At 64.2% G+C, this 57,671-nt stretch carries 46 protein-coding genes (1 of these 46 running past the window's edge); 21 read left to right on the top strand and 25 right to left on the bottom strand.

Features of this window, described 5'->3' with window-relative positions:
- Window positions 1–1,259 carry the 3' portion of an alpha/beta hydrolase family protein gene (locus ACNFCH_RS19340; RefSeq protein ID WP_416743324.1) on the top strand. It extends 574 nt beyond the left edge of the window, so the window shows 1,259 of its 1,833 coding nt (coding positions 575–1,833); its start codon lies off the left edge, out of view; its stop codon occupies window positions 1,257–1,259.
- Window positions 1,260–1,339: 80 nt separating this feature from the next.
- Here the strand turns inward: ACNFCH_RS19340 and ACNFCH_RS19335 are convergent, their stop codons facing one another.
- Both ACNFCH_RS19335 and ACNFCH_RS19330 read right to left on the bottom strand, forming a co-directional pair.
- Window positions 1,340–1,498, bottom strand: coding sequence for a YqaE/Pmp3 family membrane protein (locus tag ACNFCH_RS19335; protein ID WP_009681539.1), 159 nt, complete (start codon window positions 1,496–1,498; stop codon window positions 1,340–1,342).
- Between the two features lie 164 nt (window positions 1,499–1,662).
- Window positions 1,663–2,940, bottom strand: a complete 1,278-nt coding sequence (locus ACNFCH_RS19330; RefSeq protein WP_337159218.1) for an aspartate aminotransferase family protein — start codon at window positions 2,938–2,940, stop codon at window positions 1,663–1,665.
- 188 nt (window positions 2,941–3,128) lie between these two features.
- Between ACNFCH_RS19330 and ACNFCH_RS19325 the strand changes: the two genes are divergently transcribed.
- Window positions 3,129–4,052 carry a LysR family transcriptional regulator gene (locus tag ACNFCH_RS19325; RefSeq protein ID WP_196165366.1) on the top strand — a complete coding sequence of 308 codons (924 nt, stop codon included), beginning with the start codon at window positions 3,129–3,131 and terminating at the stop codon, window positions 4,050–4,052.
- A gap of 323 nt (window positions 4,053–4,375) precedes the next feature.
- Here ACNFCH_RS19325 and ACNFCH_RS19320 read toward each other — a convergent pair whose 3' ends face one another.
- The 9 genes from ACNFCH_RS19320 to bioB form a co-directional block, all read right to left on the bottom strand.
- Window positions 4,376–6,154: an acyl-CoA dehydrogenase C-terminal domain-containing protein gene (locus tag ACNFCH_RS19320; RefSeq protein ID WP_416743321.1), complete on the bottom strand. Its 1,779-nt coding sequence runs from the start codon at window positions 6,152–6,154 to the stop codon at window positions 4,376–4,378.
- Window positions 6,155–6,286: 132 nt separating this feature from the next.
- Window positions 6,287–7,573, bottom strand: coding sequence for a diguanylate cyclase (locus ACNFCH_RS19315; protein ID WP_416743319.1), 1,287 nt, complete (start codon window positions 7,571–7,573; stop codon window positions 6,287–6,289).
- A gap of 263 nt (window positions 7,574–7,836) precedes the next feature.
- Window positions 7,837–9,642: a phenylacyl-CoA dehydrogenase gene (locus tag ACNFCH_RS19310; RefSeq protein WP_070090691.1), complete on the bottom strand. Its 1,806-nt coding sequence runs from the start codon at window positions 9,640–9,642 to the stop codon at window positions 7,837–7,839.
- Window positions 9,643–9,940: 298 nt separating this feature from the next.
- A complete protein-coding gene (locus ACNFCH_RS19305; RefSeq protein WP_416743317.1) occupies window positions 9,941–10,237 on the bottom strand; it encodes a pyrroloquinoline quinone biosynthesis protein PqqE in 297 nt (98 codons plus the stop codon).
- A gap of 118 nt (window positions 10,238–10,355) precedes the next feature.
- Window positions 10,356–11,036, bottom strand: a complete 681-nt coding sequence (gene bioD, locus ACNFCH_RS19300; RefSeq protein WP_337159215.1) for a dethiobiotin synthase — start codon at window positions 11,034–11,036, stop codon at window positions 10,356–10,358.
- A gap of 1 nt (window position 11,037) precedes the next feature.
- Window positions 11,038–11,862: a malonyl-ACP O-methyltransferase BioC gene (gene bioC, locus ACNFCH_RS19295; RefSeq protein WP_416743315.1), complete on the bottom strand. Its 825-nt coding sequence runs from the start codon at window positions 11,860–11,862 to the stop codon at window positions 11,038–11,040.
- Window positions 11,855–12,586, bottom strand: coding sequence for an alpha/beta fold hydrolase (locus ACNFCH_RS19290; protein ID WP_323114709.1), 732 nt, complete (start codon window positions 12,584–12,586; stop codon window positions 11,855–11,857). Before ACNFCH_RS19290 ends, bioC begins: the two co-directional genes overlap by 8 nt.
- Window positions 12,579–13,751 (bottom strand): 8-amino-7-oxononanoate synthase, encoded by a 1,173-nt coding sequence (bioF, locus tag ACNFCH_RS19285; RefSeq protein ID WP_416743314.1) that lies wholly within the window; start codon window positions 13,749–13,751, stop codon window positions 12,579–12,581. Before bioF ends, ACNFCH_RS19290 begins: the two co-directional genes overlap by 8 nt.
- Before the next feature lies 1 nt (window position 13,752).
- A complete protein-coding gene (bioB, locus tag ACNFCH_RS19280; RefSeq protein WP_070090697.1) occupies window positions 13,753–14,811 on the bottom strand; it encodes a biotin synthase BioB in 1,059 nt (352 codons plus the stop codon).
- Between the two features lie 90 nt (window positions 14,812–14,901).
- Between bioB and ACNFCH_RS19275 the strand changes: the two genes are divergently transcribed.
- The 4 genes from ACNFCH_RS19275 to rarD all read left to right on the top strand — a co-directional run bounded on the left by ACNFCH_RS19275 (window position 14,902) and on the right by rarD (window position 18,543).
- Entirely contained in the window at window positions 14,902–15,639 is a 738-nt protein-coding gene (locus tag ACNFCH_RS19275; RefSeq protein WP_337159211.1) for a ComF family protein, read from the top strand.
- Between the two features lie 124 nt (window positions 15,640–15,763).
- Window positions 15,764–16,528 (top strand): TOBE domain-containing protein, encoded by a 765-nt coding sequence (locus ACNFCH_RS19270; RefSeq protein WP_416743313.1) that lies wholly within the window; start codon window positions 15,764–15,766, stop codon window positions 16,526–16,528.
- Between the two features lie 89 nt (window positions 16,529–16,617).
- The gene (locus ACNFCH_RS19265) at window positions 16,618–17,592 is read left to right on the top strand and encodes a serine/threonine protein kinase (protein WP_337159209.1); all 975 of its coding nucleotides are present in this window, start codon (window positions 16,618–16,620) and stop codon (window positions 17,590–17,592) included.
- A 63-nt stretch (window positions 17,593–17,655) separates the two neighbouring features.
- Window positions 17,656–18,543 (top strand): EamA family transporter RarD, encoded by an 888-nt coding sequence (gene rarD / locus ACNFCH_RS19260; RefSeq protein WP_196165355.1) that lies wholly within the window; start codon window positions 17,656–17,658, stop codon window positions 18,541–18,543.
- A gap of 228 nt (window positions 18,544–18,771) precedes the next feature.
- Here rarD and ACNFCH_RS19255 read toward each other — a convergent pair whose 3' ends face one another.
- Entirely contained in the window at window positions 18,772–19,290 is a 519-nt protein-coding gene (locus ACNFCH_RS19255) for a glycine cleavage system protein R (RefSeq protein ID WP_337159208.1), read from the bottom strand.
- Window positions 19,291–19,752: 462 nt separating this feature from the next.
- Here ACNFCH_RS19255 and ACNFCH_RS19250 point away from each other — a divergent pair, with 462 nt between their 5' ends.
- Window positions 19,753–21,930, top strand: a complete 2,178-nt coding sequence (locus ACNFCH_RS19250; protein WP_337159207.1) for a malate synthase G — start codon at window positions 19,753–19,755, stop codon at window positions 21,928–21,930.
- Between the two features lie 33 nt (window positions 21,931–21,963).
- On the opposite strand, the gene ACNFCH_RS19245 is transcribed toward ACNFCH_RS19250, so the two are convergent.
- Window positions 21,964–22,413 (bottom strand): response regulator, encoded by a 450-nt coding sequence (locus tag ACNFCH_RS19245; protein WP_230393037.1) that lies wholly within the window; start codon window positions 22,411–22,413, stop codon window positions 21,964–21,966.
- 214 nt (window positions 22,414–22,627) lie between these two features.
- On the opposite strand from ACNFCH_RS19245, the gene ACNFCH_RS19240 reads away from it, so the two are divergent.
- The 7 genes from ACNFCH_RS19240 to ACNFCH_RS19210 all read left to right on the top strand — a co-directional run bounded on the left by ACNFCH_RS19240 (window position 22,628) and on the right by ACNFCH_RS19210 (window position 30,953).
- On the top strand, window positions 22,628–24,565 hold the full coding sequence (locus ACNFCH_RS19240; protein ID WP_416743312.1) for a DUF294 nucleotidyltransferase-like domain-containing protein: 1,938 nt from the start codon (window positions 22,628–22,630) through the stop codon (window positions 24,563–24,565).
- Window positions 24,562–25,275 carry a 3'-5' exonuclease gene (locus tag ACNFCH_RS19235; protein WP_337159205.1) on the top strand — a complete coding sequence of 238 codons (714 nt, stop codon included), beginning with the start codon at window positions 24,562–24,564 and terminating at the stop codon, window positions 25,273–25,275. Before ACNFCH_RS19240 ends, ACNFCH_RS19235 begins: the two co-directional genes overlap by 4 nt.
- A gap of 206 nt (window positions 25,276–25,481) precedes the next feature.
- Window positions 25,482–26,000: an RNA polymerase sigma factor gene (locus ACNFCH_RS19230; RefSeq protein ID WP_416743311.1), complete on the top strand. Its 519-nt coding sequence runs from the start codon at window positions 25,482–25,484 to the stop codon at window positions 25,998–26,000.
- Window positions 25,997–26,953 (top strand): FecR domain-containing protein, encoded by a 957-nt coding sequence (locus tag ACNFCH_RS19225; RefSeq protein ID WP_416743310.1) that lies wholly within the window; start codon window positions 25,997–25,999, stop codon window positions 26,951–26,953. The genes ACNFCH_RS19230 and ACNFCH_RS19225 overlap by 4 nt, the downstream gene beginning before the upstream one ends.
- A 162-nt stretch (window positions 26,954–27,115) precedes the next feature.
- Entirely contained in the window at window positions 27,116–29,551 is a 2,436-nt protein-coding gene (locus tag ACNFCH_RS19220) for a TonB-dependent siderophore receptor (RefSeq protein ID WP_337159202.1), read from the top strand.
- A 113-nt stretch (window positions 29,552–29,664) separates the two neighbouring features.
- Window positions 29,665–30,777 (top strand): PepSY-associated TM helix domain-containing protein, encoded by a 1,113-nt coding sequence (locus tag ACNFCH_RS19215; RefSeq protein WP_337159201.1) that lies wholly within the window; start codon window positions 29,665–29,667, stop codon window positions 30,775–30,777.
- The gene (locus tag ACNFCH_RS19210; protein WP_337159200.1) at window positions 30,774–30,953 is read left to right on the top strand and encodes a hypothetical protein; all 180 of its coding nucleotides are present in this window, start codon (window positions 30,774–30,776) and stop codon (window positions 30,951–30,953) included. The genes ACNFCH_RS19215 and ACNFCH_RS19210 overlap by 4 nt, the downstream gene beginning before the upstream one ends.
- A gap of 162 nt (window positions 30,954–31,115) precedes the next feature.
- Here the strand turns inward: ACNFCH_RS19210 and ACNFCH_RS19205 are convergent, their stop codons facing one another.
- The 8 genes from ACNFCH_RS19205 to glnE all read right to left on the bottom strand — a co-directional run bounded on the left by ACNFCH_RS19205 (window position 31,116) and on the right by glnE (window position 41,178).
- Window positions 31,116–32,558 (bottom strand): lipopolysaccharide kinase InaA family protein, encoded by a 1,443-nt coding sequence (locus ACNFCH_RS19205; protein ID WP_416743309.1) that lies wholly within the window; start codon window positions 32,556–32,558, stop codon window positions 31,116–31,118.
- The gene (locus ACNFCH_RS19200) at window positions 32,558–33,310 is read right to left on the bottom strand and encodes a lipopolysaccharide kinase InaA family protein (protein ID WP_196165343.1); all 753 of its coding nucleotides are present in this window, start codon (window positions 33,308–33,310) and stop codon (window positions 32,558–32,560) included. Before ACNFCH_RS19200 ends, ACNFCH_RS19205 begins: the two co-directional genes overlap by 1 nt.
- On the bottom strand, window positions 33,307–34,050 hold the full coding sequence (locus ACNFCH_RS19195) for a lipopolysaccharide kinase InaA family protein (RefSeq protein ID WP_337159198.1): 744 nt from the start codon (window positions 34,048–34,050) through the stop codon (window positions 33,307–33,309). The genes ACNFCH_RS19200 and ACNFCH_RS19195 overlap by 4 nt, the downstream gene beginning before the upstream one ends.
- Entirely contained in the window at window positions 34,050–34,856 is an 807-nt protein-coding gene (rfaP, locus tag ACNFCH_RS19190; RefSeq protein WP_043212621.1) for a lipopolysaccharide core heptose(I) kinase RfaP, read from the bottom strand. The genes ACNFCH_RS19195 and rfaP overlap by 1 nt, the downstream gene beginning before the upstream one ends.
- Entirely contained in the window at window positions 34,853–35,977 is a 1,125-nt protein-coding gene (locus ACNFCH_RS19185; protein ID WP_337159197.1) for a glycosyltransferase family 4 protein, read from the bottom strand. The genes rfaP and ACNFCH_RS19185 overlap by 4 nt, the downstream gene beginning before the upstream one ends.
- Complete coding sequence (waaC, locus tag ACNFCH_RS19180; RefSeq protein ID WP_070090716.1) at window positions 35,977–37,035, bottom strand: lipopolysaccharide heptosyltransferase I; 1,059 nt, start codon at window positions 37,033–37,035, stop codon at window positions 35,977–35,979. Before waaC ends, ACNFCH_RS19185 begins: the two co-directional genes overlap by 1 nt.
- Window positions 37,036–38,085 (bottom strand): lipopolysaccharide heptosyltransferase II, encoded by a 1,050-nt coding sequence (gene waaF, locus ACNFCH_RS19175; protein ID WP_196165339.1) that lies wholly within the window; start codon window positions 38,083–38,085, stop codon window positions 37,036–37,038.
- A gap of 159 nt (window positions 38,086–38,244) precedes the next feature.
- The gene (gene glnE, locus ACNFCH_RS19170) at window positions 38,245–41,178 is read right to left on the bottom strand and encodes a bifunctional [glutamate--ammonia ligase]-adenylyl-L-tyrosine phosphorylase/[glutamate--ammonia-ligase] adenylyltransferase (RefSeq protein WP_416743308.1); all 2,934 of its coding nucleotides are present in this window, start codon (window positions 41,176–41,178) and stop codon (window positions 38,245–38,247) included.
- A gap of 384 nt (window positions 41,179–41,562) precedes the next feature.
- Between glnE and aceE the strand changes: the two genes are divergently transcribed.
- The 5 genes from aceE to ACNFCH_RS19145 all read left to right on the top strand — a co-directional run bounded on the left by aceE (window position 41,563) and on the right by ACNFCH_RS19145 (window position 50,422).
- Window positions 41,563–44,208 carry a pyruvate dehydrogenase (acetyl-transferring), homodimeric type gene (gene aceE, locus ACNFCH_RS19165; RefSeq protein WP_196165337.1) on the top strand — a complete coding sequence of 882 codons (2,646 nt, stop codon included), beginning with the start codon at window positions 41,563–41,565 and terminating at the stop codon, window positions 44,206–44,208.
- A 13-nt stretch (window positions 44,209–44,221) separates the two neighbouring features.
- A complete protein-coding gene (gene aceF, locus ACNFCH_RS19160) occupies window positions 44,222–45,862 on the top strand; it encodes a dihydrolipoyllysine-residue acetyltransferase (RefSeq protein WP_337159194.1) in 1,641 nt (546 codons plus the stop codon).
- 422 nt (window positions 45,863–46,284) lie between these two features.
- On the top strand, window positions 46,285–48,978 hold the full coding sequence (locus tag ACNFCH_RS19155) for a putative bifunctional diguanylate cyclase/phosphodiesterase (RefSeq protein ID WP_416743307.1): 2,694 nt from the start codon (window positions 46,285–46,287) through the stop codon (window positions 48,976–48,978).
- Between the two features lie 142 nt (window positions 48,979–49,120).
- Window positions 49,121–49,789 carry a peptide-methionine (S)-S-oxide reductase MsrA gene (gene msrA, locus ACNFCH_RS19150; RefSeq protein WP_337159192.1) on the top strand — a complete coding sequence of 223 codons (669 nt, stop codon included), beginning with the start codon at window positions 49,121–49,123 and terminating at the stop codon, window positions 49,787–49,789.
- A 9-nt stretch (window positions 49,790–49,798) separates the two neighbouring features.
- Window positions 49,799–50,422, top strand: a complete 624-nt coding sequence (locus ACNFCH_RS19145) for a glutathione S-transferase (protein ID WP_196165333.1) — start codon at window positions 49,799–49,801, stop codon at window positions 50,420–50,422.
- A 147-nt stretch (window positions 50,423–50,569) separates the two neighbouring features.
- On the opposite strand, the gene creD is transcribed toward ACNFCH_RS19145, so the two are convergent.
- The 4 genes from creD to ACNFCH_RS19125 all read right to left on the bottom strand — a co-directional run bounded on the left by creD (window position 50,570) and on the right by ACNFCH_RS19125 (window position 54,842).
- The gene (gene creD / locus ACNFCH_RS19140; protein ID WP_416743306.1) at window positions 50,570–51,898 is read right to left on the bottom strand and encodes a cell envelope integrity protein CreD; all 1,329 of its coding nucleotides are present in this window, start codon (window positions 51,896–51,898) and stop codon (window positions 50,570–50,572) included.
- Window positions 51,899–52,024: 126 nt separating this feature from the next.
- The gene (gene creC, locus ACNFCH_RS19135; protein WP_337159190.1) at window positions 52,025–53,458 is read right to left on the bottom strand and encodes a two-component system sensor histidine kinase CreC; all 1,434 of its coding nucleotides are present in this window, start codon (window positions 53,456–53,458) and stop codon (window positions 52,025–52,027) included.
- Window positions 53,458–54,138: a two-component system response regulator CreB gene (gene creB, locus ACNFCH_RS19130; RefSeq protein ID WP_416743305.1), complete on the bottom strand. Its 681-nt coding sequence runs from the start codon at window positions 54,136–54,138 to the stop codon at window positions 53,458–53,460. The genes creC and creB overlap by 1 nt, the downstream gene beginning before the upstream one ends.
- Window positions 54,139–54,341: 203 nt before the next feature.
- Complete coding sequence (locus ACNFCH_RS19125) at window positions 54,342–54,842, bottom strand: ATP-dependent zinc protease (RefSeq protein WP_416743304.1); 501 nt, start codon at window positions 54,840–54,842, stop codon at window positions 54,342–54,344.
- A 182-nt stretch (window positions 54,843–55,024) separates the two neighbouring features.
- On the opposite strand from ACNFCH_RS19125, the gene ACNFCH_RS19120 reads away from it, so the two are divergent.
- Window positions 55,025–55,912 (top strand): acyltransferase, encoded by an 888-nt coding sequence (locus tag ACNFCH_RS19120; protein ID WP_337159187.1) that lies wholly within the window; start codon window positions 55,025–55,027, stop codon window positions 55,910–55,912.
- Between the two features lie 185 nt (window positions 55,913–56,097).
- Entirely contained in the window at window positions 56,098–57,459 is a 1,362-nt protein-coding gene (locus ACNFCH_RS19115) for an APC family permease (RefSeq protein ID WP_337159186.1), read from the top strand.
- The last annotated feature ends 212 nt before the right edge of the window (window positions 57,460–57,671 follow it).

The following is a 57,671-nucleotide window of genomic DNA, read 5'->3' as shown; positions in this document are numbered from 1 at the left end:
GGACGCGTGGCAGTGATGGCCACTGGGGGGCGGCGTACTGCCTGGCAGGCGATGGCGAGCAAAGCGTGTCGCTGCAGCAACCACGCTTCGACGCCCGGGGCCTGCTTCATTGCCTCTCTGACCACAACGGCTTTTGGCAGCCTTGGGGTGAACTCGATGGGCGTTGGCAAGCCTTGCCCGCCGCTGCCGCCGATCATGCCGCCGCACCTTGGCAACTGGGTGCCAGCACTTGGCTGCCGACGGGCCCACAGGCGTACCTGGCCAGCTGGTTCGAAGATGGGTTCGGCCTCTTGGGGCTGTACCACGAAGACCGTCAGATCCAGCGCTTGGGCCGCGAATACACGCGTTTTCGCAGCCTCGCCCTGGATGCCGGGCATATCTATGCCATCGCCGCCTCCCCCCTGAACCCACCGGCTGTCGTTGCCTTCGACCGGCACACCGGCCAGAGCAGGGTGCTGGCAGGCGGTGGGCTTGCGCTGCCTGCCGAGCGGGTCAGTCGTCCACGTCCGCTCCACTACCCCAGTGGCGATGGCCAGGCCCATGGTTTCTTCTACCCGGCGATCGGGGCCCAAGGCCCTTCACCGCTGGTGGTGTTCATCCATGGCGGACCGACCTCGGCCTGCTACCCGGTGTTCGATGCACGCATCCAGTACTGGGCCCAGCGCGGCTTCGCCGTGGCCGACCTCAACTACCGCGGTAGCACCGGCTACGGCCGTGCCTATCGCCAGGCGCTGCACCACAACTGGGGCGAACTCGATGTGCAGGACGCCTGCGCCGCCGTCGAGCATCTGGCCACGCTCGGCCTGATCGACCCGCGCCAGGCCTTCATCCGCGGCGGCAGTGCCGGGGGCTACACCACGCTCTGCGCCCTGGCCTTTCATGATGTGTTCCGAGCAGGTGCGAGCCTCTACGGGGTCAGCGACCCGGTCGCCCTCGACCAGGCCACCCACAAGTTCGAAGGCGACTACCTGGGATGGCTGATCGGTGATCCGCAACGCGATCAGGAACGCTATCGCCAGCGCACGCCATTGCTGCATGCCGAGCGGATCAAGGTGCCGGTGATCTTCTTCCAGGGCGAGCTGGATGCCGTGGTGGTACCCGAGCAGACCCGCGCCATGCTGGCCGCCCTCAAGGCCAATGGCATCGCAGCCGAGGGGCACTTCTATGCCGGTGAGCGGCATGGGCTGCGCAAGGCGCAGAACCTGGCGCACGCGCTGGAAGAAGAATGGAAATTCTACTGCCGGGTGCTGGGACGATAGACATCGGAGGTCTTTACGGGTGAACCCCCGCCCACAGGACTGGCGATAATCCCTGTCGGAGCGGGCTCCCCCGTGAAGTGTCAGCGCTTGGCGATGATGTACACCGCATGCACGATGCCCGGGATGTAGCCCAGCAACGTCAACAGGATGTTCAGCCAGAACGCGCCGCCGAACCCGACCTGAAGGAACACGCCCAGCGGCGGCAGGATGATGGCGATAATGATGCGGATGAAATCCATGGTTGTCTCTCCTGGAGGGGTTTCAAAAGAGACTAGCCGCGCCGCGTCAGGGTTCCACGGGCAAGCGCCAGGCAAAAAAAACGCCCCGGGCCAAAAACTGCTGGCCAAGGGCGATGCGCAGGAACGCGAGACGGTTCGTTGAAATTCGTGTTGCCCGGGGTCGGTCAGGCCGACACCTCGCGGCGACTGTGTTGCTGGGCATGCAGGCGGGCAAAGGCGCGGGCCAAGCGCAAGAGCATCTCGTCGATGTTGCCCTTGCTCACGGTCAGCGCTGGCGAGAAGCGCACCACATCGGCCTGCGGCGCATTGAGCAGCAGCCCCTCGTGCAGCGCTGCCGCGACCAGCTCGCGAGCCAGGTCCTCGTGCAACTGCAGCGCCCAGAGCAGCCCTTGACCACGCACTTCACCCTGACCATAACGACCGGCCAGCCGGCTGAGGCCTTCACGCAGATGCCGACCGCTGTCCTGCACGTGTTCGAAAAAGCCTGGCTCCAGCACGGTCTCAAGGACCGCAAGGCCGGCCGCGCTCATCAGCGCGTTGCCGTGATGACTCCCCTCAAGCTCCCCTGGTTCGGCGCAGCATGCGCTGCCCCGGGCCAGCAAGGCCGCCAGCGGCACGCCGCCACCCAGGCCTTTGCCCAAGGTGATGATGTCGGCGCGTACGCCATAGGTCTGCTCGGCGAGCAAGGCGCCACAACGGCCGATGCCCGTCTGCACTTCGTCGAGGATCAGCAAGATGCCCAGCTCGCGGCACAGGCGCTCGACCCCTTGCAGATACTCGCGAGTCGCCGGGATCACCCCCGCTTCGCCCTGGATCGGCTCGAGCATGATCGCCACGGTGCGCGAATCCACTGCGGCGTGCAGAGCGGCCAAATCGTTGAACGGCACCTTGCTGAAACCTGGCAGGCCCGGCTCGCAGCGATTGCAGGGCAGCGGGTCGGAGGCCGACAGCGCCCCCAGGCTGCGCCCGTGGCAGGCCTGATTGGCAGTGATGATGTGATAGGCGCCGTTGCGGTGCAGTTGGCCCCATTTGCGCGCCAGCTTGATGGCGCCCTCGCAGGCTTCGGCACCGCTGTTGAGCAGATAAGCCTGGTCGCTGCCGGTGCTCTGACAGAGCCGATCGACCAGGCTCAGCAGACCACGGCTGTGGAACCCCGCGCCTGGGTTGATCAACGCCTGGGCCTGGTTACCCAGCGCCTTGACCAGCACGCTGGGGCTGTGCCCCAGGCTGTTGACGGCGCAGCCCTGGGTGAAGTCCAGGTAGGCGTGGCCCTGGTTGTCCCATAGCCAGGAGCCCTGACCCCGCACGAAGACCTGAGGCGCCCGCTCGGCGCTTGGCATCAACCGCTCGCGGGACGGCTCCGAGGCCACCGGCGCACTCACCGGAGCAGGCTTGGGCTCGGCAGCGGCAGGGGCCGAACGGCGCAGGTTGAACAGGTTCATCGGGGCTCCAGCCAATCTCGGGCAGGTTCGGCAGCGGTTTATTTTGCCGTGCCTATCAAAAGTGTTTTTCTCTGCGGGTAACAATCGACTTTATGAGCGCTGTAACCCGTTGGAATACGGCGATAGACTAGGCTTACAGCCGACATTCGGCCATTCCGTTTTTTAAGCTTTTTCGATAAGTAAACCTTATGGATTTTCGCCAACTGCGCTATTTCGTCGCGGTGTACGAAGAAGGCCATGTGGGCAGAGCCGCCGAGCGCCTGTCACTGTCCCAGCCCGCGTTGTCACAGCAGATTCGCCAACTCGAACACAGCCTCGACCTGAGCCTGTTCGAGCGCAGCAACAAGCGCCTGCTGCCGACCCTTGCCGCACACACGTTGTACAACCATGCCCTACCCCTGCTCGACGGCCTGCAACGTGCCCATGACGCGATGCGCAACTTCAAGGGTCAGTCCCTGCGCACACTGGCCATCGGCGTGCTGCAGACCGTACGCCCGAGCCTGGTGCCGCAGTTGCTGGAGCGCGTGCGCAGGGCCCAACCGCACCTGGTGGTGCAGATCTACGAGTTGTCGGGACTGGAGATCGAGCGACGCCTGCTCAATGGCGGCCTGGATATCGGCATCAGTTACCTGCCGCCGCGCCAGCCGGGATTGCATGGGCTTTTGCTGTACGAAGATGAGCTTCAATTAGTCATCCCCAATACCCACCCGCTGAAGGACTTCAAGAAAGTCTCGTTGCGCCAAGCGGCTGAACTGCCCATGTTGATGCTCGGCGAAGAGTTCCAGATCCGTCAGATCTGGCAGGCGCAATTGGCGAGCCTGGGGCGTAGGCCGCAGGTGCAGGCGGAGATGAACAACATGGCGGGGATTCTCGACAGCCTGGCGCACACCGCCTTGGCAACCATCCTGCCCGGCCGGGCAAAGGATGCAGCCGAAGACGACCAGGGCTTGTTGTGGAAACCTTTGAGCGAGCCACGTGTGCCGCTGAAGGTCGGCCTGGTGTTCCGCGATGCCCAGCGCCAGCAGGCCTCGGTGGAGCTTTTGCGTACGCTGCTTGAGGAAGAGACCGACGCCCGTCTGCCGGGCGTTTCGCCCTTGGACGTGCTTGGCTGAAAAACGAGCGGACAAAGAAAACCCCGCCGAAGCGGGGTTTTCCAGACTGTTTCCCTTGACGTCCCTATCGCCCCGCCACCCTGGCAGGAAATCCTACGTTGTCCCTGTTCTGTCCATTGCGCATCCTACGCTACGTCCATGGGGTAAAGATTAGCCGTGGATCCAATTTCAGAAAAGAGGAAAAAAGCCACCACGTCGTGTAAGAAATCACTTACACAAAAGTCTCAAAAGACGACACGCCGTGGAATCGCACCCGAAAAAAAGCCCACCCCTACGCGGCCAACGATGACCGTGTAGGAGCGGGCTTACAACCTAGCGCCGAATCAGAACTGCGCGGCGTCGAGCAGATACAACGTCTCGCTTCCTGCCTTCACCGACGCCACCAGCGAATCCACGCGCGGCAGCAAACGGGCGAAGTAGAAACGTGCGGTGCCAAGCTTGGCGTCATAGAACGCCTCGTCTCCGTCGCCAGCCCGCGCAGCGCGCGCCATCAGGGCCCACATGTAGCCATAGGCCACGTAACCGAACGCCTGCAGGTACTCAACCGACGCCGCGCCGATCTCGTTGGGATTACCCTTGGCCTGTTCCATGACCCATTCGGTCAGCCCGTCGAGTTGTTCGAGCGCGGCGGCCAGTGGCTGGGTGAACTCACCCATCTCGGCGCCAGCGCTGGCAATGAACTGGCGGATCTCATCGGAGAACAGCCGGTAGAACGCGCCGCCGCTGCCCACCACCTTGCGCCCCATCAGGTCCAGGGCCTGGATGCCGTTGGTGCCTTCATAGATCTGGGTGATGCGCACATCGCGCACCAGTTGCTCCTGCCCCCACTCGCGAATGTAACCGTGGCCGCCAAACACCTGCTGACCGTGCACGGTGCATTCAAGGCCCAGGTCGGTGAGGAAGGCCTTGGCCACCGGTGTCAGCAATGCCACCAGCTCTTCACTGCGCTTGCGCGTGGCGGCGTCTTCGCTGTACTTGGCGCTGTCCAGCTGCATCGCGACATAGGTGGAGAAGGCACGGCCCCCTTCGATCAGCGCCTTCATGGTCAGCAGCATGCGACGGACGTCCGGGTGCACGATGATCGGGTCAGCGGCCTTGTCCTTGGCCTGCGGGCCGGTCGGTGCTCGGCTCTGCAGGCGCTCGCGGGCGTATTCGACGGCGTTCTGATAGGAGCGCTCGGCCGACGCCAGGCCCTGAATCCCCACGCCCAGGCGTTCGTAGTTCATCATGGTGAACATGGCCGCCAGGCCCTTGTTCGGTTCACCCACCAGGTAACCGGTGGCGTCATCGAAGTTCATCACGCAGGTGGCCGAGGCCTGGATGCCCATCTTGTGTTCGATCGAGCCACAGGTGACCGGGTTGCGCGCGCCCAGGGAGCCATCCTCGTTGACCAGGAACTTGGGCACCAGGAACAGCGAGATACCTTTGGGGCCGGCTGGTGCATCCGGCAGCTTGGCCAGCACCAAGTGGATGACGTTCTCGGTCAGGTCATGCTCGCCGCCGGTGATGAAGATCTTGGTGCCGCTGACCTTGTAGCTGCCGTCGGCCTGGGGCGCGGCCTTGGTGCGGATGATCCCGAGATCGGTACCTGCATGGGGCTCGGTCAGGCACATGGAGCCCGCCCAGACACCGGCATACATGTTGGGCAGGTACTTTTCCTTCAGCGCCTCGCTGGCGTGGGCGTTGATCGACAGGCAGGCGCCTGCGGTCAGCATCGGGTACAGGCCAAAGGCAAGGCTCGAGGCGTTGACCATCTCTTCGACCTGCGCCGAAATGGCTTTGGGCATGCCCATGCCGCCAAACAGCGGGTCGCCGCCCACGCCCACCCAACCGCCCTCGGCATAGGTCTTGTAGGCCTCGATGAAGCCGGCCGGGGTGCGCACCGCGCCGTTGTCCCAATGGCAGCCTTCTTCGTCGCCGCTGCGGCTGAGCGGGGCGATGGTCTTGCCGGTGACCTTGCCCGCCTCTTCAAGCACGGCCATGGCGGTTTCCTGATCGACCGCCTCGGCCAAGGCCGGCAGTTGCGACCAGAGCTTGGCTACCTCGAAGACTTCATTCAGAACGAAACGCATGTCGCGCAGCGGCGCTTTGTACTCAGCCATGACAACCTCTCGCTATCAGGTCGGGGGCGATCCCGAAGGACCGCGACACTAGATTGAAGCCAGTGTAACCGAACAACTTTTACGAGACATAGGGTCATCATGCGACTGGATAGTCACTTAAAGTCACGAAACTCATGACGCCATGCGAACCGCCCCGCGTCGTGAATGCTGCCCGAAAACCATGACGCAGTTACGACCGGCACCTTTGGCGCTATAGAGCGCCTCATCGGCGGACTTGAGCACTTCATCGGGCGAACGATGCTCCACCTGACGCTCCGCGACACCAATACTGATGGTCACCGACACCGTACTGCCCGCGCTCCCCGCGCGGCGCTGACGCCCGGCCGAATCGTCCTGTGGGCGGTTGTTCTGGTCTCGCAGCTGGATCGCATAGTTGGCGATCATCTCTCGCACCGCCTCCAGGTGCGGCGTGCACTCCTCGACGGTCTTGCCGGCGAAGACCAAGGCGAACTCCTCCCCGCCATAGCGATAGGCACGCCCCCCGCCGGTGACGCGCCCCAACCGACTGGCGACCAGCCGCAATACCTGGTCACCGACATCGTGACCATGGGTGTCGTTGAATTTCTTGAAGTGGTCCACGTCGGTCATGGCGATCACGTAGTTACGCCCCAACCGCTGCATGCGCTCATTCAGCGCGCGGCGCCCCGGCAGGCCGGTCAGCTCATCGCGAAAGGCCATCTGATAGGCCTCATGGGACACCGCCGCGGCAATCATCAGCATGACCTGGCTGCACATGATGTTCAGGGTGAACGGCAGGATGAATGTCTTGGGCAGCATCCAGAAGATACCGATCAGGCCGATGATCTGCGCCGCATGCAAGGGCCGCGGCTGGCGCAGGTACTGCACCACCAAGAGAATGAACATGCCTAGGAACAAAGGGTAGGCCAGCTGGATCAGGCTCATCCATTGACCATGCAGCGATGGCCAACGGATTTCCGCCAACCAGCTCAGCAGGGCCTGGGGGAAACTTTGTTCCAACGCCACCGCCACACTGCCGACGGCGAACAGCACGGCGAAGCGGGCGAGCAGGTCCTGGGCCAGGTGAGTGCGTTCCTGCCACGCCGCGAACAGCCCGAACAGAATGGGCAACAGCAGGCAGACCAGATGGAACACGACCGCCGCGTCCTCCCGGACCCGACCGTTGTCGCGGTAGAAATCAGTCTGCGTGTCGAGCAGGAAATAGGCGATGTACACCGTGACCATCAAGAACAGCTCGCGCTGACGACGGTAAACGGCGCAATAGGCACCCCCGAGCAACAGCACCAATGTCGGCAGTACATTGAACAGGGAGGTGAAGAAGACGCTGAGGTCTCTCACATAGGCTGCCGCCAGCCCTGACAGCAACAGAAACAAAGAGGGCAGGAAATGGCTCGCGCGTACAGCGGATAAACGAAACAAAAGGCAATCTCCGACCCGGCAGATCAATAATAGCATTGTGCCTTTACTTCATCGGCAGCGCACATGAATAGATGAATACATCGGGCAATCAGTGCAGACAGGAACTGTGTCCGGGCATGTCGGATACCGGGCTCTTCAGGACTCGCTCTAATGGCGCCTGCCCGCATAAGGGCCGGGGCAGGCAATATCCGCAGGGGCTGGCAAGCGGGCATAAAAAAACCGCCTGCCGGTGAAGGCAGACGGTTTTCAGGCTACTGCTTGGCTCAGCAGGACAGACCGAAGTCTTCTTCCTTCATGGCCATCAGGTTGCCCGCGCCGGACAGCATTGCTGCCACGTGTGCACGGGTGCGCGGCAGGATGCGCTGGAAGTAGAAACGCGCGGTTTGCAGCTTGGCGGTGTAGAACGCCTCTTCGCTGGTGCCGGCAGCCAGCTTCTCGGCGGCCAGGCGGGCGATGTCGGCCCAGAAGTAGGCCAGGCAGGCGTAGCCGGAGTACATCAGGTAATCCACCGACGCGGCACCGACTTCCTCGCGGTCCTTCATCGCGGCCATGCCCACTTTCATGGTCAGCTCGCCCCATTCCTTGTTCAGCGCGGCCAGTGGCTCGACGAATTCCTTGACGGCTTCGTTGCCTTCCTGGGCCTGGCAGAACTTGTGCACGATCTTGGTGAAGCCTTTGAGTGCCTCGCCTTGGGTCATCAGCACCTTGCGACCGAGCAGGTCCAGCGCCTGGATACCGGTGGTGCCCTCATAGAGCATGGAGATACGGCTGTCGCGCACGTTCTGCTCCATGCCCCACTCGGCGATGAAGCCATGGCCACCGTAGATCTGCACGCCGTGGTTGGCGGCTTCGAAGCCGACTTCGGTCATGAAGGCCTTGGCGATCGGGGTCATGAAGGCCAGCAGGGCGTCGGCTTTCTTGCGCTCTTCCTCGTCCTGGCTGTACTTGACGATGTCCACCTGTTTGGCGGTGAAGTAGACCATGGCGCGGTTGCCTTCGGCGAAGGCCTTCATGGTCAGCAGCATGCGACGTACATCTGGGTGCACGATGATCGGGTCGGCGGCTTTTTCCGGGGCCTTCGGACCGGTCAGCGAACGCATCTGCAGACGCTCGCGAGCGTATTTCAGGCCACCCTGGAACGCCACTTCGGCATGGGCCAGGCCCTGCAGCGCGGTGCCCAGGCGAGCGGTGTTCATGAAGGTGAACATGCAGTTCAGGCCCTTGTTGGCAGGGCCGATCAAGAAGCCGGTGGCGCCGTCGAAGTTCATCACGCAGGTGGCGTTGCCGTGGATACCCATCTTGTGCTCGAGAGAGCCACAGCTCACGGCGTTGCGCTCGCCCACACCGCCTTCGGCGTTTGGCAGGAACTTCGGCACGATGAACAGCGAGATGCCCTTGGTGCCCGCCGGGGCATCGGGCAGGCGGGCCAGGACGATATGGACGATGTTGTCGGCCATGTCGTGTTCGCCAGCGGAAATGAAGATCTTGGTGCCGGATACCTTGTAGGAACCATCCGCCTGAGGCTCGGCCTTGGTACGCAGCATGCCCAGATCGGTGCCGCAGTGCGGCTCGGTCAGGCACATGGTGCCAGTCCACTCACCGGTCACCAGCTTGGTCAGGTAGGTGTGCTGCTGCTCGGCGGTGCCGTGGGCAGACAGGGTGTTCATGGCGCCATGAGAGAGGCCCGGGTACATGCCCCAGGACCAGTTGGACTCACCGACCATTTCGCTGATGGCAAGGCCCAGGGACTCCGGCAGGCCTTGGCCGCCGTGCTCGACGTCATGCGCCAGGCTTGGCCAGCCGCCTTCGACGAACTGCTGATAGGCCTCTTTGAAACCGGTCGGGGTCTTAACGCCCGACTCACTCCAGGTGCAGCCTTCCAGATCACCGACACGGTTCAGCGGGGCCAGCACCTGTTCACAGAATTTCGCGCCTTCCTCGAGGATCGCGTCGACCATGTCGGGCGTGGCGTCCTGGCAACCCGGCAGGCTCTGATAATGCGCCTCGTAGCCGAGCAGCTCGTCACGAACGAAGCGAATATCACGCAAGGGGGCTTTGTATTCAGGCATAGCGATGAACCTCTGTGATGAGTCCAGTGAAGAGACCGCAGATACCAACCAGCTCTTGGCGGCTTTCGGTCAAACAGTTGTTTGAAACTTACGTTTAGCTCAGCCCAATGTCAAGGATGGACCATCGTTCCATTTACGCCGCGAAACATGACATAAACGCCATCGGCTCAGATAACGGCGCAGGCGCGGGTTTACCCGCGGACAGGGCTATGCAGACAATCGAGCTGCCTGGCGTCAGAAACTCAGCGGACAAGACCACCGCTCTCCAAGGAGTCTAGGCGGTGCGTGAGGGGTTGGATCAGGCGTAGGTATCGATGAACCGGCCAAGCATTTCGTCCGAGGCCTTGGCGACTTTCACGCCCAGCGCGACTTCATGCTTGCCCAGCGCCAACTCGACGGTGCTGGTGGCCATGTCCATCTGCTGGCTGCGATCGACCGCGCGCAGGCGCTCGACCTGATAGTCGCTGGACTGGCTGGTGGCGGCACGCTCGACGGTGCTGCTGGCGATTTGACTGGCGGCTTGGTCGACTCGGTTCTGCCCGGCCTGGATAGCGCCAAGGCCCGCGTAATAGGCAGTGCTACCGGTGATTTCCATGTCAGGACTCCAAAGACGCAGGATGCAGGGTCAGGCTTATTAAAGCAGCCGATCGCGCAAAAGGCCCGTTTAAATACCTAATAGCCTTGTGCCACTCAATAGACAATATTGTCGGCTTTCAATCCAGCAGATCCAGGTGCAGGTGCTCCGCCACCGCCTCGGCCGTGGCCTGCTTGAGCCTGGGTACCCGCCCCAGGCAAGGGGCCGGCAACCGCTCGGCGAGGCTTGCGAGGTTTTCTTCCAGGCGCGAAGTCCGCGGATCGACGATATTGGCCACCCAGCCTGCCAATTGCAGCCCATCCCGGGCGATCGCTTCAGCGCTCAGCAGCGCGTGGTTGATGCAGCCCAGGCGCACACCCACCACCAGGATTACCGGCAGCTTCAAGGCAATGGCCAAGTCCGACAGGTTGGCATGCGCAGACAACGGTACCCGCCAGCCCCCCGCGCCTTCCACAAGGGTGAAGTCGGCGCCCTGGGTCAGTATGTGCTGCATGGCCGTCAGCAGCACGGGGACTTCCAGGCTGACACCCGCCTCCCGCGCAGCCACATGAGGCGCGATGGCCGGCTCGAATGCGAACGGATTGACCTGCTCGTAAGGCAGCTTCACCGAGCTTTCGGCGATCAGCGCCAGCGCGTCGGCGTTGCGCAGGCCCTTGGCCCCCGCTGTGCAACCGGATGCCACCGGCTTGGCGCCCAGGGTGCTCAAACCCTCCAGACGCGCGGCATGCAAAAGCCCGGCGGCGATGGTGGTCTTGCCGACATCGGTGTCGGTACCGGCGATGAAATAGGCCTGGCTCATCTCATGCCTCGTCTGCCAAGGGTTTGCGCAGCACGCCGTAGACCACCTGGTAGGTGGCCGGCAGACCCTCGGGCTGGCGGAAGCCTTCGTAGGCCTGCAACAAGCCCTGCATCCGCGCCCGCCCGGTCAGCCCCGAAGGCCGCCCAGGATTGAGGTTGTGCGCCCCCAAGGCCTTGAGCTCGTGGGTCAGGCTGCGCACGTCCGGGTAATGCAGTACATGAGGGCGACGCTCTAGGCCCAGCACCTGCAGGCCACTTTGTCCACAGAGTCGCTGGTAGTCCTCGAAGCGTCGGAAGCGATTGACGTGAACCAGGCCGTCTACCGCCTGCCAACTGGCGCGCAGCTCATCCAGGGTGCCGACGCACAGACTGCTGAACGCCAGCACGCCGCCTGGGCGCAGCACGCGACGGGCTTCGCTCAGCACACTGCCGAACTGGTCGCACCATTGCACCGCAAGGCTCGAGAACACCAAGTCCACACGCCCATCGCGCAGCGGCAGCCGTTCGGCATCGCCGGCCACATGGTGGCGCGCACCACCCTGTTCACGGGCATGGCGCAGCATGCCTTCGGCGATGTCCACCGCCACACCGGTCGCCGCGCTGAAGCGCTCGGCCAATGCACGGCTGAAATGGCCGGTGCCACTGCCCAGATCAAGCCAGTGCGCCGGCTGCAGACCGGCAGGGAGCTGGTCGAGCAGCGCCAGGCCCACCGCCCGCTGCAAGGCCGCCACGCTGTCGTAGCTGGCCGCTGCGCGGGAGAACGAGGCCGCTACCTGGCGCTTGTCCGGCAGGGTACCGGGCAGGGTCGGACGGGAAAGATCAGTCATCGCCACTCTCATGCAGGAAACTCTTGATGCCCGCCGCCAGCTCCTGTGGATATTCCAGCAGGAAGGCGTGGGAACTGTCTTCGACCAGGCCGACTTCCACGTCAGGCAACAGCTCGCTCAAGGCCTTGGCTGCCTCCGCCGGCACCAGCGCATCGCTGCCGGCGAACAGGTGCAACTGAGGCCCGCCGTATTGCTCCAGGGCATTGCGGGTATCCAGCTTGGCCAGGACTTCCAGCCCTGTGGCCAGATAAAGCGGATCGGTGTCCGGCACGCCGACACCCAATTGACGCAGCAGCGTGCGCGGCATCTGCGCGCCATCGCTGCACAGGCTGCGGAACCGCTTGAGGGTCACTTGGGGGTGGCTGCGACATCCATCGAGAAAGGTGCCGAAGGTGTCCACCGCCATGCCATGGGGCCAGTCGGGACGCTGGACGAAGCTCGGGTTGCTGCCGAGCGTCACCAGGCCACAGCAGTGATCGCCGCGCTTGTGCGCCAGCGCACTGGCGAGCATGCCGCCGAACGACCAGCCGCCCAGCCAGCTGTCGGTGGGCAGCTTGCGGTCGAGGTAGTCGACCCAGGCCTGGACATCGTCATCGGCAAGCTCTGGCAGCGGCATCAGCTCGACCTGCAGGCGCGAATCCTGGGCCCTGAGACTTGCTGCCAGTGGCTCCAGTGCAGCGGTGCCCAGGCCCCAGCCGGGCAAGAGGATCAGTCGGTTACGCATCGGCGGACTCCAGCAGTGGGTAACACTCGGCCAATGCATTCAACAATAGCTGGACCTGGGCCTCGCTGTGGGCTGCACTCAAGGTCACGCGCAGGCGGGCGCTGCCGGCGGGAACAGTCGGTGGGCGGATCGCGGTCACCAGCAAGCCCCGCTCGCGCAGCATCCGCGACAACTGCAGGGCCCGCGCGCTGTCGCCGATCAGGATCGGCTGGATCGCCGTCGGGCTGTCCATCAACGCCAAGCCGATCTGCTCGGTGCCCTCGCGGAACTGGCGGATCAACGCCGCCAGGTGCTCGCGACGCCACGTCTCGCGGCGCAGCAGCTCCAGGCTCTTGAGCGTGGCGCAGGCCAGCGCCGGCGGCTGACTGGTGGTGTAGATATAAGGACGGGCGAACTGTACCAACGCCTCGATGAGCTCCTCGCTGCCGGCCACGAAAGCGCCAGCGGTGCCGCAGGCTTTGCCCAGGGTGCCGATCAGCACCGGCACGTCCTCCACGCCGAGGCCGAAATGCTCGACGATGCCGCCACCGTGGGCCCCGAGCGTGCCCAGGCCATGGGCGTCATCGACCATCAGCCAGGCGTCACGGGCGCGGGTGGCCTTGGCCAGCGCGGGCAGGTCGGCCAGGTCGCCATCCATACTGAACACGCCATCGGTGACCACCAGGGTATTGCCGCTCGCCTTTTCCAGGCGGCTGGCCAGGCTCACGGGGTCGTTGTGCAAGTAGCGACTGAAACGCGCGCCACTGAGCAGGCCGCCATCGAGCAGCGAGGCATGATTGAGACGATCCTGCAGCACGGTGTCGCCCTGCCCCACCAATGCGGTGATGGCGCCAAGGTTGGCCATATAGCCGGTGGAAAACAGCAGCGCGCGTGGGCGCCCGGTGAGCTCGGCCAGGGCTTCTTCCACCTGGTGGTGAGGCGTGCTGTGGCCGACCACCAAATGCGAGGCGCCCCCGCCCACACCCCAGCGCTCGGCGCCTGCACGCCAGGCGGCGATCACTTCGGGGTGGTTGGCCAGGCCCAGGTAATCGTTGCTGCAGAAAGCCAGCAGTGGCTGACCATCGACCACGACTTCCGGCCCCTGGGGGCTTTCCAGCAACGGCCGCTGCCGGTACAGGTCCGCAGCGCGCCGTTCGGCCAGGCGCGCCGCCAGGTCGAAGGCCATGTCAGGCCTGTGCTGCGTCGTAGAACAGCTCGCTGCTGCGTTGCTCGACCAGCGCCTGCTCGATGGCCGCCTGGTGCACTTCATCGGCGTGTTCTTCACGCGCTTCAGGCTGGATGCCCAGACGGGCGAACAGTTGCATGTCCTTGTCGGCTTGCGGGTTGGCGGTGGTCAACAGCTTCTCGCCGTAGAAGATCGAGTTGGCGCCAGCCATGAACGCCAGGGCCTGCATCTGTTCGTTCATCTGTTCGCGGCCGGCGGAGAGGCGCACATGGGACTTGGGCATGAGGATGCGTGCTACCGCCAGCATGCGGATGAAGTCGAAGGGGTCGACGTCTTCTTCTTCGGCGAGCGGCGTACCAGCAACCTTGACCAGCATGTTGATCGGCACCGACTCCGGGTGCTCCGGCAGGTTGGCCAACTGGATCAGCAGGCCTGCGCGGTCATCGAGCGACTCGCCCATGCCCAGGATGCCACCGGAGCAGATCTTCATCCCGGCATCGCGCACATAGGCCAGGGTCTGCAGGCGCTCGCCGTAGGTGCGGGTAGTGATGATGCTGCCGTAGAACTCCGGCGAGGTGTCCAGGTTGTGGTTGTAGTAGTCCAGGCCGGCTTCGGCCAGGGCCTTGGTCTGCTCCTGGTCGAGCTTGCCGAGGGTCATGCAGGTTTCCAGGCCCATGGCCTTGACGCCTTTGACCATCTCCAGCACGTACGGCATGTCCTTGGCCGAGGGGTGTTTCCAGGCTGCGCCCATGCAGAAGCGGGTCGAGCCGATGGCCTTGGCCCGAGCGGCCTCTTCCAGCACCTTCTGCACTTCCATCAGTTTTTGTTTTTCCAGCCCGGTGTTGTAGTGACCGGACTGCGGACAATATTTGCAATCTTCCGGGCAGGCACCGGTCTTGATCGACAGCAGCGTGGAAACCTGCACGCGGTTGGGGTCGAAGTGGGCGCGATGCACGGTTTGCGCCTGGAACAGCAGGTCATTGAACGGCTGTTGGAACAGGGCTTTGACCTCGGCCAGGGACCAGTCGTGACGTGTTGTTGCAGTTGTGCTGGCGCTCATCGGCGTTTCCTTGTTTAGGCTCTTGCTGGCGCCGGGACAGGAACAGCCCGCCAGCGCATCACGGATAGCTCGCATACTCAGGGAAGGCCCATGGACTGTCAACCACTCGCAAAATACCTGGTTTACAAGTGTACAAATATTAATCAACGCTGTTTGCTTTGCGACGAACCCACTGACCAGGCCTACTCTCTGTGTACCGAGTGCGAGCACGCCCTACCGTGGCTGGACGATCACTGCACCCGCTGCGCGCTGCCGCTGCCCATGGCCGATTTGACCTGCGCTCAGTGCAGCCGCCGCGCGCCGGCCTTCGATCAGGTTGTAGCGACCTGGTATTTCGGCTTTCCCATCGACACGCTGGTGAGCCGGTTCAAGCATCACAGCCAATGGCCGCTCGGTCGGTTGATGGCGCGATTGCTGGGTCAGGCGCTGCTGCACGGCTTTGCCGAGGGCTTGGCAAAACCTGACCAGTTGTTGCCCGTCCCCCTGACTGCCCGTCGACTGCGCCGACGAGGCTTCAACCAGGCGGCCTTGCTGGCGAGATGGCTGGGCGGGCAGGTGGGCATTCCCTGCAACGAGCAGTTGTTGCGACGGGCGCGCGACACCCCTGCCCAACAGACCCTCGGCGCCAAGGCCCGCCGGCGCAACCTGCGCCAGGCATTCGGGCTTGTTTGCGATGCGCGGCTCGACGGCCTGCACTTGGCTATCGTCGACGATGTCCTGACCACGGGTGCCACCGCCCAAGCCATCGCCGCGCTGCTGCGCAAGGCCGGTGCCCGTCGGGTCGATGTGTATTGCCTGGCGCGCACGCCCAAGCCAGGCCAGATGTGAGGGCAACACCGCCGGCGCCTTCGCGGAGAGCGCGCTCCTGCAGTTGCAATGGAGTCACCTTGTCTTGACTTGCCAGCAGGCCACCGGCACCGTCTCAGCATCTTCACCAAGACCGACGCCTGCCATGTCCCTACCAGCCCTGCTCACCCAGCACATCGCCCGTCGCCCCCAGCGCATCGCCTTGCTCCAGCATGTCGCTGACCAAGGCTCGATCACCCGCGCAGCCAAGGCCGCCGGCATCAGCTACAAAGCCGCCTGGGACGCCATCGATGAGCTCAACAACCTGGCCACCCAGCCGCTGGTGGAGCGCAGTACGGGAGGTCGCGGAGGTGGCGGCGCACGCCTGTCGGTCGAAGGTGAGCGGGTATTGCGCCTGTACCAGCGCCTGCAGAGCCTGCAGGCACAGCTGCTGGAAGCCGCCGAAGACAGCAGCGACCTGGACCTGCTCGGCCGCCTGATGCTGCGCACCAGCGCGCGCAACCAACTGCAAGGACGTATCAGCGGGTTGCGCCGCGAAGGCCGCCATGACCGCGTCAGCCTGAACCTGGGCGGCGGGCTGCAGATCGAAGCGCTGATCACCCGCGGCAGTACCGAACGCCTGGAACTGGCACTCGATACCACGGTGGTCGCGCTGCTCAAGGCCGGGTGGGTGCAGTTGTTGGTCGCGTCCGACCCGGTCGACGCGGGGAGCAATTGCCTGAAAGCCACCGTCGAAGATGTACTGCCCGACGACGACGGGCCAAGCGAAGTGCGGCTGGTGCTAGGCAACGGGCAGACCTTGTGCGCCTTTGCCGAAGTGGCCTGGCTGGCAGAGCATCAGGTGCAGATCGGTAGCCCAGTGCGCGTGCAGTTCCACCCGTCCTATGTGCTGCTTGGGGTTCCGGTGTAACGCAGCCGCCTCCTACATGGGCCGGGCGCGGCCGCTGGCCAACCTGCGGTACCATGGCACCTTATCCTGCCGCCGTGCCCGGAGCCTTCATGTCCCACCCCTTCGACACCCTCACCCCCGACCTGGTCCTGGACGCCGTGGAAAGCCTGGGCTTTCTCAGCGATGCCCGGGTGCTGGCCCTCAACAGCTATGAGAACCGGGTCTATCAGGTAGGTATCGAAGGCGCGCAACCGCTGATCGCCAAGTTCTACCGTCCCGGGCGCTGGACCGACGACGCCATCCTCGAGGAACACCGCTTCAGCGCCGAACTGGCCGAATGCGATGTCCCGGTGGTAGCCCCCCTGCTGCACGAAGGCCGCAGCCTTTTCGAACACCAGGGCTTTCGCTTCACGCTGTTTCCACGCCGCGGTGGTCACGCCCCGGAGCCGGGCAACCTCGATCAGCTCTACCGCCTGGGCCAATTGCTCGGTCGCCTGCACGCAGTAGGCGCTGCTCGCCCCTTCGAGCACCGCGAAACACTGGCGGTGGATAACTTCGGACACGCCTCGCTGCAAACGTTGCTCGATGGCGACTTCGTGCCCAACGAACTGCGACCAGCCTTCGAATCCGTTGCCCGCGACCTGCTGCAACGGGTCGAGCGCCTCTATGCCCGCACCCCACATGAGGTGATCCGCCTGCACGGCGATTGCCATCCAGGCAACCTGATGTACCGCGACGAGGCCTTCCATATCGTCGATCTGGATGACTGCCGCATGGGCCCTGCCGTCCAGGACCTGTGGATGATGCTCGCCGGCAGCCGCGAAGAGCGCATGGGCCAGTTGGCGGAGCTGATCGACGGCTATAACGAATTCCACGACTTCGACCCACGCCAGTTGGCCTTGATCGAACCCTTGCGCGCCCTGCGCCAGTTGCACTACAGCGCCTGGCTGGCCAGGCGCTGGGACGACCCGGCGTTCCCGCCGAGCTTTCCCTGGTTCGGCCAGCCGCGCTATTGGGGCGACCAGATACTCGCCCTGCGCGAACAGATCGCCGCACTCGATGAAGAACCGCTGAAATTGTTTTAGAAGCGATAGGCGGTCTGTCTACAATAGGCGTGCAGTATTTAGTTACCTAAGCAAGGAATCTCCATGCACGCCGCCAACCCGCGCCGCGGGTATATCCTGGGCCTGAGCGCCTACATCATCTGGGGACTGTTCCCCCTGTACTTCAAAGCCATCCAGAGCGTTCCGGCGGTGGAGATCATCGTTCACCGGGTACTCTGGTCGGCGCTGTTCGGCTCGCTTCTGTTGCTGGTCTGGAAGCACCCGGGCTGGTGGCGCGAACTGCGTGAAAACCCGCGTCGCCTGGGCATCCTGGCCCTGAGCGGGGCACTGATCGCCGGCAACTGGCTGACCTACGTGTGGTCGGTGAACAACGGCCGCATGCTCGAAGCCAGCCTGGGTTACTACATCAACCCGTTGGTGAACGTCCTGCTGGGCATGCTGTTGCTCGGCGAGCGCCTACGTCGCCTGCAATGGCTCGCGGTGGGGCTGGCGGCGGTGGGCGTGGCCCAGCAAGTGTGGCAGGTCGGCAGCCTGCCTTGGGTATCGCTGGTGCTGGCGTTGTCGTTCGGCTTCTATGGCCTCATCCGCAAGCAGGCACCGGTGGCGGCGCTACCCGGATTGGTGGTGGAAACCTGGATGCTGGTGCCCCTGGCGGCCGGTTGGTTGCTTCTCAACCCAGAGGCGAGCAGCGCTCAAGCCAGCTTCTACACCAGCAGCGAAGCCCTCTGGCTGATGGCAGCCGGACCGGTCACCCTGGTCCCGCTGGTGTGCTTCAACGCCGCCGCGCGTCACCTGCCCTACACCACTCTGGGCTTCCTTCAGTACCTGGCGCCGACGCTGGTTCTGCTGCAGGCGGTGCTGCTGTTCGGTGAACACCTGTCGTCCAGCACCCTGCTGGCGTTCGTGTTCATCTGGGCAGGTCTGGCCCTTTATAGCGTCGATGCCTGGCTGAGCCTGCGCAAGCGCGCCTGATCAAAAAACGATCAAATCTTTGCAGGCCACGTGTATCGTGGCCTGCAGCGAGATCTCCAAAGGTTATCCACACCCTCGTCCCCGTGCTTTGTGCACAACGCCTTGATATCTGGACATTTTTTGCTCAAATCTCGGGAAGCCCCGGCAGGCCTGGGCCACAGCAGTACGCCCCCAGGTTATCCACAGCGCCGCCCCCATGAATCTGGGATAACCGCAACCCCAAGTGGGTTAATCCTCAGGCCGCAGCTTCAGCTCGACCATCAGATCATCCGCCAGGCTTTCCAGCCGCCGCTGCAGGTCATCCAGCGACAGCGTCAACGGCAGCGCCAGCAATGCATCGGCGCAGAACAGCGGCTCGCTGCTCATCGGTGCCGGACGCACCTCGGTGGTGAAGCGCTCCAGGTTGACGCCCTGCTCGGCCAGCAACCGGGTGATATCGCGCACGATCCCCGGCCGATCGTTACCCACCAGCTCCATGGCGATCGGTTTCCAGGTGCAAGAAGGCTCGATGCCACTCTCGGCGATCAGCACGCGGATGTCGTGGCTTGAAAGCTTGTGCAAGGCCTCCACCAGATCGTCATAGGACTCGGCCGGCACCGCCACGCGCAAGATCCCGGCAAATTGCCCGGCCATCCGCGACATGCGACTCTCCAGCCAGTTACCGTTATGCTCGGCAATGCATTGGGCGATACGCTCGACCTGCCCGGCTTTATCGGGGGCGATCACTGTCAGTACGAGATGGTCCACGGGCCGCTCCTGAGCTCTGCTGTTAGGTCTTGGACACCGCTGCGCGCGGCGAAATACGGGGACATCGCCTCAGTATAGGCAAGGCGCGGCAACCTGCCGCAGGGCGGTTCGCACAACGAATCGTGTACTGTTTCAAGATTTATCTGGAACAATCCACCTGTTTTTTGCGAACATATCCACTCCCAGCGTGACCATACGCGACCGATTGGTCGCACAACGACGCTTTTAGTCTGATTTTCACCTGCCTACTGCCTCATGTAGTATGCCTCGGTGCGGACTACAAAACGTCGTTTGGATGTCTGCCAAGGCGCCTGTGAAAATACGCAACCCGCCCGTCAGCCCGTCTGGCGAGCCGCACCCAGCCGCGCTCATATCACGAGGGCAAGTACTGGTGCCGTGTTTAGAGAAGCGCTACAGGCTTAATACAGAAGAGCGAAATAGCTGAGCAGAGTGAGGCAAGCAATGACTGGATACGTTCAAGTCGGTGGCCTTCAGGTCGCCAAGGTCCTGTACGACTTCGTCAACAACGAAGCCATGCCAGGTACCGGCATCGTCGCCGAGCAGTTCTGGGCGGGTGCGGAAAAGATCATCAACGACCTCGCTCCAAAGAACAAAGCCCTGCTCGCCAAGCGCGACGAACTGCAAGCCAAGATCGATGCCTGGCACCAGGCACGTAAAGGCCAGGCCCATGACGCCGTGGCCTACAAGAGCTTCCTCCAGGAAATCGGCTACCTGCTGCCACAAGCCGACGATTTCCAGGCCACCACCGAGAACGTGGACGAAGAAATCGCCCACATGGCCGGCCCACAGCTGGTCGTGCCGGTGATGAATGCCCGCTTCGCCCTGAACGCCGCCAACGCCCGTTGGGGTTCGTTGTATGACGCGCTCTATGGCACCGACGCCATCAGCGATGAAGGCGGCGCCGAGAAAGGCCAGGGCTACAACCCTGTCCGCGGCAACAAGGTCATCGCCTTCGGCCGCGCCTTCCTCGACGAAGCCGCACCGCTGGCCGCTGGCTCCCACGTGGACTCCACCGGCTACCGTATCGACGGCGGCAAGCTGATCGTCGCCCTCAAGGGCGGCAGCAACAGCGGCCTGCGCGATGACGCCCAGCTGATCGGTTTGCGTGGTGACGCGAGCGCCCCGACCGCCATCCTGCTCAAGCACAATGGCCTGCACTTCGAGATCCAGTTCGATGCCAGCACCCCGGTCGGCAGCACCGACGCCGCCGGCGTGAAAGACATCCTGATGGAATCGGCACTGACCACCATCATGGACTGCGAAGACTCCGTCGCCGCTGTCGATGCCGACGACAAAGTCGTGGTCTACCGCAACTGGCTGGGCCTGATGAAAGGCGACCTGTCCGAGAGCGTGACCAAAGGCGGCAAGACCTTCACCCGCACCATGAACCCCGACCGCGAATACACCGCGGCCGCGGGCGGCACCGTCACCCTGCACGGTCGTTCGCTGCTGTTCGTGCGCAACGTTGGTCACTTGATGACCAACCCGGCGATTCTCGATGCCCAAGGCAACGAGATTCCTGAAGGTATCCAGGATGGCCTGTTCACCAACCTGATCGCCCTGCACAACCTCAAGGGCAACACCAGCCGCAAGAACACCCGCACCGGCAGCGTCTACATCGTCAAGCCGAAGATGCACGGCCCAGAAGAAGTGGCGTTCGCCGCCGAAATCTTCAGCCGCGTCGAAGACCTGCTGGGCATGAAGCGCAACACCGTCAAGGTCGGCATCATGGACGAGGAGCGTCGTACCACGATCAACCTCAAGTCCTGCATCAAGGCCGCTGCCGAGCGCGTGGTGTTCATCAACACCGGCTTCCTCGACCGCACCGGTGACGAAATCCACACCTCCATGGAAGCCGGCGCCGTAGTGCGCAAAGGCGCCATGAAGAACGAGAAGTGGATCGGCGCGTACGAGAACAACAACGTCGACATCGGCCTGGCCACCGGCCTGCAAGGTCGTGCCCAGATCGGCAAGGGCATGTGGGCCATGCCTGACCTGATGGCCGCCATGCTCGAGCAGAAGATCGCTCACCCGCTGGCCGGCGCCAACACCGCCTGGGTACCGTCGCCAACCGCCGCCACGCTGCACGCCCTGCACTACCACAAGGTCAACGTGCAGGCGCGTCAGCGCGAGCTGGCCAAGCGCGCGCCGGCTTCGGTCGACGACATCCTGGCCATCCCACTGGCGACCGACACCAACTGGTCGGACGAAGAGATCCGCAACGAGCTGGACAACAATGCCCAGGGCATCCTGGGTTACGTGGTCCGCTGGATCGACCAAGGCGTGGGCTGCTCCAAAGTGCCGGACATCAACGATGTCGGCCTGATGGAAGACCGCGCCACCCTGCGCATCTCCGCCCAGCTGCTGGCCAACTGGCTGCGTCATGGCATCGTCAGCCAGGAGCAGATCATGGAAAGCCTCAAGCGCATGGCCGCAGTGGTCGACAAGCAGAACGCCGGGGATGCCCAGTACCGCCCGATGGCACCGAACTTCGATGACAACATCGCGTTCCAGGCCGCTATCGAGCTGGTCGTCGAAGGCACCAAGCAGCCGAACGGCTACACCGAGCCAGTGCTGCACCGTCGTCGCCGCGAGTTCAAAGCGCGCAACGGGCTGTAAGACCTTTTGGGGCCGCTCTGCGGCCCCAATGCTTTACTCGATCCCCAATTCCTTCCTCACCAGCTCCAGCAACCTGTCCAGGTCCACCGGCTTGAGCAGGAAGTCCACCACCCCCAGGTGCATCACGTCCACCGCCTCCTTCACATCGGTGTCGCCCGACACCACGATGATCGAGAGGGCTGCGCACTGGGACTCGCGCACCTGCCGAATCAGTTCCAGCCCGTCCTTGGGCTCCATGCGCAGGTCGGTGATCATCAGGCCGATGTTTGCCCTGCGCTTGAGCAGGCCCAGCGCCGCCTGGGCACCGTCAGCGGTGATGCAGTCGATGCCTTTGGACTTGAGGTAAACGCACAACGCTTCGCGGTTCGCGACATCGTCGTCCACCACCAGCACCCTTTGCGCAGGGGCCGGCGGAGCGGTCAGCGTGGCCAATGCCTCGCGCTCGTCGTCACTCAGGATGTCGTCATGCTCGGCCATGGTCATCTCGTCAAAAAAATCCCGTTCTACCAGTTCAGACCGCAAAACAACGCTATGCAAGGCACCTTTCGTCGTCTATTTGACACCCAGGCGCCTTCCAGGCAGGACGCGTCGCACCTTATAGACTTACGTCCAATGGGCACCGCAAGGCCGGCGACCGACCATGGAGCCTTAGAACAACAGGGCCTGCGCCTAGTGCCCCCTACATGCGGTCAGTTCCATGAGCAAGAAGGACGCCTACAGCCAGGCCGGCAGAACGGCAGTGCTGCAGAACATCCAGGGTACCCTGCAGTTCCTGCAGCGTTTCCCGCCGTTCAACCAGATGGAGCCCAGCCACCTGGCCTACCTGGTGGAGCAGTGCCAGCTGCGCTTCTACGCCAGCGGCGAGAGCATCATCAAGCCGGCCGACGGCCCGGTCGAACACTTCTACATCGTCAAGCAAGGCCGAGTGGTCGGCGAGCGCCAGCACGTCACCAAGCCGGGCATGGAAACCACCTTCGAGATCGCCAGCGGCGAGTGCTTCCCCCTGGCGGCGCTGCTGGGCGAACGGGCCACGCGCACCGAGCACCTGGCCGGTGAGGACACCTTCTGCCTGCAACTGAACAAGAGCGCGTTCATCCGCGTGTTCTCGTTGTCCGAGCCGTTTCGCGATTTCGCCCTGCGGGGTGTCAGCAGCCTGCTCGACCAGGTCAACCAGCAAGTGCGCCAGCGCGCCGTGGAAACCCTGGGCACCCAGTATTCCCTCAACACACCGCTGGGCGAGCTGGCCATGCGTCACCCCGTGGTTTGCTCGCCGGACACGCCCTTGCGCGAAGCCGTGGGGCTGATGCACGAGCAGCAGGTCGGCAGCATCGTCATCGTCGATCCACAGCGCTTCCCCATCGGCATCTTCACCCTGCGCGACCTGCGCCAGGTGGTGGCCGACGCCCGCGCCGAACTGACCGCGCCGATCGAGCGCTACATGACGGCCAAGCCGTTCTACCTCAGCCCCCAGGCCAGCGCGTTCGACGCCGCCATGGCCATGACCGAACGGCATATCGCCCACGTCTGCCTGGTGGACAACCAACGCCTGTGCGGCGTGGTCTCCGAGCGCGACCTGTTCTCTTTGCAGCGGGTCGATCTGGTGCCCCTGGCCCGCACCATCCGCCATGCCCCACGCCTGGAGAACCTGGTGTCGCTGCGCGGCGAGATCGGCCAATTGGTCGAACGCATGCTCGCCCATGGTGCTTCATCGACACAGATCACCCAGATCATCACCCTGCTCAACGACCATACCGTGTGCCGGGTGATCGAGCTGGCCCTGGCCGAGCGAGGCGATCCGGGCGTGCCGTTCAGCTGGCTGTGCTTCGGCAGCGAAGGCCGCCGCGAACAGACCCTGCACACCGACCAGGACAACGGCATTCTCTTCGAAGCCGACGACGCCACCGAAGCCGAAGCGATCCGCGCCCGTCTGCTGCCGCTGGCCCAGTACATCAACCAATGCCTGGCCCAGTGCGGCTTCACCCTGTGCAAGGGCAATGTCATGGCCGGCAACCCCGAGCTGTGCCTGTCGCGCAGCGAATGGGCGCGCCGCTTCGCCGGTTTCATCCGTGAGGCCAGCCCCGAAAACCTGCTGGGCTCGAGCATCTACTTCGACCTGCGGGTGGTCTGGGGCGACGAACAGGGCTGCGAGCAACTGCGCCGTGGGATTCTCGAGCAGGTCGCCGACAACCGCATCTTCCAGCGCATGATGGCCGACAACGCCCTGCGTCAACGCCCACCGGTAGGGCGCCTGCGCGAGTTCGTGCTGACCCGCCAGGGCGACGACAAGGCCGCGACCCTCGACCTCAAGGTCCAGGGCCTGACACCCTTCGTCGATGGCGCTCGCCTGCTGGCACTGGCCAATGGCATCAAGGCCTGCAACACCCTGGAACGTCTGCGTCATCTGGTCGCTCGGGGCATCATCGAGCCGCTGGACGGCGCCGCCTATGAAGAGGCCTACCACTTCATCCAGCAGACTCGCATGCAACAGCATCAACGCCAGAGCCGCGACAACCTGCCCTATTCCAACCGGCTTGACCCGGACAGCCTCAACCACCTGGACCGGCGCATCCTGCGTGAGTCCCTACGCCAGGCCCAGCGCCTGCAAAGCAGCCTGGCCCTGCGGTATCAGCTATGAGCCTGTTCGCCTGGCTGCGACCGGCTCCGCTGGCACTGGACGGCGACCTGCTCCAGCGCATTGCACGCCTGCCCAAGACCGCGCCGACACTGGGCGTGCTGTCGTTGCGCGAGCAGCGCTGGGTGGTGCTGGATCTGGAAACCAGCGGCCTGAACGTCAACCGCGACCAAGTGCTGTCGATCGGTGCAGTGGCCATCGAGGATGGCGCCATCGATTTTCGCCAACAGTTCGAGCGCACCCTGCACCGTCCGGCGCAGAAGACCAACCCCAGCGTGCTGATCCACGGCCTGGGCCCCAGCGCCCTGGCCGCCGGCTGCGACCCAGCCACCGCCCTGCTCGATTTGCTGGACTTCATCGGCGACAGCCCCGTGTTGGCCTTCCACGCGCCCTTCGACCAGCGCATGCTGGCCCGGGCCTTGAAGGACAGCCTCGGCTATCGCCTGCAACACCCGTTCTTCGATGTGGCCGAGATGGCCCCGATGCTCAACCCCGACACCGTGCTGCGCGAAGCCAGCCTGGACGATTGGATCGCCCGCTTCGGACTGCACGCCGAAGAGCGCCACCACGCCAGCGCCGATGCCCAGGTGACTGCCGAACTGGCCCTCATCCTGCTCAGCCAGGCCCGTCGCCAACAGCTCGACAGCCCTCTGCAGCTCAACCTTCGCCTGCAGCAATGGCGTCGGCGCAAGACGCAGCAATACAGCCTGTAACCCTTCGCGCTGTTTCAGATAGATCCGCTGCCCCTGTCCTCTGTTGCAGCAGGTTTATCCGCGAAGACCTTGTCGAGCCCAACGATGCCTTTGTGGATAAGTCCACGGTCACAATCCGATAAGCGTCAATTGCACCCCGCGCCCTCGCTCTGTCACAATCGCGAATAATTATCGTTAGTTAACGCATTCTTTTCGGGGGACGCTTCTTGTCGTCTGCGCAGAGCCCACATGCCCAGCTGGTCGATACGTTGTACCGCGACCACCGCACCTGGCTGCTGGCCTGGCTGCAACGCAGCACAGCCTGCCGTCAACGTGCCGAGGACCTGAGCCAGGACACCTTCGTGCGCCTGCTCGGTCGCGAGCAGCTCGACGCCCCCCGCGAACCCCGCGCCTTTCTGGTCGCCGTGGCCAAGGGCTTGCTGTTCGACCACTTCCGCCGCGCGGCCCTGGAGCAGGCCTACCTGGCCGAGCTGGCCAACCGGCCCGAGGCCGAGCAGCCTTCCCCCGAAGTCCAGCACCTGATCCTCGAAGACCTCAAGGCCATCGACCGCCTGCTCGGCAAGCTGTCGAGCAAGGCCCGGGCGGCCTTCCTGCACAACCGCCTCGATGGCATGGGCCACGCCGAGATCGCCGAGCGCCTGGGCGTATCGGTCTCACGGGTGCGTCAGTACATCGCCCAGGGCATGCGCCAGTGCTACGTGGCGCTCTATGGGGAGCCAACGTGAACACCACGCCCGTCTCGGCCAAGGTCCTGGACGCCGCCATTGCCTGGAAGCTCAGCCTCGATGGCGGCGACGGCACCGCCGACGAACGCATCGAATTCGTGCGCTGGCATGCCGCCAGCGAAGAACATGCCCGTGCCTGGCAACAACTGGGCATGCTCGACCGACGCGTCAGCGCGGCGGCAGGCCCGGCACGCAAAGCCCTGGTGCAATCGCGCGCAGGCCTGCGCCAGCGGGTCGGCAGCTTCGGCGGCGGGCTGGCCGGGCTGCTGTTGGTAGGGGCGCTGCTGGTCGGACTCGGTGCGCCTTCGCTATCGCCGGACTACTGGCTGGCCGACCAGCGCACCGGTACCGGCGAGCTGCGCACCCTGCGCCTCGAAGACGGCACCTTGCTGAGCCTGAACACCACCACGGCGGTGGACATCGATTTCGCCGGCGCGCAGCGGGTGATCGTCCTGCACCAGGGCGAGATTTCCGTCGAAACCGGCCATGGGGATACCCGACCACTGCTGGTGCGTACCGACGATGGCCGCCTGCGGCCACTGGGCACACGCTTCCTGGTCAAGCGTGAGGGCCATGGCACCCGCCTGGAGGTGCTCCAGGCCTCGGTCGCGGCCAGGCCACTGAACAGCATCGATGAGCAGGTGCTACGCGAAGGGCAGCAGGTGCTGATGACCGCCGATGGCCTGGGTCAGGTCGACCCCGTCGCGGTCGGTGCCGATGCGTGGACCCGTGGCATGCTGGTCGTGGACAACGTACGCCTGGGCGACTTGATCGCCGCGCTCGCCCATTACCGCAACGGCCACCTGGGCGTGACCGCCGAGGTCGCCGACCTGCGCGTGAGCGGCAGCTTCCCGCTGACCGACACCGACCTGGCCCTGGCATCGCTTACGCCAGCCTTGCCGGTGAAGATCGAGCGGCATACGCCATGGTGGGTGACCGTCACCGCCAAATAGACCGCAACATTCAGTCTCCCTCCGTAGGAGCTGGCGACGCCTGCGATGGGCTGCAAAGCAGCCCCCTTTCCCCATCGCACATTTTTTTCCAACACCCCTGTCACTTTTCAAATCTCGCTCGGCAAGGAAGCAATCAGCACTTATTCGTCGAGGAGCCGCTGCATGTCCCGTGCCGTAGATTCTTTCCTGCGCCCCAGCCTGATGGCCCTGGCCATCGCCCTGGCCGCCCCGCTGGCCAGCCCTGCCCTGCAAGCCGCCGAGCAGTCGGCCCTGCGTGCCTATGACTTGCCCAGCGCACCGCTGGCGAGCACCCTGAATCAGATCGCCAGCCAGGCCGGTATCGCCCTGGCCCTGGATCCGGCGCTGGTCGATGGCCGCACCTCGGCCCCGGTCAACGGTCAGTACGATGCCGTCGGCGCCCTGCATGCAGCCTTGCGTGGCACGGGGCTGCAACTGCAGCAGAGCAGCGTCGGCAGCTACAGCCTGGTGGCCACGCCCGACGGCACCCTGGCACTGCCGGAAACCGCGATCAACGCCAGCGGCGACTTCGAGACGGCCTGGGGCCCGGTAGAAGGCTACACCGCCACGCGCACCGCCGCAGGCACCAAGACCGACACAGCCATTGCCGAACTGCCACGCTCGGTCAGCGTGATCACCCGTCAGCAAATGGAAGATCGCCCCGTTCTCAACCTCAACGACGCCCTGCGCTACACCGCCGGCGTGCAGAGCAGTGGCTACGGCGCCGACTCACGTAGCGACTGGCTGCTGGTACGGGGCTTCGTGCCCACCCAGTTCCTCGATGGCCTGCCGCTGCCTGTGGGCAACTACGCCACGCCCAAGATCGAACCGTGGAACCTGGAGCGTATCGCCGTGCTGCGCGGCCCGGCATCATCTGTCTATGGCCAGACCCCGCCCGGCGGTCTGCTGGACATGACCACCCGCCGGCCACAAGCCCTGAGCAGCCATGAACTCGAAGCCCAGGTCGGCAGCAACGAACACCGACAGATCAACTTCGACAGCACCGGCAAGATCGACGACGAAGGGCAATTTCTGTATCGCCTCAGCGGCACCGTGCGCGACAGCAATGCGGCTGTGGACCACATTCCGGACAAGCGCTACAACATTGCCCCCAGCCTGACCTGGAACATCAACGACGACACCAAGCTGACCTTCATCTCCCAGTACACGCGGGACGATACCGGCATCACGGGCCAGTTCCTGCCACTGCAAGGCACCAAGCTGGACAGCCCGGCCGGCAAGATTTCCCATCACAAGAACCTCGGCGATCCGGATTGGGAGTCCTACGACCGTACCTACTACGCCCTGGGTTATGCCTTCGAGACGCGCCTGAACGACACCTGGCAGTTCCGCCAGAACCTGCGTTACACCCGCAATGAGCTGGACTTCAAAGGCATCACCGCAGGCGGCCAGATCTGGCCCAACGGCCCGGACGTTGCGGTCAGCCCCGATGGCACCGTGCAACGCACCGCCGGTATCGTCGAGGAAGACATCAGCCAGTTCGCCGTGGACAACAATTTCCAGGCCGATTTCCAGACCGGCCTCGTCAGCCACACCCTGCTGCTGGGCCTGGACCACCAGCGCTCGACCAGCGACGCCCACTGGCGCTGGGGTTCGGCAGGGGTTCCGCCAAGCAACATCCACAACCCGGTCTACGGCCAAGACTTCTCCAAGGTCCAGTACATCGACATGTACGACTACAACCAGAAGACCCAACAGACCGGTGTCTACCTGCAGGACCAGATGGCCCTGGACAACTGGCGCCTGACCTTGGGCGGTCGCGAAGACTGGATTCATACCGGCACGACCTTCCACAACTTTGGCGATGCCACCAATACCCAGCGTGACAAGCAGTTCAGCGGCAACGCGGCGCTGAGCTACGTCTTCGATAACGGCCTGACGCCTTACATCTCCTACGCCGAGTCGTTCCAGGCCGCCAGGGGCGCGAGTGTCAGCCGAACCGAAGCCTTCAAGCCAACCGAAGGCAAGCAGTACGAGGTGGGTCTGAAGTATCAGCCACCGGGTAGCCAGACACTACTGACCGGTGCAGTGTTCGACCTTACCCAAGAGAACGTTTCGGTCTCCGAGGGAGGCGTGACCCGCCAGGTCGGCAAGGTCCGCGTACGCGGCCTGGAGCTGGAAGCCACTTCCGACGTCACGGAAAACCTCAAACTTGTGGGCTCCTACACCTACAACGACAGCGAAATCCTCAAGGGTGCCACCGGTGAGAAAGGCAAGCGCATGGCCCAGGTGCCACGCAACCAAGCCACCGCCTGGGCCGACTACACCTGGCACAGCGGGCCACTCGATGGCTTCGGTGTGGGGCTGGGCGTGCGCTACGTGGGCGACTCCTACGGCAACACCACCAACACCGACTGGGGCTATACCGGCTCCTATACCGTCTACGACGCCTCGGTGCATTACGACCTGGGCCGGGTGAACAACACCCTCAAAGGCGTGACGGTGGCGGTGGATGCCAAGAACCTGTTCAACAAGGACTACTTGTCCACCTGTGACGGGTACTACTGCTACTACGGCGACGAGCGCAACGTGACCGCCAGCGTCAATTACAAGTTCTGATCCACAGGGCCGCTGCGCAGCCCGTCGCGGGACAAGCCCCCTCCAGCAGCGGGCTTGTCCCGCGATGGCGTTGGCAGCAACACCGCCGAGCCCCCAGATTTCCCGGAACCGTAATGAAGAGCCAAACCATCCGCCGCTGGTCGGTGATCCACACCTGGACCAGCCTGGTCTGCACCCTGTTCCTGATGCTGCTGGCCCTCACCGGCCTGCCGCTGATCTTCCATCACGAGCTTGAGCACCTGCTCGGCGATGCCCCCGAGCTGCGCGAGATGCCCGAGGGCACGCCGCACCTGGACCTGCAGCAACTGGTACTCAAGGCCCAGGCCCATCGCCCTGGCGAAGTCATGCAGTACTTCGGCTATGACGAGGACGACCCAAACGGCGTGGTGGCGATCATGGCCGCCACCGCCGGTACCGAACCCAACGCGTCGCACACCTTCATGCTCGACGCACGCACGGGCGAAGCCGTGGCGATGCCTGCGGCCAACGGCGGCCTCATGATGACCCTGCTGCGCCTGCATGTGGACATGTTCGCGGGCCTGCCCGGCAAGTTGCTGCTGGCGTTCATGGGCGTGTTGTTCGTGGTGGCGATCGTCTCCGGCACGGTGCTCTACGCCCCGTTCATGCGCCGCCTGAAGTTCGCCAGCGTGCGCCATGATCGCTCGCGTCGCCTGCGCTGGCTCGACCTGCACAACCTGATCGGCATCGTCACCCTGACCTGGGCCTTGGTGGTCGGTGTCACCGGGGTGATCAGCGCCCTCTCCGACCTGGTCATCGCCGCCTGGCGCAACGACAGCCTGGCGGCGATGGTTGCCCCCTACCGCGACGCCCCGCCGCTGACCGAGCGCGCACCGGCCAGCCGTCTGCTGGAGATCGCCGCCGAGGCCGCGCCAGGCATGCGACCGGACTTCATCGCCTTCCCCGGCACACGCTTTTCCAGCGAGCACCACTACGCCGTATTCATGAAAGGCGCCACGCACCTGACCTCGCACCTGCTGACCCCGGTGCTGATCGACGCCTGCACGCTTCAGGTCACAGCGGTCGGCGAGCGTCCCTGGTACATGGATGCCATGGGCTTGTCACAGCCGCTGCATTTTGGTGACTACGGCGGGCGCCCTATGCAGATCCTGTGGGCGGTGCTCGACGTGCTGACCCTCATCGTCCTGGGCAGCGGCCTGTACCTGTGGTGGGGCAAGCAGCGCAAGGCGCGGGAGGTGACGGCATGAGCCACAAGTCGCAATCGACCCGGCGAATCTTCGCCTGGCCGGCGGTCATCGCGGTGCTGGGCGCAGTGGGGTTGTTTGCCGCGTTGCTGGGGGATGGCGGGTGGGACGTGTTGTCCTGGGCGGGACTGGGTGTGCCCGCGCTGCTGGGGGTTCGTGGGCTGATCGGTCGAGCCTGAGCACCTGAGAGCAATAGTCTTGCGCTGTGGCGTCTTCTTCGCGGGTTCCCCCACAGGTACAGCGGTGCTGTCGAGAGCACCGCAGCCCCGCCCCTACAAGTCCTGCACAGTCATCTGCTGTACCTGTAGGAGCGGGCTTGCCCCGCGATGCGGTGCCGGGACTTACTGATCAATGCGCGGCAGTACCGCATCCAGCCGTTGGTGCAGGGCGCTGCCGCTCGGCCAGTTGCGCAACATTCGCGCCCGGTCGCGGGCATAGGCCGGCGCAAAGCTGAGCTGGGTGGCATGCTGGCACATGGCATCGAGATCGATCAGCGACCACTGGCCGTTCTGCCAGAACAAATTGTGCCCCTTGAAATCGCCATGGCTGATGCGCTCGCGGATCAGCTGCTGCATCAGGTGCACCAACGCCTGCACCTGTTCTTCAGGCGCCTCGCCGCTCTCGACGTATGGCTGGAAACATTCGATCAGGTCCGGCCCGTCGGCATACTCGGTCACCAAAAAGGCCCGGCTGCGCAGGCCCATGACCCGTTGCTCCAGCACCGCCAACGGCCGTGGCGTGGCGATGTCGAGAAACTCAAGACGATGCCCTTCGATCCAGGAGTGCCAGGCGCGGCTGGGCCGCCAGAAGCGCTTGAACCAGTGTGCGGTGTTCTTGATGTTGTAGCGCTTGAGCACCAAGGTGCGGCCATCGACCTCGATACGCGCCACACTGGCCGCACCGCCGGTCTTGTACAGATGCCCCTCGTCGATCAACGCATCGGCGTTCTGCAGCACCGGCAGCATGGCTGGCACTTCGGCCCGGCGGATCGCCCGCAGGCCCGAAAGGCTGCGCTCCACGCTGAACAGCGTGCACTCGCGCCCGGCCTTTTCCAGATAGTCCTTCAAGCGCCAGTTGCGCACCTTGTCGATCTGCTTCTGCAGGGCTTCCAGCGGCAGGGCATGCTCGGCATTGGCCAGCAGGTAATGGACCAGCAGCTCTTCGATGAACGGCTCCAGGCGCTTGGGCAACTGGGCGAAGAACACCCCGAGATTCTCCAGCACGCGCTGGCGCGACAGCTGCTGCCCCGGGGTCTCGGCCTTGATGCCGCCACCGTCGATCAGGTACAGCTGACCGCCATGACGCAGCAGGTTGTCCAGGTGCAGGTCTTCCTGCCACAGGCCCTTGGCGTGCATGTGTGCGACCGCGGCGAGCGCTTCGCCCAGGACCTGCTGCTGCTCATCCGCCAGCACGGGGAGGTTTTCCACCGCTGCCCAGGCGTCGGCCAGGCTCTGGGCGCCGTCGAGAAACTCGAAGAGCAACCAGCCGCCCTCCCCCTCTTTCAGGCCATCGGCCAACAATTGCGGAGTCGTCAGGCCTTGGCTGGCGAGCAGCTTCACGCCCTCCAGCTCGCGCTGGAAGTGGCGGGCCGCGTTGCCGCCGACCAGCAGCTTGGCCAACACCGGTGTGCCACGCCAGATTCCGGCGCCGACATAGCGCTGGCCAGGCAGCACGCGCAGCAGGCTGAGCAGTTGCAAATCGGCGCTGCCGGCCGCATCGGCCAGGGTCACGTTCAGGGGTAACGACGGGCTGCGCCCGGCGCTTTTGAGATCAGACAAACGCATCAACGCGCCTCCTTTTCACGGCGACGACGCACCAGACGCTGCAACCAAGTGTCGACCAGGCTGCTGTCGCCAGGCTGCTCGAGGTAGGCCGCCAGCAGGCTGCGCACGTCCCCCTCGCTCCAGGCGCGGGCACGGCGCAGCAAAGGCTCCAGGTCCTTGAGCCGGTCACGCATGCCCATCAGCAGCGGGCGGGTCTTCTCGAGGTCGATCAGCTGGGCCTGCCAGCCTTCGCGACGCTCACGCAGGAAGATGTGCTTGGGGTAGAAACAGCCATGCACCTGGCCTGCCGCGTGCAGGGTGCGGGCCAGCTGACCGCAGGCCTTGAGGATGCCCTCGCGCTGCCCGGCCGCCAGTTGCGGCCACTGGGCCAGCAGGCTGTCCAGGTCGCGCCAGTCATCCAGTGCTCGGGTCATGAGAATGGCGCGATGCTGACCGTTGCCCTTGCGTTCACCATAGAACACCGCCTGCAAGGCGGGAATCCTGAGTTTCTCGTAGCGGCTGATGTTGCGAAACTCGCGGGCGAAGGTCGGCTCGCCGAATGGCCGGTGCAGGGTCCGCGTGAGGTAGTTGCTCTGGCGCTTGAGGTAGAACCCCTTGCCCTCGAGCTCCAGGCGAAACACGCTGCTCCAGCCGCCACGGCCGGTGTTGGGTTCGTCCACGGCGTCGAGCTGCAGCGCCCACAGCGCCTCGAAGTCATTCAGCCCGTGGCGTTGCAGCAGCGCCTCGTCGGCGCTGGCCAGGTAATCGGTCATTCCCTTCCCTCGAAGAAGCTCACCACCTCACGGATCCGTCGCTTGTCCCTGGAATCCAGGCGCTGGTGGCCGCGGTACTGCAGGTAAAAGCGCAGCCGCTGGGTCGCCGAAAGGTGGTATTTGGCGACCTTGTCCAGGCACGCCAGGTCCTTGATCAGGCGGTGGCGCAGCATCAGGGCACGGCAGCCGCGCCAGAAGTCGCCGGTCGGGCAATCGATGAAGAACAGCGTCGCCTTGTCGTCCACCAGCAGGTTGCGCCACTTCAGATCGTTGTGGGCGAAGTGGTGATCGTGCATGACCCGGGTATGCCTGGCCAGCTGGCGGCTGACACGGTCGACCCAGGCACGGTCGGCCAGGCGCGGATCCTTGCGCTCGGCCAGGGCGGACAAATCTTCGGTGTTTGGCAGCTCGCGGGTGATCATCGCACCACGGCCAAAGCCCAGACCGTTGCGCTCCAGGCCCCAGGCCACCACGTCGGCGGTGGGGATCCCCCACTTGGCGAACTGCTTGAGGTTCTGCCACTCGGCCTTGATGCGCGGCCGGCCCAGGTAACGGCGCAAGGCTTTGCCGGCACCGGTGTAGCGTTTGACGTAGTAGTTGACCCCGTCCCGCTCGATGCGCACCACTTCGCTGAGCGGGTCACGGGTGAGACGTTCGCCCTGCAGGGCGAACACCGCCTCGAGACTGCCGAAATCCGCCGCCAGGCTTTCGTAGCCTGGTGCCAATGTCCAACCCGCCATCAGAGCGCATCCCCATAGCGTTGCTTGCGATCGTAGAGTTTCTGCGCCTTGCGCTCGAGCCAGGCGAGCAGCGCGGCCTCATCGGCCAGGACCTGGCGCAAGGGACGCTGGAAATAGCCACGCAAAAAGCGCAGCTTGTCGCGGCGGGTCAGGCCGATGTCCAAGGCCGAGAAATACAGGGCCGCCAGATCCTTGTCACGCCAGCGGCGGGTGATCTTGTCACGGGTCTGGGCGCGGTGCAGGTCGATCACCGACAGTTTGAAATCTTCTGGCGTCACCGGTCGATCGGTGTGCAGCAGGAAGTGGCAGATATAGCAGTCGCGGTGGTTGACCCCGGCACGGTGCATGCCGCCGGTCATCTTCGCCACCTCAGCGATCAATGCCCATTTCAGGCGCGCCTGGGGCGGCTGTTTGACCCAGTCGATGCTGAAGTCTTCCAGGCTGATGGTCGGCGCCAGTTCTTCGGTGACGATGAACGAATGCTGACTCGCCGGATTGCTGCCGCGCTCACCGTAGGCCACGGCGGTCATGGTCGGTACGCCGGCTTGATGCAGGCGCTGGATCGCGCGCCACTCCTGACCGGCGCCGAGCACCGGCAGCTTGGCGCTGAACAGGTTCTTGAAGATCTCGCCCCAGCCGATGCCGCGGTGGATCTTGACGAAGTAGCCCTCACCCTCGACTTCGGTGCGCAGCGTGCGGCGGCCTTCCAGTTCACGGAACACCTCGCCCTGCAGGGCCTCCACGGCCTCGAAGGGGTCGCGCCCGGCCCACAGGCGCTTGAACGGCTCGGCCAATATCAGCTTCATGCCTGCTCCTGCCCGAGGATCACGTCGGCGGCGTGCTGCGGCATGCTGTACAAGTCCGCGGTATCGGCGAAGGCCAGCCCGTTGCGCGCCCAGGCCGCACGCGCCTGGCCGTCTTCGAGCATGCGTTGCAGGTAGCGGTTGAGTTGCTCCTGCTCGAACGGCTCGTCCAGCACCAGGCCGCTGTCGGCCTCGGCGATGTAATGGGCATAACCGCACACCTGGGAGACCAGCACCGGCAGGCCGGCCACCAGGGCCTCCAGCAGCACGGTGCCGGTGTTTTCGTTGTAGGCGGGGTGGATCAGCAAATCGGCTCCAAGCAGGAAGCGCGGGATATCGCTGCGCCCCTTGAGGAAGTGCACCTGCTCGCCCAGGCCCAGCGTGGCGCTCTGCAATTGGAACACCTTCGGATCGTCCTGGCCGATGACCATCAGCCGGGTGCGCTTGCGCAGCGCCGAGGGCAGCGCCGCCAAGGCCTTGAGGCTGCGGTCCACGCCCTTGGTCTTGAAGCCCGAGCCGATCTGCACCAGCAATAGGTCGTCGTCACCCAGGCCGAACTCCTTGCGAAACTGCGCGCGGATAGCATCGGCGTCGGCCGGGCGACGGCGGTCCTGGGAGATCCCCGGCGGCAACAAGTGGAAGCGCTCCAGCGGAGTGCCATAGTGCTTGATGAACAGTGGCTGCTGCACCTCGGAGATCATCAGCACCTCGGTGCGGGCATCCTTGGCGAACACCGCGCGCTCGTACTCGGCAAAATGCCGGTAGCGGCCCCAGCGGCGGTACAAGCCGCCGCGCAGGGTCTGGGCCTTGTCCTCGAAGCAACCGTCGGCGGCGTAGTAGACGTCCAGCCCCGGCATCTTGTTGAAGCCGATCAGACGATCGACCGGGCGCTTGGCCAGGTCAGCGGCCATCCAGGCGCTGAGCTTCTCGTTGCGACGGTGGTTGAACAGCGCCTTGACCGGCGCCACCAGCACCTCGAAGCCCGGCGGAATGTCACCCTCCCAGATCAACGTGTAGACACGGATCTGGTGGCCCCGCTTCTGGCACTCAAGGGCAATGCGCATGAAGTCGCGCTGCAGCCCGCCGAACGGGAAATATTTGTAAAGCACGAAAGCCAGTTGCATCAACGAACATCCTCAGCCAGCAGCAGCGCGCTCAAGCGGCTCGCCACATGCTCGGGATTCAGGCGAGTGAAGCACAGCGGCCACTCGCGTTTGAGATCGAACCGGCGCAGATCCTCGGCGCTCGGTTTGTAGGTGCACTTCTTCTGCAGGCAGGGCGCGCAGGGGAAGTCGCTGGCCTGATGGACCTGCACACGCCCGTAGGCGCCGGTCAGGCCAGGGTTGGTCGGGCCGAACAGGGAAATGGTCGGCACATCCAGTGCCGCCGCCAGATGGCCCAGACCGGTGTCCACCGCCACGCAGGCCTTGGCCGCCGCCAGTACGCGGGCGACACCGGCCAGGTTCAACTTGGGCAGGACTTCGCAGTTCTTCAAGCCCTGGGCGATACGCTCGGCGCGGGCTTTCTCGGCCGGGTTGCCCCACGGCAGGCGTACCTGCAGATTGCGCCGGCCGAGGCGTTCGGCCAGCTCGCGCCAGTAGGCTTCGGGCCAGTGCTTGGTGGCCCAGGTGGTGCCATGCAGGAACACCACGTACGGCGCTGCAGGTGGCAATTGCAGACGGTCCAGGTCCAGGCCATAGCGGCCGATGCCTTCGGGCAGGTCGTAGGCCAAGGCCAGGGCGAACAGCTGGCGCACCCGCTCCACGGCATGCTGGCCGACAGCGACCGACAGGCGTCGGTCATAGAAGCGGCTGGCCCAGCCTTCGCGGGCGGAGTAGCGATCGAGCCCCGCCACCGGCGCTTTGACATAGCGCGTCAGCCAGGCCGACTTGACCAGCCCCTGGGCATCGATCACCAGGTCGTACTTGCGCGCGCGCAGACGTTGCTTGAACGCCTTCCATTCGCCGCTCTTGATCGTCTGCCAGAGATTCTTGCGCCAACGCCGGATGGCCACCGGAATGACCTGGTCGACCGCCGGGTGCCAACTGGGGATCTCGGCGAAACCTTCCTCCACCACCCAGTCGAAGCGGATACCGGGAATGGCGTGGGCGGCGTCGGTGACCGCCGGCAGCGTGTGGATCACATCGCCCAGCGAAGATGTCTTGATGATCAGGACCCGCACTTAATCGACCTCGGCCAGGACATCGATCAGGTTCGGCCCGCCCAGGTGCGTGAGCGCGGCGATCACTTTGCCGGGCTCCAGCAGACGCAGGCAGTTGTAGTGGCCAAACCGGCAGGTGCGGTCAAAGCAGGGGCTGCATTCGATGCCCAGGCGCACGATCTCCACGTGCTCGGCCAAAGGCGGAGTGAAGCCCGGCGAGGTGGAACCGTAGACCGCCACCAGCGGGCGGTTCAGGGCAGCGGCCACGTGCATCAGCCCGGAGTCGTTAGACACCACGGCATCGGCGCAGGACAACAGGTCGATGGCTTCGGCGAGAGAGGTTTCCCCGGCAAGGTTGTAGGACTCCTCACGGAACCCTGGAATCAGCCGGTCACGGATCGACTCACCCACCGGATGGTCGTTTTTCGAGCCGAACAGCCACACCTGCCAGCCCTGGCGGATCATCGCGTCAGCAACCTCGGCATAGTGCTCAGCCGGCCAACGCTTGGCCTCGCCGAACTCGGCGCCTGGGCACAGCGCCAGCACCGGTCGATCGAGCTCCAGGCCGAACTTGGCCAGTGCGGCGTCGCGGCTCTGCGCTTCGATGCGCAGGCTCGGCCGTGGGTAAGGCTGTGGCAGCTCGGCACCCGGCGCATAGGCCAGGGCCATGAAGCGCTCGATCATCAGCGGGTAGCGGGCTTTGTCCAGCTTGCGCACATCATTGAGCAGGCCAAAACGCATTTCGCCGCGCCAGCCAGTGCGCTTGGGGATGCCGGCGAAGAACGGCACCAGTGCCGACTTCAGCGAGTTGGGCAGGAGGATCGCCTGGTCATACTGGCCCGCCAGGGATTTGCCGATGCGTCGGCGCGTGGCCAACTCCAGCGCGCCGTGGCCGAGCGGGAAACTCAGGGCCTGGCGCACCTCGGGCATGCGCTCGAGGATCGGCCGGCTCCACTCGGGCGCCAGCACGTCGATCACGCATTCGGGGTGCTGTTGCTTCAGGCACTGGAACAAGGTCTGCGCCATCACCATGTCGCCGACCCAGCTGGGCCCAATGATCAGTATTCTCATGCTTAGTCCAGAAACGCTCGGGGAGGCTCAGCGTTGGCCTGGCCTCCCCTCTTTATATTCAGGCTATGTGGCGGACAGTGTAACACCCAGGCATTTCTGCCGCTGATCGCAGCCCCTGGGGAGCGGGTTCGCCCGCTCTCACAGGGACGACAGAGATCTTCAGGTCAGCCCCAGCTCGCTCCAGATCCGCCGCACCTCGCGGCGCTGGTCGGCAAACTGCCCTGCATCGACGACGCCGGCCTGCTTCTGCAGGGCCTGGCGGTGCGAGGCCGAGCGGAACGCCTTGTACACTTCGCGCAGCAGCACCGCGTCGCTGGCCGGCATCAGGCCCGCCTGCTCCAGTTCCTCGAGGATGCGAATGTTGTCGGTCCAGCGCAGCAGGGCCGGGTGGTCGTGGGACCAGGCCAAAGCGGCGTATTGCACCATAAATTCGATATCCACGATACCGCCGGCATCCTGCTTGATATCGAAGGGCATCCCAGCCTCGAAGGCATTGGCGGCAGTGCCTGCGGCGGTGCTCTTGGTGCCGAGGTTGTCGCGCATCTTGGCGCGCATTTCGCTCACTTCCTGGCGCAGCTTATCCAGCTCACGGGGCTTGCCCAGCACCCGGGCGCGCACGTCCTCGAAGGCCGCTGCGACCTGCTTGCAGCCCACCAGTACCCGCGCCCGCACCAGGGCCTGGTGCTCCCAGGTCCACGCCTCGCCCTGCTGATAGCGCTCGAAGGCGCCGACGGAGCTGACCAGTAGCCCCGAGGCGCCAGAAGGACGCAGGCGCATGTCCACGTCATAGAGCTGACCGGAGTTGGTCTGGGTGGTCAGCATGTGGATGATGCGCTGGCCCAACCGGGTAAAGAACTGCGCGCCATCGATGGGTTTGGCACCGTCGGTCTCGCCCTGGGGATCGCCATCGTGGATGAACACCAGGTCCAGGTCCGAGCCATGCCCCAGCTCGATGCCACCGACCTTGCCATAGCCGACAATGATGAAGCCCGGATCGCACAGGCTGCCATCGCTGCGTTTGGGCTGGCCGTGACGGGCAACTGTCTGGCGCCAGGCCAGGGCCAGCACCTGATCGAGGATCGCCTCGGCCAGCCAGGTCAGGTAGTCGCTGACTTTCATCAGAGGCAAATTGCCAGTGATCTCCGAGGCGGCCACCCGCAGGCTGTGGGCCAGCTTGAAGTGACGCAACGCCTCCATTTGCTGCTCCAGATCGTCCTCGGGAATGCGCGTCAGGCGCTCGCGCAGCTCGCAGGCCAACTCCGGCGCCAGGGGCGGGCTGAACAGCCGGCCTTCATTGAGCAGTTCGTCGAGCAGCAACGGGTAGCGGGCAATCTGTTCGGCAATCCAGGGGCTGGCCGCGCACAGCGTCAGCAACCGGCGCAAGGCGCCTGGGTTCTCGGTCAGCAGCACCAGGTAGGCCGAGCGTCGCGCCACCGCCTCGACCAGTGGCAACACCCGCTCCAGCACCAGGTCCGGGTCGTCGTGCTCCACAGCCTGGGCCAACAAGCGCGGGATGAAGGCATCCAGGCGCTCGCGACCGATACGCTGCATGGAGCGCAGCGACGGGCTGGAGCGTAGCAACGCCAGGCGACGCAAGGCCTCCGCGGGTTGCCTGAAGCCGGCCTCCTCCAGCTGACGGCAAGCGGCCTCTTCATCCTGGGCCTGCTCCCACAGGGGCGACCACTCGCCACCGACGACCAGCTCGCCCTCGCCTTCCTCGTCATCCGGGTCGGCGATCACCTGGCGGAAGTGCCAGTCGATCCGGCCGCGCCAGTGCATGAGCTGGTCATGGAAGCCCTGCCAGTTAGCAAAGCCCAGGATAAAGGCCACACGTTCACGGTCCTTTTCGTCCTCCGGCAGCATTTGCGTCTGGCGGTCGGCGATGGCCTGGATCGCATGTTCGGTATAACGCAGGAATTCATAGCCCTCGCGCAGCTCGGCCACCACCGCCGGCGGCAGGTAGCCCTGACCTTCGAGGGTCGCCAGCACCTTGAGCAGTGGCCGCTGTTGCAGGCTCAGGTCGCGCCCGCCGTGAATCAACTGGAACGCCTGGGCGATGAACTCCACTTCGCGGATGCCGCCAGCGCCGAGCTTGATGTTCTCGGACATGCCCTTGCGCCGCACCTCCTGCTGGATCAGCTGCTTCATGGTGCGCAGCGCCTCGATGGCCGAGAAGTCCAGATAACGACGGTAGACGAACGGGCGCAGCATCTTCTGCAACTGGGCGCCGGCCACCTGGTCGCCGGCCACGACTCGCGCCTTGATCATGGCGTAGCGTTCCCAATCGCGGCCTTGGTCCTGGTAGTACTGCTCCAAGGCATTGAACGACAGCGTCAGGGCACCGGCCGAGCCGTAGGGACGCAGGCGCATGTCGACGCGGAACACGAAACCATCGACGGTCACCGGATCCAGTGCCTTGATCAGCCGCTGGCCCAGGCGGGTGAAGAACTCCTGGTTGTCCAGCGAGCGCTTGACCCCTTCGGTCTCGCCGCCCTCGGGGAAGGCGAAGATCAGGTCGATGTCAGAAGACAGGTTCAGCTCCACCGCGCCCAGCTTGCCCATGCCCAATACCACCATGTGCTGCGGCTGGCCGCTGCGGTTGCCGATGGGGGTGCCGAACTGCTGGCAATGGCGCGGGTACAACCATTGATACGCCTGATCAATGGAGGCGTCGGCCAGGTCGGACAGGTCGCGGCAGGTTTCCCCCAGTGCCGCCTGGCGGGTGATGTCGCGCCAGATGATGCGCACTTGCTGGCGGTTGCGCTCACGGCGCAGGTTGCGCGCAAGTTCCTCTTCGCTCTGCGCAGCGTCGGCGGCGGCGGCGATGCGCGCGCGCAACTCGCCCGGGGCGAAAGGCCGCTCCAGCTCACCGCTGGCCTGCAAGGCGAAGAGCATGGCCGGCTCACGTAGGGCCACTTCCAGCACGAAGTCGCTGGCAGCCGCTACCTGGTCGAAGGCGTGGCGCTGGGCGGGGCTCCAGGTATCGAAGTCCAGTCCTTCCAGGCCGGCGATGGCCTCACGCAGTGATTGTTGGTTACGGACGACCAGCGGTTGCAGGACGGCGGGCAGATCGAGCGGCAAAGGCAGGCGCATGGTCTATCCTTGATCGGCGTGAGTGAGAGGGGTAGCGGCGGTCGAGGGGATGCCGAATGACGGTTGGACTGTCATACAAAAGTTGGAAATAGCTGAAATAAACGAATCATTGGTTAAAAACATCAAGATTCACCCAGTCAGAGCCCAGTCCAAACCTACGGGAACGTTTTTCCCCACAACCCGACATGCGACAAAATGCCGCTTTTCTGTAGTTTTACTACTACCCCGGCTGTTCAAAAGCATGAAATGCCAAACCATTTGTAGTAAAACTACACGGCGCCGGATGACTGTCCGGCTAATCCAAGAATTCACGACGTCTGCCCAAAAGGCCAGTCGCAAACTCAGGCCACCGATTCTGGTTGCCTTTCCGCCCTGGAGCAAGCCATGCAAGACCTCGATCCCGTCGAAACCCAGGAATGGCTGGATGCCTTGGAGTCGGTCCTCGACAAAGAAGGCGAAGACCGCGCTCACTACCTGATGACCCGTATGGGCGAGCTGGCCACCCGTAGTGGCTCTCAGCTGCCGTACGCAATCACCACGCCATACCGCAACACCATCCCTGTTACCCACGAAGCACGCATGCCTGGCGACCTGTTCATGGAACGCCGCATCCGCTCGATGGTACGTTGGAACGCCCTGGCCATGGTCATGCGTACCAACCTGCGGGATTCGGACCTGGGCGGCCACATCTCGAGCTTCGCCTCCAGCGCCACCCTGTACGACATCGGCTTCAACTACTTCTTCCAGGCTCCTACCGAGGAGCATGGTGGCGACCTGATCTTCTTCCAGGGCCACGCCTCCCCAGGCATCTATGCCCGCGCCTTCCTCGAAGGTCGCATCAATGAAGACCAGATGAACAACTTCCGTCAGGAAGTGGACGGCAAAGGCCTGTCCTCCTACCCGCACCCGTGGCTGATGCCTGACTTCTGGCAGTTCCCGACCGTTTCCATGGGTCTGGGTCCGATCCAGGCGATCTACCAGGCACGCTTCATGAAGTACCTGGAAGCCCGTGGTTTCATCCCGGCCGGCAAGCAGAAGGTCTGGTGCTTCATGGGCGACGGCGAGTGCGACGAGCCGGAATCCCTCGGCGCGATCGCCCTGGCTGGCCGCGAGAAGCTGGACAACCTGATCTTCGTCATCAACTGCAACCTGCAGCGCCTCGACGGCCCGGTTCGCGGCAACGGCAAGATCATCCAGGAACTCGAAGGCGTGTTCCGTGGCGGTGGCTGGAACGTCAACAAGGTCGTCTGGGGCCGCTTCTGGGATCCGCTGTTCGCCAAGGACACCAACGGTGCCCTGCAGCGCCGCATGGACGAAGTCATCGACGGCGAGTACCAGAACTACAAGGCCAAGGACGGTGCGTACGTCCGTGAGCACTTCTTCAACACCCCAGAACTCAAGGCCATGGTCGAAGACCTGTCCGACGACGAGATCTGGAAGCTCAACCGTGGCGGCCACGACCCGTACAAGGTCTACGCGGCCTACCACCAGGCGACCAACCACAAAGGTCAGCCGACCGTCATTCTGGCCAAGACCATCAAGGGTTACGGTACCGGTGCTGGCGAAGCCAAGAACACCGCGCACAACACCAAGAAGGTCGACGTCGACAGCCTGCGTCACTTCCGTGACCGCTTCGACATCCCGGTCAAGGATGCCGACCTGGAAAACCTGCCGTTCTTCCGTCCTGAAGAAGGCAGCGCCGAAGCCAAGTACCTGGCCGAGCGTCGCGCAGCCCTGGGCGGCTTCGTACCGCAGCGCCGTGCACAGAGCTTCAGCATCCCGACGCCGCCGCTGGAAACCCTGAAGGCGATCCTGGACGGTTCGGGCGACCGCGAAATCTCCACCACCATGGCCTTCGTGCGCATCCTGGCGCAACTGGTCAAGGACAAGGAAATCGGCCAGCGCATCGTTCCGATCATCCCGGACGAAGCTCGTACCTTCGGTATGGAAGGCATGTTCCGCCAGCTGGGCATCTACTCGTCCGTAGGTCAGCTCTACGAGCCGGTCGACAAGGACCAGGTGATGTTCTACCGCGAGGACAAGAAGGGCCAGATCCTCGAGGAAGGCATCAACGAAGCCGGCGCCATGTCGTCGTTCATCGCCGCCGGTACCTCGTACAGCAACCACAACCAGCCGATGCTGCCGTTCTACATCTTCTACTCGATGTTCGGCTTCCAGCGTATCGGTGACCTGGCATGGGCCGCTGGCGACAGCCGCACCCGTGGCTTCCTGATCGGCGGCACTGCCGGCCGTACCACCCTCAACGGTGAAGGCCTGCAGCACGAAGACGGTCACAGCCACCTGATGGCTGCCACCATCCCGAACTGCCGCACCTATGATCCGACCTACGGCTACGAGCTGGCGGTGATCATCCAGGACGGCATGAAGAAGATGACCGAAGAGCAACAGGACGTCTTCTACTACATCACCGTGATGAACGAAGCCTACACCCAGCCAGCCATCCCGGCCGGCGCCGAGGAAGGCATCATCAAGGGCATGTACCTGCTCGAGGAAGACACCCGCGAAGCCGCGCACCACGTGCAACTGCTGGGTTCGGGCACCATCCTGCGCGAAGTCCGCGAAGCGGCCAAGATCCTGCGCGAGGAATACAACGTCGGTGCCGACGTCTGGAGCGTCACCAGCTTCAACGAACTGCGCCGTGACGGCCTGGCCGTGGAACGCGCCAACCGCCTCAAGCCTGGCCAGAAGCCACAGCAGACCTACGTCGAGCAGTGCCTGGCCGGTCGCAAGGGCCCGGTTGTAGCCTCCACCGACTACATGAAGCTCTTCGCCGAACAGATCCGTCAGTGGGTCCCGAGCAAAGAGTACAAGGTCCTGGGTACCGATGGCTTCGGTCGCAGCGACAGCCGCAAGAAGCTGCGTCACTTCTTCGAAGTCGACCGCCACTTCGTCGTGCTGGCTGCCCTGGAAGCCCTGGCTGACCGTGGCGAGATCGAACCGAAGGTGGTGGCCGATGCCATCGTCAAGTTCGGCATCGATCCGGACAAGCGCAACCCACTGGACTGCTGAGGAGTATTTTTAAGTGAGCGAACTCATTCGCGTACCTGACATCGGCAGCGGTGAAGGTGAAATCATCGAGCTGTTCGTCAAGGTCGGTGACCGTATCGAGGCAGACCAGAGCCTGTTGACCCTGGAGTCCGACAAAGCCTCCATGGAGATCCCCGCGCCCAAGGCCGGCGTGATCAAGGAACTGAAGGTCAAGCTGGGCGATCGCCTGAAAGAAGGCGACGAGCTGATGGTCCTGGAAGTCGAGGGCGCCGCCGCGGCGTCCGAGGCTCCGGCCGCTGCCGCCCCGGCCGCCGCAGAGCAACCGGCTGCCGCACCTGCGCCAGCCGCAGCACCTGCCCCGGCCGCAGCACCTGCCGCCGCCAGCGTGCAGGACATCCACGTGCCGGACATCGGCTCGTCGGGCAAGGCCAAGATCATCGAAGTACTGGTCAAGGCCGGCGACACCGTCGAAGCCGACCAGTCGCTGATCACCCTGGAGTCCGACAAGGCTTCCATGGAGATCCCATCCCCCGCCGCTGGCGTGGTGAAGGAAGTGATCGCCAAGCTGGACGACGAAGTCGGCACCGGTGACCTGATCCTGAAGCTGGAAGTCGCGGGCGCAGCCCCGGCTGCCGCTCCAGCCGCTGCCGCACCGGCACCTGCCAAGGCCGAGGCGGCTCCAGCCGCCGCGCCTGCCGCAGCGCCGGCTCCGGCTGCTGCACCGGCTCCAGTTGCCACCGCGCCGGCTGCCGGCAGCAACGCCAAGGTCCACGCCGGTCCTGCCGTGCGCCTGCTGGCTCGTGAATTCGGTGTCGACCTGGGCGCGGTCGCCGCGACCGGTCCGCACGGCCGCATCCTGAAGGAAGACGTGCAGGTCTACGTCAAGGCCATGATGCAGAAGGCATCGGCAGCTCCTGCCGCCGGCGCGACCGGTGGTGCAGGCATCCCGCCGATCCCGGCCGTGGACTTCAGCAAGTTCGGTGAAGTGGAAGAAGTCGCCCTGACCCGCCTGATGCAGGTCGGTGCCGCCAACCTGCACCGCAGCTGGCTGAACGTGCCGCACGTCACCCAGTTCGACTCCGCCGACATCACCGAGCTGGAAGCCTTCCGCGTTGCGCAGAAGGCCGTGGCCGAGAAGGCTGGCGTCAAGCTGACCGTGCTGCCACTGCTGCTCAAGGCCTGCGCCTTCCTGCTCAAGGAACTGCCGGACTTCAACAGCTCGCTGGCGCCAAGCGGCAAGGCGATCATCCGCAAGAAGTACGTGCACATCGGCTTTGCCGTGGACACTCCGGACGGCCTGCTGGTCCCTGTGATCAAGAACGTCGACCAGAAGAGCTTGCTGCAACTGGCTGCCGAAGCCGCTGCGCTGGCCGAGAAGGCCCGCACCAAGAAGCTGTCGTCCGACGAGATGCAGGGCGCCTGCTTCACCATCTCCAGCCTCGGCCACATTGGCGGCACCGGCTTCACGCCGATCGTCAACGCGCCTGAGGTGGCGATCCTGGGTGTCTCCAAGGCCACCATGCAGCCGGTCTGGGATGGCAAGGCCTTCCAGCCCAAGCTCATGCTGCCGCTGTCGCTGTCCTACGATCACCGCGTGATCAACGGCGCCGCCGCCGCGCGCTTCACCAAGCGCCTGGGCGACGTGCTGGCGGATATCCGCACCATGCTGCTGTAATGCAGCCCCTTGCCTCACCCTTCGCGGGGTGAGGCAAGCCTGTTTCGAGCTGCCACGCTCGTACCTCAACCCCGCCCTCTGGCGGGGCTTTTTTTGCCCCCGACAAACGACACGCAGGCTGTGGAAGGCCCAGCGATGCCTTGCCGATCGACACAGCCGTTGGGGGAGCGGGTTCACCCGCGAATACTGGCAAAGCCGGCACCATCCCGCGCGGAGTCTGCATCGTGGCTGTTCGACGCCTCAATAAACCCGCTCCCAAAGGCGCCCTCGGCCTTCAGATTTCCGTACAACCGCCGACAAGCTGCTTACAGCTCCCCGCATGGCCGCTTGCCAGTGCCGGGGACATGATGCAACCTTGCCTTAGGCGCCGCCGCATAGCCCGCGACCCGCCGCGCCAACCGCCCTCTTCAAGCGAGTCTTCGATGAAAAGCCAACCCGATGCCGCCAGCCGAGTGGCGGCCGAGGTCGTCACGCAGCTCCCCGTGCCTTCACGGCTCGGCATGCTGCGTTTCGAACGGCTCAACGAAGCCAGCTGGGCGATGCTCTATCTCGATCCTGCCTGCGAGCGCCAGTTCGGCCTGCCTGCCGCCGACCTCTGCGCCCTGATCGGCTCACCCTACGCCAGCCTCATGGAACCAGAGGCGCGCTACAGGCTGCATGACGAGATCCAACTGCAACTGGCCCGGCGCAACCACTACCGGATCCGCTACACCCTGCACACCAACGGCCTGGCCCTGCGCCTGCTGGAGATCGGCGAAGCCTACCGCCAGCACAACCGCCAACTGCTGCGCGGCTATCTCACGGTGCTCGATGATCAGCAGGAGGACGAGCCAGGCCTCGGCGATGACGATCTGGAGTCTCGCAACAGCCGTCTGCAACTGGCCTTGCAGCTCAACCAGCGCGCCCAGCAGGAGCAACTGCAGCACCTCGAGCGTGTGCGCGCCCAGCAAGACCTCATCCTGCGCCTGGCCCGCCAGCGCTACAGCGCCGATAACTCGTTGCAGGAAGCGGCCGAACTGATCACCCGCAGTGCCTGTGAAATCTACAAGGTCGATTGCGCCAGCCTCTGGCACTTGCAGGACCAGCACCTGGAGCCGATCAGTGCCTGGCACAACCTGGATCAGCGTCACTACCTGCCCCAGCCCATCGACGCCAGCTGTTTCCCGGACTACCTCGACGCCCTGCACGCCAGCCGCGCCATCGATGCCCACAACGCCGGCCAAGACCCACGCACACGCGACATGGCCGAGAGCCTTTACGCGGCGACCAACAACGCCATGCTCGACGCCAGCATTCGCGTCGATGGCCAGGTCGTCGGCGTGTTGTGCCTGGAGCAGATCGGCAAGGCCCGTGCCTGGCAAGCCGACGAAATCGCCTTTGCCGGCGAGCTGGCCGACCAGGTCGCCCAGGTCATTACCAATCACAACCGACGCACGGCAGCCAGTGCCTTGCACCTGTTCCAGCGGGCCGTGGAGCAGAGCGCCAGCGCCTTTTTGCTGGTCAACCGTGACGGCGTGGTGGAGTACGTCAACCCAAGCTTCACCGCCATCACCCAATACAGCACCGATGAAGTGCAAGGCCGCCGCCTGGCAGAACTGCCCGCCCTGGAAAACCTCAGCGAACTGCTGTTCGACTCGCCCTCGAGCCTGGCCATGGGCAACAGCTGGCAAGGCGAATTCAAGAGCCGGCGCAAGAGCCTGGAGCCCTACTGGGGCCAGTTGTCGATCTCAAAGGTCTTCGGCGACAACCGCGAACTGACCCACTACATCGGCATCTACGAAGACATCACCCAGAGCAAGCTGGCCCAGCAGCGCATCGAACGCCTGGCCTACACGGACAACCTGACCAACCTGGGCAACCGCCCTTCGTTCATCCGTAACCTCGACGAGCGCTTCGTGCGCATCGGCGACAATCCCCTGTGCCTGCTGCTGGTGGATATCGACAACTTCAAACGGATCAACGACAGCCTCGGCCATCAGACCGGCGACAAGCTCCTGGTCAGCCTGGCCCGGCGCCTGCGCAACAGCCTGGGCAGCAGCGATATCCTGGCGCGCTTTGCCAGCAATGAATTCGCCGTGTTGCTCGACGATGCGAGCCTGGAGACCGGCCAGCAGGTGGCCCAGCAGCTGCTGCACACCCTCGACAAACCGATGTTCGTCGACAACCAGCTGATCAACGTCACCGCCTCGGTGGGTCTGGCCTGTGCGCCACTGCACGGCAGCGACCCACAGAGCCTGATGAAGAACGCAGGCCTGGCGCTGCACAAGGCCAAGGCCAACGGCAAGCATCAGGTCCAGGTCTTCACCGAAGTGCTCAATGCCGAGGCCAGTTACAAGCTGTTCGTGGAGAACAACCTGCGCCGCGCTCTGACCCAGAACGAGCTGGAGGTGTTCTACCAGCCCAAACTGTGCCTGCGCAGTGGGCGCCTGCTCGGCCTGGAAGCGCTGCTGCGCTGGAACCACCCTGAAAAAGGCATGATCCGCCCCGACCAGTTCATCAGCGTGGCCGAGGAAACCGGCCTGATCATCCCCATCGGCAAATGGGTGGTGCGCCAGGCCTGTCGCATGAGCCAGCACCTGCGCAAGGTCGGCGTCGGCAACCTGCACGTGGCCATCAACCTTTCGCCCAAGCAGTTCTCCGACCCGGAGCTGGTCGCCTCGATCGGCACCATTCTCAAGGAAGAAGCCCTGCCCCCTCACCTGCTGGAGCTGGAGCTGACCGAGGGCCTGCTGCTGGAAGCGACCGTCGACACCCATCGCCAGCTCGACGAGCTCAAGGCCCTGGGCTTGATCCTGGCCATGGACGACTTCGGCACGGGCTATTCGTCGCTGAGTTACCTGAAGAAGTTTCCGATCGACATCATCAAGATCGACCGCAGCTTCATCAACGAGATCCCCGACAATCAAGACGACATGGAGATCACCTCGGCGGTGGTTGCCATGGCCCACAACCTCAAGCTCAAGGTGGTTGCCGAAGGCATCGAAACCGCCGAACAGCTGGCCTTCCTGCGCCGGCATCGCTGCGACGTCGGCCAGGGCTACCTGTTCGACAAGCCTATCCCGGGGCGCGAACTGGCCGAGCGACTCAAGCGATATCCACGCGGCCCGGTGGCCTGACAGCGGCGCAAAGCTCGGGCACTATAAGCCCCATTCGAGCCATTTCGCGGGTGCGCCCACTCCCACAGGCACGACGCTGCTGATGTGGGGTTTACCCGCGAAGCGGCCAACACTCATCTACCTGACATACAGAGGAACGGCCATGGTCCTGCGTTCGGAAATCCTGGTGAACAAAAACGTCATGCCTACCGCGGAGCAAGCTCTGCCTGGCCGCGAAACCCCGATGGCCCTGCCCGAGTTCCACTACGTGTTCAAGGAGACGCCGCTGCTGGGCCCCTTCTTCGAAGGCAGCATCGATTTCGCCATCTTCGGCCTGGGCTGCTTCTGGGGCGCCGAACGTCGTTTCTGGCAGCGCGAGGGCGTGGTCAGCACCGTGGTCGGCTATGCCGGCGGCTTCACCCCCAACCCGACCTATGAAGAAGTCTGCTCGGGCCTGACCGGCCACACTGAAGTGGTACTGGTGGTGTTCGACAAGGACAAAGTGAGCTATCGCGAGCTGTTGGCGATGTTCTGGGAACTGCACAACCCGACCCAAGGCATGCGCCAGGGCAACGACGTCGGCACCCAATACCGCTCGGCGATCTATTGCACCAGCCCCGAGCAACTGGAACAGGCCAAGGCCAGCCGTGACGCCTTCCAGGCCGAGCTGAGCAAGGCCGGTTTCGGCGAGATCACCACCGAGATCGACCAGGCGCCGACCGTGTACTTCGCCGAGGCGTACCACCAGCAGTACCTGGCCAAGAACCCCGACGGCTACTGCGGCATCGCCGGTACCGGCGTCTGCCTGCCTCCAAGCCTGCAAGGCAACTGAGGCCAGGCCATGACGACCATGACCCTGTTCCATTCGCCGCTCTCGCCGTTCGTTCGCAAGGTGATGGTCGTGCTGCACGAGACCGGTCAGCTCGACCGTGTGACCTTGCAAGCCGTCAACGTCAGCCCTGTGAATGGTGACCAGCAGCTCAACCAAGGCAATCCGATCGGCAAGATCCCGGCGCTGCGCCTGGAAGACGGCACGGTATTGCACGACAGCCGGGTGATCTGCGAGTACCTCGACCTGCAGCACGTCGGCAACCCGCTGATCCCCCGCGAAGGCTCTGCCCGCTGGCGGCGCCTGACCCTGGCCTCCCAGGCCGACGCGATCATGGATGCGGCCGTCTCGACCCGCTACGAGACCTTCCTGCGTCCGGAAGACAAACGCTGGGACGGCTGGGTCCAGGCCCAAGGCGAAAAGATCCGCCGTAGCCTGGCCGACCTGGAACAGGCACACCTGGCGGAGCTTGCCTCGACGTTCGACATCGCCGCCATCGGCGTGGCCTGTGCACTGGGCTACCTGGACCTGCGCCAGCCGCAGTTCGGCTGGCGTGAGCAACAGCCGGGGCTTGCGGCCTGGTATGCCGAGGTGCTCAAGCGGCCGTCGATGGCCGCGACGGCTCCGGTGATCTGACGGGCCTGTCTGCGGATAAACCCACTCCCACACGGATTGCCGCCAGCCCTGTGGGAGCGGGTTCACCCGCGAAAACCTCACCCCGATGCCACAGAACAAGCATCCCGATTCGATAGGCCAACCAGCGCCCCACTTCCCGATCCTCCCTCATGCCGTCCTCCCCACCCGCGCCCAGTCCAGGCGACGGGTCAGCACCATGAACACGCCGAGCAGGCCAAAGCACAGCAGCGAGCCCATCAGCAGCGCATAGTCCTCGGCGCTGAGCAGGCCAAAGAGCATCCCATACAACACCGCCAGCCCCACCGCAAAGCCGGCGCCCCGCGCCAGGCTGCACAGCACATGGCTCAGGTAGAAGCCGATCAGCAGCACGCATGCCGAGGCCGACAACCCATAGGCCAGGCCAAAGCCCACGTGTTCGGACAACGACAGCAGCAACAGGTAGAAGAAGGCCAGCGCCACACCCACCAACGCGTATTGCACCGGATGCACGCTGAGGTTCTTCAGCACTTCGAACAGGAAGAAACCCGCGAAGGTCAAGGCGATGAACAACAGCGCGTACTTGATCGCCCGTTCACTCTTGAGGTACTGGTCCACCGGGTCGATGAAACTGACGCCAAAGGCACGCTCATTGAAACCAGCGCATTGCCCCTGGCCGGCACACTGGCGCAGCGCATCCTCGAGGTTGGTGGCGAAGAACGAAGTCTGCCAGTGAGCCTTGAAGCCCTGGTCGTCCACTTCCCGGCGGCTGGGCAGGTAATTGCCGACAAAGCTTGGGTGAGGCCAGTTGGCGCGCATGTCCACAGTACTGCTGCGCCCCACCGGCACGACATGCAATTGGCCAGTCCCCTGCAGGGCCAGGTCGAAGCCATAGGTGAACTCACGGGCCTGGCCACCTTCGAGCATCGGCAACGTGACATGCACGCCACCGCCCAGCCAATCCAGGCCCGGGCCGGGCTCGAACGGCAGGCGCTGGTCGTCCAGGGTCAGTTCCAGGGCGTTCTCGATGCCGCGGATATCGCTGATACCCACCACCAGATAGGGCTTGTCGAAGCGGTAGTCCTCCCACTCCTTGTCGATCCCCCAACGCGCCGGGATCTTGAAGCGGCCGCTCATCCTGCTCTTGGCGTGAAACAGCCGGGCTTGGTAGATACCTCGGGCGCGTAGCTCGGTGTCGATATCGCTATCGAGGTCGAAGGTTTCGGGCAAGAAGTACAGCTGGCCAGTGAGTGTGCTGGTTTCCTGCACGCTCTGGCCGTTCCTCTCGATCCAGCGCCGCTCGTACTTGCGGTAGGGCACCACCAGCAGCGGGCCGCTGATCTGCTGGGCGAAGCTCGAGCTTTCGGCGATATCCTGCAGCACGCTGTCGCGCAGGGCCTGCCGTTCGCCGATCAGGCCTCCGATCATCAGCAGCGGGATCAACAACAGCAACATCAGCAGGGCAATCATGCCGAGCTTGAAACTCAAGGTTTTGGTCATGGGCAAGGGCTCCGTTTGCGATGGGCGCAGTGTGGCGCCGCTGCGTGGAGCCTTTATGGAGCGCGTGTGGAGATTGGGTGGAATCAGGACCATCCTTTTGAAGGACTGCGCAAAAGGCTGCCGGGATCAACTCACACGCTGCGCCGGCAACCACAACCGCACGCGTACCCCGCCCTCGACGTTCTCCACGGCCAACGACCCACCATGCAATTGCATCACCTCCGCCACGAAGTTCAGCCCCAACCCCGTACTCTTGCGCCCGCTGCCTGGCCGCGGCAGTGAATAGAAGCGTTCGCTGACGCGCCCGATGGCGTATTCGGGAATCGCCTCGCCCTGGTTGAACACACTCAGCGCCACCCGTTCGCCTTCATGCTCCAACTCGAACAGCAACGCGCCACCTGCCGGCGAGAAATCCAGCGCGTTGTCCAGCAAGTTGGCCAGTGCCTGGCGCATCAGGAAAGGATCGCACAGCAACCTCAGCTCCGCCGGCACCCGCTGGCGCACCTGCAGGCTTGCACCCTCGATGCGCGCCGCATGGGTCAGCAGCAGTTCATCCACCAGCGCTGCCAAGGCAATCTGCTGTTCGTCTTCCAACGTCTGCATCTGCTCAACCCGGGCCAGGTTGAGCAAGCGCTCGATCATCTGCTGCAAACGCCCACTCTCGCGTTCGATGTTGCCGGCGAAACGCACCCGCTGTTCTTGGGGCATGTCCCCCTGAAGCAGCTCGGATGCTCCACGGATCGCGGCCAGCGGGCTCTTTAGCTCATGGGTCAGGGTGTGCACGTAGCGCTCGACATAGGCCTTGCCTTCAAGCTGGGTGCGCATACGCTCCACGGCCGTGGCCAACTGCCCCAACTCGCCCCCCTTGTAATGGGGCAAGGCCGCGCGCTGGCCTTCGCTGACGGCCTGGGCATAGCGGGTCAGCCGCCGCAGCGAGCGCGCCAGCCACCACGACAGCGCCGCCCCCACCAACAGACCCAGGCCGATCAAACCCAGGCCCAGGTTCATCAGCCGCTGTTCGGCGCGATCGACATAGGGTTGCAGCGAACTGTTGGGCTTGGCCACCGTCACCACACCGATGATGCGACCCTGCTCGAGGATCGGCGCGGCCACGTGCATCACCGACGTGGTTTCATCGGCCGGGTCGCTGCGCGTGGAACGTGCGCCGTATTGGCCACGCAGGGTGAGGTAGACATCGTTCCAACGGGAATAGTCCTTGCCCACGTCCTGGCCGCTGGAGTCGAGCAGCACGGTCCCCTTGGCATCGGTGACGTAGATGCGGTGGCTGACCTGATTCTTCGCCAGCCCCCAGATCCGCGCGTCGGGGCGACGCTCGCCGTAAGACGCCAACACCTGAGGCAGCCGCCCTTGGTTCAGGGTGCCTGCCTTGACGTCGTCATGGAGGATCTCCGCCAGCAGGTTCGCGGTGTCCACAAGGGTTTCCTCGGACGACTGACGCACCACAGGGCGGATCTGTTCACGCACGGTACTGAGCAAAAAGTAACCGGACAACCCGACGAACAGGAAATACACCAGGAAGATGCGAATACCCAGGCGCATCAGGCATGGTCCGGGCTGTAGCTGTAACCCAGACCGCGATGGGTCTGGATGGGCTCAGCGTCAGTCGCGACCTGGCGCAGCTTGGCACGCAGGCTCTTGATATGGCTGTCGATGGTGCGCTCGTAACCAACATCGGAGGCGACACCCACCGCATCGAGCAACTGCTCGCGGCTGAACACCCGCCGCGGTTGTTCCAGCAGGCATTGCAACAGACGAAATTCATGGCGGGTCAGGGCCAGCGGCTGAGTGCGGTAGCTGATCTGCATGCTCACGGTATCGAGCTGGAACACCGAGGTCTGGGCCGACGTTTGGGCCAGGGGCCCCATGCGCTTGAGGATCGCCCTCACGCGCGCGGCCACTTCCCGCGGGCTGAACGGCTTGACCACGTAATCGTCGGCGCCGATCTCCAGCCCCACCACCCGGTCGATTTCAGCATCGCGGGCGCTGAGGAACATCACCGGGACATCGCTGAAACGGCGCAACTGCCGACAGGTTTCGAAGCCGCTGATGTCCGGTAGGCCGATGTCGAGAATCACCAGATCCGCCGGGCGCAGACGCTGCTGTTCGAGGGCTGCGCCGCCGAGGGTCACCCACTCGGTGCTATGGCCATCAGCCTGCAGGGCATAGACCAGGGTATCAGCAATGGCGGATTCGTCTTCGACGATGAGGATATGGGGCATGGCGTCCGGCCTTGCAGGTGGCGAAGCTGGACATATAGGCAAGTTTCACAGACGACGCAATCCCTTGTAGGAGCGGCCTTGTGCCGCGAAAGGGCTACAAGCAGCCCCCGGGGATCGGTGATGCCCAAAAAATAGCCGGGGGCCGCTTAGCGGCCCTTTCGCGGCTCAAGGCCGCTCCTACAGGAGGCGGGGCCCGCTTTGGATCAGCAGTCCGGCTTGCCGGCAGTGAACTTCTTCGCCGGGTTCACCGCCGCCTTGAACGCCTTCAGAGCCTTGGAGCCGATGAGCAGTGGATAGTTGAAGTGGCTGCGGTCGACCAGGTTGACCTCCACCGTGCGCTTGACATCACCCAGGCACAGCTCCAGGTCGATCACCGGGCGCTTGGAGACTTCCGGGACGTCACCTTCTTCGTCCTCGTCCACTCGGTTCTTGATCTTGCTGATGCGCGACAGCTCATGCTCGTAGACCTTGCCGTCGGCGTCCTTGGTCGCCAGACGGAAGCGCACCCACTCGTCGCCATCGCGGGTGAACAGTTCGATGTCCTTGGCCGACAGCGAGGCGGTGTAGGCGCCGGTGTCCATCTTGGCCTTGAGGGTTTCGCCAAGCTCCGGCAACGCAATGTTCTCGTAGCGGCCATACAGCGTGGGCTCGGCGGCCATGACCGGCAGGGCAAGGACCGACAGCAGGGCAAGCAGTGATTTCACGGGTTACGCTTCCTTGAGGTGGGACAGCACTTAGACTGCCTGGGCACGATAGGTTCGTTGTCACAGCTTATCCCACACAATGTGAAACATTTGTCCCAGTATTTGGCCAATGCGCATTTGGCGTAGACCAATGCCCCACTTATCATTGCCAACCATTTTTATTCCACAACAAGAGTTTCTTTATGCGTCGCCTGCTCACCGGCATCCTCACCACCGTCCTGCTGTTGCTCAACACCCTGGTGCTGATCTGCCCGCTGATGGTGTTCGCCCTGCTCAAACTGGTGCTGCCAGGGCGTGGCCGCGACTATGCCTCCTGGGCGGTGATGTGGATCGCCGAAACCTGGTCGGAAATCGACAAGGCGATCTTCGCCCTGTGCATCCCGACCCAATGGGACATCCGCGGCATCGAGAAGCTGCGCCAGGACACCTCCTACCTGTGCGTGAGCAACCACCAGAGCTGGGTGGACATCCCGGCCCTGATCGAGAGCCTCAACCGCCGGGTGCCGTTCTTCAAGTTCTTCCTCAAGAAGGAACTGATCTGGGTACCGCTGCTGGGCCTGGCGTGGTGGGCGCTGGACTACCCGTTCATGAAGCGCTACAGCAAGGCCTTCCTGGACAAGCACCCTGAGCTCAAGGGCAAGGACCTGGAAATCACCAAGGCGGCCTGCGAGCTGTTCAAGCGCCAGCCGGTGACCGTGGTCAACTACCTCGAAGGCACGCGCTTCAGCGAAGCCAAGCGCCAGGCCCAGCAATCGCCCTACCAGCACCTGCTCAAGCCCAAGGCGGGCGGCGTGGCATTCGTGCTGGCGGCACTGGGCGAACAGCTCGACGCCCTGCTCGACGTCACCATCGTCTACCCCGGCAACAAGGCGCCGGGGTTCTGGGACCTGCTCAGCGGCAATATCAGCCGGGTGATCATCGACATCCGCGTGCGTGAACTGGACCCGGCGCTGTGCGCTGGCGACTACGAGAACGATCCGACATTCCGACAGACAGTGCAGGCCTGGGTGAACCAACTGTGGCTCGAAAAGGACCAGCGCATCGAGCAGTTGCGCGCCGAGATGCGATAGAAGGCGCGTCATCTGGGCGCGTCCTACTGCGGGGCAAAGCCCACTCCCACTGGGGGCTGCGCACCACGGGATGCCGATTAAAATCCAGATTTATAATCGACATAAGCAACTCTTTGTTTGTCATCACCTAGTCAGGTGGATAAAAATCGATCAACGCACAACTACAAAAATGCTTGGATCGATCGATGGCCAAACAACCTCGCACCGCTGCCGAGGCAGCTCCCACCCAACTTCGCCGTGTCCTCGGGCTGCCCGCCCTGGTGTTCTTCGGCTTGGTGTACATGGTCCCGCTGACCATTTTCACCACCTACGGAATCGTCACCGAGATCACCGGAGGTCGCACCGCAGGTGCCTATCTGGTGACCCTGCTGGCGATGCTGTTCACCGCCACGTCCTATAGCTTCATGGTCAAGCGCTTTCCGGTCGCAGGCTCGGCGTACTCCTACACCAACCTGGCCTTCGGCCCCAACGTGGGCTTCCTGGCCGGCTGGTCGCTGCTGCTCGATTACCTGTTCATCCCGATGATCAATTACCTGCTCATCGGCCTGTTCCTGAACATCGCCTTTCCGGCCATCCCAGCCTGGACCATCATCCTGGCCTCGATCGCCCTGGTGACCGTGCTCAACGTGGTCGGCATCCATTCGGTGGCCAAGGCCAGCAACCTGATCGTCGGCGCGCAGATCGTCTTCATCGGGGTGTTCGTGGCCTTGTCCTACCAGTCGCTGGCAGGCCAGCCGGTGGACCTGCTCTCGCCGCTGATCGGCGATGGCAGCCAGCCGGGCTTCGGTCATCTGATGGCGGGCGCGGCGGTGCTGTGCTTGTCGTTCCTGGGCTTTGACGCGGTCTCGACGCTGGCCGAGGAAACCCGTGACGCCCGCCGCGACGTACCGCGCGCGATCATCCTCACCACCCTCGGCGCAGGCCTGCTGTTCACCCTGCTGGCCTACATCAGCCAATTGGTACTGCCTGGCAGCACCTTCGCCAATGCCGATGCCGCAGCCAACGAAGTGATGTTCAAGGCCGGCGGCCAGTTCCTGGCCAACTTCTTCACCGCCGCCTTCGTCGCCGGCAGCCTGGGCTCGGCCCTGGCGTCCCAGGCTGCGGTGTCGCGCATCCTCTACACCATGGGCCGCGACAAAGTGCTGCCGCAGCGCACCTTCGGCCAGTTGTCGCCGCGCTTCGGCACCCCGGTGTTCGCCATCGTGCTGGTGTCGGCGTTCTCGCTGCTGGCGCTGGTGATCGATCTCGCGACCCTGGCCTCGCTGATCAGCTTCGGCGCCCTGGTGGCCTTCTCGGCGGTCAACCTGGCGGTAGTGCGCACTCACCTGATCAACGAGCGCACCCACCGCAACTTCAAGGGCCTGCTGTGCTACGGCGTGGTGCCGCTGGTCGGCCTGGGCCTGACCCTGTGGCTGTGGACCAGTCTGTCGGCGCTGACCCTGGTGATCGGCCTGTGCTGGTTCGCCTTGGGCCTGGCCTACCTGGCGGTGCTCACCTCGGGCTTCCGCCGCCCGATGCGCCTGGTGGACTTCTCCGAAGCGGCCTAACGCGCCACGGCCTTTTGAGGGCGCGGAGTTTACCGGGAAAAAGGTGGTGAATCGGCCATCGCATTCGCGGGTAAACCCGCTCCCACAGGGCCGGCGGTGTTCCAGCCAGGTGAGGCTGACCGCACATCCATAAGCCTGGCGGTGATTCTTGTGGGAGCGGGTTTACCCGCGAAGGGAACGCCTCGGTAGCGGGCACGGGCCAAGCCCGTGCG

It is taken from the genome of Pseudomonas sp. NY15354 (assembly GCF_048068075.1).
Taxonomy (GTDB): Bacteria; Pseudomonadota; Gammaproteobacteria; order Pseudomonadales; family Pseudomonadaceae; genus Aquipseudomonas; species Aquipseudomonas guariconensis_C.
The sequence above is the reverse complement of the archived record's forward strand: the minus strand, read 5'-3'. Positions and strand labels throughout refer to the sequence as shown.

Bases quoted from the DNA above. Each gene is read 5' to 3' on its own strand.
- bioF (WP_416743314.1), bottom strand. From the start codon at position 13,751: ATGGCCTTCGACCTGGCGGCGCGCCTGGCCGAACGGCGCGCTGCGGAC.
- ACNFCH_RS19245 (WP_230393037.1), bottom strand. From the start codon at position 22,413: ATGACCATGGCCGAGCATGACGACATCCTGAGTGACGACGAGCGCGAG.
- ACNFCH_RS19220 (WP_337159202.1), top strand. From the start codon at position 27,116: ATGTCCCGTGCCGTAGATTCTTTCCTGCGCCCCAGCCTGATGGCCCTG.
- aceE (WP_196165337.1), top strand. From the start codon at position 41,563: ATGCAAGACCTCGATCCCGTCGAAACCCAGGAATGGCTGGATGCCTTG.
- ACNFCH_RS19265 (WP_337159209.1), top strand. From the start codon at position 16,618: ATGTCCCACCCCTTCGACACCCTCACCCCCGACCTGGTCCTGGACGCC.
- ACNFCH_RS19200 (WP_196165343.1), bottom strand. From the start codon at position 33,310: ATGACCGATTACCTGGCCAGCGCCGACGAGGCGCTGCTGCAACGCCAC.
- ACNFCH_RS19290 (WP_323114709.1), bottom strand. From the start codon at position 12,586: ATGCGTAACCGACTGATCCTCTTGCCCGGCTGGGGCCTGGGCACCGCT.
- ACNFCH_RS19275 (WP_337159211.1), top strand. From the start codon at position 14,902: ATGGACTGTCAACCACTCGCAAAATACCTGGTTTACAAGTGTACAAAT.
- bioB (WP_070090697.1), bottom strand. From the start codon at position 14,811: ATGAGCGCCAGCACAACTGCAACAACACGTCACGACTGGTCCCTGGCC.
- creC (WP_337159190.1), bottom strand. From the start codon at position 53,458: ATGCGCCTGGGTATTCGCATCTTCCTGGTGTATTTCCTGTTCGTCGGG.
- ACNFCH_RS19320 (WP_416743321.1), bottom strand. From the start codon at position 6,154: ATGGCTGAGTACAAAGCGCCGCTGCGCGACATGCGTTTCGTTCTGAAT.
- ACNFCH_RS19215 (WP_337159201.1), top strand. From the start codon at position 29,665: ATGAAGAGCCAAACCATCCGCCGCTGGTCGGTGATCCACACCTGGACC.
- ACNFCH_RS19115 (WP_337159186.1), top strand. From the start codon at position 56,098: ATGGCCAAACAACCTCGCACCGCTGCCGAGGCAGCTCCCACCCAACTT.
- creB (WP_416743305.1), bottom strand. From the start codon at position 54,138: ATGCCCCATATCCTCATCGTCGAAGACGAATCCGCCATTGCTGATACC.
- ACNFCH_RS19210 (WP_337159200.1), top strand. From the start codon at position 30,774: ATGAGCCACAAGTCGCAATCGACCCGGCGAATCTTCGCCTGGCCGGCG.
- creD (WP_416743306.1), bottom strand. From the start codon at position 51,898: ATGACCAAAACCTTGAGTTTCAAGCTCGGCATGATTGCCCTGCTGATG.
- bioD (WP_337159215.1), bottom strand. From the start codon at position 11,036: ATGAGCCAGGCCTATTTCATCGCCGGTACCGACACCGATGTCGGCAAG.
- bioC (WP_416743315.1), bottom strand. From the start codon at position 11,862: ATGACTGATCTTTCCCGTCCGACCCTGCCCGGTACCCTGCCGGACAAG.
- ACNFCH_RS19235 (WP_337159205.1), top strand. From the start codon at position 24,562: ATGAGCCTGTTCGCCTGGCTGCGACCGGCTCCGCTGGCACTGGACGGC.
- ACNFCH_RS19330 (WP_337159218.1), bottom strand. From the start codon at position 2,940: ATGAACCTGTTCAACCTGCGCCGTTCGGCCCCTGCCGCTGCCGAGCCC.
- rfaP (WP_043212621.1), bottom strand. From the start codon at position 34,856: ATGAAGCTGATATTGGCCGAGCCGTTCAAGCGCCTGTGGGCCGGGCGC.
- ACNFCH_RS19310 (WP_070090691.1), bottom strand. From the start codon at position 9,642: ATGCCTGAATACAAAGCCCCCTTGCGTGATATTCGCTTCGTTCGTGAC.
- ACNFCH_RS19240 (WP_416743312.1), top strand. From the start codon at position 22,628: ATGAGCAAGAAGGACGCCTACAGCCAGGCCGGCAGAACGGCAGTGCTG.
- waaF (WP_196165339.1), bottom strand. From the start codon at position 38,085: ATGAGAATACTGATCATTGGGCCCAGCTGGGTCGGCGACATGGTGATG.
- ACNFCH_RS19185 (WP_337159197.1), bottom strand. From the start codon at position 35,977: ATGCAACTGGCTTTCGTGCTTTACAAATATTTCCCGTTCGGCGGGCTG.
- rarD (WP_196165355.1), top strand. From the start codon at position 17,656: ATGCACGCCGCCAACCCGCGCCGCGGGTATATCCTGGGCCTGAGCGCC.
- ACNFCH_RS19270 (WP_416743313.1), top strand. From the start codon at position 15,764: ATGTCCCTACCAGCCCTGCTCACCCAGCACATCGCCCGTCGCCCCCAG.
- ACNFCH_RS19155 (WP_416743307.1), top strand. From the start codon at position 46,285: ATGAAAAGCCAACCCGATGCCGCCAGCCGAGTGGCGGCCGAGGTCGTC.
- ACNFCH_RS19195 (WP_337159198.1), bottom strand. From the start codon at position 34,050: ATGGCGGGTTGGACATTGGCACCAGGCTACGAAAGCCTGGCGGCGGAT.
- ACNFCH_RS19145 (WP_196165333.1), top strand. From the start codon at position 49,799: ATGACGACCATGACCCTGTTCCATTCGCCGCTCTCGCCGTTCGTTCGC.
- msrA (WP_337159192.1), top strand. From the start codon at position 49,121: ATGGTCCTGCGTTCGGAAATCCTGGTGAACAAAAACGTCATGCCTACC.
- ACNFCH_RS19325 (WP_196165366.1), top strand. From the start codon at position 3,129: ATGGATTTTCGCCAACTGCGCTATTTCGTCGCGGTGTACGAAGAAGGC.
- ACNFCH_RS19120 (WP_337159187.1), top strand. From the start codon at position 55,025: ATGCGTCGCCTGCTCACCGGCATCCTCACCACCGTCCTGCTGTTGCTC.
- ACNFCH_RS19335 (WP_009681539.1), bottom strand. From the start codon at position 1,498: ATGGATTTCATCCGCATCATTATCGCCATCATCCTGCCGCCGCTGGGC.
- ACNFCH_RS19205 (WP_416743309.1), bottom strand. From the start codon at position 32,558: ATGCGTTTGTCTGATCTCAAAAGCGCCGGGCGCAGCCCGTCGTTACCC.
- ACNFCH_RS19305 (WP_416743317.1), bottom strand. From the start codon at position 10,237: ATGGAAATCACCGGTAGCACTGCCTATTACGCGGGCCTTGGCGCTATC.
- glnE (WP_416743308.1), bottom strand. From the start codon at position 41,178: ATGCGCCTGCCTTTGCCGCTCGATCTGCCCGCCGTCCTGCAACCGCTG.
- ACNFCH_RS19250 (WP_337159207.1), top strand. From the start codon at position 19,753: ATGACTGGATACGTTCAAGTCGGTGGCCTTCAGGTCGCCAAGGTCCTG.